At 44.8% G+C, this 57,671-nt stretch carries 54 protein-coding genes (2 of these 54 cut by a window edge); 34 read left to right on the top strand and 20 right to left on the bottom strand.

From position 1 onward, the window contains the following. The 6 genes from potA to F0231_RS08300 all read left to right on the top strand — a co-directional run. Positions 1-239 carry the end of a spermidine/putrescine ABC transporter ATP-binding protein PotA gene (potA, locus tag F0231_RS08325; protein WP_171759321.1) on the top strand. Its footprint begins 895 nt before the window's first position, so the window shows 239 of its 1,134 coding nt (coding positions 896-1,134); its start codon lies beyond the left edge, outside the window; its stop codon occupies positions 237-239. Then, a complete protein-coding gene (gene potB / locus F0231_RS08320) occupies positions 220-1,080 on the top strand; it encodes a spermidine/putrescine ABC transporter permease PotB (RefSeq protein ID WP_171759261.1) in 861 nt (286 codons plus the stop codon). Before potA ends, potB begins: the two co-directional genes overlap by 20 nt. Next, the gene (gene potC / locus F0231_RS08315; protein ID WP_171759260.1) at positions 1,080-1,850 is read left to right on the top strand and encodes a spermidine/putrescine ABC transporter permease PotC; all 771 of its coding nucleotides are present in this window, start codon (positions 1,080-1,082) and stop codon (positions 1,848-1,850) included. Before potB ends, potC begins: the two co-directional genes overlap by 1 nt. Positions 1,851-1,964: 114 nt before the next feature. Beyond that, positions 1,965-2,999, top strand: coding sequence for an extracellular solute-binding protein (locus tag F0231_RS08310; RefSeq protein ID WP_171759259.1), 1,035 nt, complete (start codon positions 1,965-1,967; stop codon positions 2,997-2,999). A gap of 169 nt (positions 3,000-3,168) precedes the next feature. After that, on the top strand, positions 3,169-4,206 hold the full coding sequence (locus tag F0231_RS08305; protein ID WP_171759258.1) for an extracellular solute-binding protein: 1,038 nt from the start codon (positions 3,169-3,171) through the stop codon (positions 4,204-4,206). 101 nt (positions 4,207-4,307) lie between these two features. Then, positions 4,308-5,087 carry a GGDEF domain-containing protein gene (locus F0231_RS08300; protein ID WP_367613465.1) on the top strand — a complete coding sequence of 260 codons (780 nt, stop codon included), beginning with the start codon at positions 4,308-4,310 and terminating at the stop codon, positions 5,085-5,087. A 35-nt stretch (positions 5,088-5,122) separates the two neighbouring features. On the opposite strand, the gene cobB is transcribed toward F0231_RS08300, so the two are convergent. The 10 genes from cobB to F0231_RS08250 form a co-directional block, all read right to left on the bottom strand. Further along, complete coding sequence (gene cobB, locus F0231_RS08295) at positions 5,123-5,860, bottom strand: Sir2 family NAD+-dependent deacetylase (RefSeq protein WP_171759257.1); 738 nt, start codon at positions 5,858-5,860, stop codon at positions 5,123-5,125. Between the two features lie 187 nt (positions 5,861-6,047). Further along, the gene (locus tag F0231_RS08290; protein ID WP_171759256.1) at positions 6,048-6,464 is read right to left on the bottom strand and encodes a hypothetical protein; all 417 of its coding nucleotides are present in this window, start codon (positions 6,462-6,464) and stop codon (positions 6,048-6,050) included. After that, entirely contained in the window at positions 6,448-7,503 is a 1,056-nt protein-coding gene (locus tag F0231_RS08285) for a formate dehydrogenase subunit gamma (protein ID WP_171759255.1), read from the bottom strand. The genes F0231_RS08290 and F0231_RS08285 overlap by 17 nt, the downstream gene beginning before the upstream one ends. Positions 7,504-7,517: 14 nt before the next feature. Next, positions 7,518-8,126 carry a formate dehydrogenase FDH3 subunit beta gene (gene fdh3B, locus F0231_RS08280; protein WP_004745954.1) on the bottom strand — a complete coding sequence of 203 codons (609 nt, stop codon included), beginning with the start codon at positions 8,124-8,126 and terminating at the stop codon, positions 7,518-7,520. Between the two features lie 11 nt (positions 8,127-8,137). Next, positions 8,138-10,993: a formate dehydrogenase subunit alpha gene (locus F0231_RS08275; RefSeq protein ID WP_171759254.1), complete on the bottom strand. Its 2,856-nt coding sequence runs from the start codon at positions 10,991-10,993 to the stop codon at positions 8,138-8,140. A gap of 10 nt (positions 10,994-11,003) precedes the next feature. Further along, entirely contained in the window at positions 11,004-11,204 is a 201-nt protein-coding gene (locus F0231_RS08270) for a twin-arginine translocation signal domain-containing protein (protein ID WP_171759253.1), read from the bottom strand. A 44-nt stretch (positions 11,205-11,248) separates the two neighbouring features. Beyond that, on the bottom strand, positions 11,249-11,881 hold the full coding sequence (locus tag F0231_RS08265) for a molecular chaperone (protein ID WP_171759252.1): 633 nt from the start codon (positions 11,879-11,881) through the stop codon (positions 11,249-11,251). Between the two features lie 12 nt (positions 11,882-11,893). Next, positions 11,894-13,555, bottom strand: a complete 1,662-nt coding sequence (locus tag F0231_RS08260) for a 4Fe-4S binding protein (RefSeq protein ID WP_171759251.1) — start codon at positions 13,553-13,555, stop codon at positions 11,894-11,896. A gap of 178 nt (positions 13,556-13,733) precedes the next feature. Continuing rightward, a complete protein-coding gene (locus F0231_RS08255) occupies positions 13,734-14,261 on the bottom strand; it encodes a DUF3306 domain-containing protein (protein WP_171759250.1) in 528 nt (175 codons plus the stop codon). Next, on the bottom strand, positions 14,251-14,715 hold the full coding sequence (locus tag F0231_RS08250; protein ID WP_171759249.1) for a DUF3305 domain-containing protein: 465 nt from the start codon (positions 14,713-14,715) through the stop codon (positions 14,251-14,253). Before F0231_RS08250 ends, F0231_RS08255 begins: the two co-directional genes overlap by 11 nt. A gap of 242 nt (positions 14,716-14,957) precedes the next feature. Between F0231_RS08250 and fdhD the strand changes: the two genes are divergently transcribed. The 3 genes from fdhD to F0231_RS08235 all read left to right on the top strand — a co-directional run bounded on the left by fdhD (position 14,958) and on the right by F0231_RS08235 (position 18,289). After that, positions 14,958-15,782, top strand: coding sequence for a formate dehydrogenase accessory sulfurtransferase FdhD (gene fdhD / locus F0231_RS08245; RefSeq protein WP_171759248.1), 825 nt, complete (start codon positions 14,958-14,960; stop codon positions 15,780-15,782). Between the two features lie 125 nt (positions 15,783-15,907). Then, a complete protein-coding gene (locus F0231_RS08240; protein ID WP_171759247.1) occupies positions 15,908-17,797 on the top strand; it encodes a methyl-accepting chemotaxis protein in 1,890 nt (629 codons plus the stop codon). 87 nt (positions 17,798-17,884) lie between these two features. After that, positions 17,885-18,289, top strand: coding sequence for a DUF3592 domain-containing protein (locus F0231_RS08235; RefSeq protein ID WP_171759246.1), 405 nt, complete (start codon positions 17,885-17,887; stop codon positions 18,287-18,289). A gap of 66 nt (positions 18,290-18,355) precedes the next feature. On the opposite strand, the gene F0231_RS08230 is transcribed toward F0231_RS08235, so the two are convergent. Continuing rightward, positions 18,356-19,939, bottom strand: coding sequence for an ABC-F family ATPase (locus F0231_RS08230; protein WP_171759245.1), 1,584 nt, complete (start codon positions 19,937-19,939; stop codon positions 18,356-18,358). A gap of 213 nt (positions 19,940-20,152) precedes the next feature. Here F0231_RS08230 and F0231_RS08225 point away from each other — a divergent pair, with 213 nt between their 5' ends. From F0231_RS08225 to F0231_RS08215, 3 genes are all read left to right on the top strand, one after another. After that, positions 20,153-22,498: an ATP-binding protein gene (locus tag F0231_RS08225; protein ID WP_171759244.1), complete on the top strand. Its 2,346-nt coding sequence runs from the start codon at positions 20,153-20,155 to the stop codon at positions 22,496-22,498. A 1-nt stretch (position 22,499) separates the two neighbouring features. Further along, positions 22,500-23,378, top strand: a complete 879-nt coding sequence (locus tag F0231_RS08220; RefSeq protein ID WP_171759243.1) for a mechanosensitive ion channel family protein — start codon at positions 22,500-22,502, stop codon at positions 23,376-23,378. Between the two features lie 150 nt (positions 23,379-23,528). Further along, positions 23,529-24,506, top strand: a complete 978-nt coding sequence (locus F0231_RS08215; protein ID WP_171759242.1) for a DUF2860 family protein — start codon at positions 23,529-23,531, stop codon at positions 24,504-24,506. Between the two features lie 86 nt (positions 24,507-24,592). Here F0231_RS08215 and F0231_RS08210 read toward each other — a convergent pair whose 3' ends face one another. Both F0231_RS08210 and F0231_RS08205 read right to left on the bottom strand, forming a co-directional pair. Continuing rightward, positions 24,593-26,623: a cache domain-containing protein gene (locus F0231_RS08210; RefSeq protein ID WP_171759241.1), complete on the bottom strand. Its 2,031-nt coding sequence runs from the start codon at positions 26,621-26,623 to the stop codon at positions 24,593-24,595. Continuing rightward, positions 26,613-28,067 carry a sigma-54-dependent transcriptional regulator gene (locus tag F0231_RS08205; protein ID WP_367613467.1) on the bottom strand — a complete coding sequence of 485 codons (1,455 nt, stop codon included), beginning with the start codon at positions 28,065-28,067 and terminating at the stop codon, positions 26,613-26,615. The genes F0231_RS08210 and F0231_RS08205 overlap by 11 nt, the downstream gene beginning before the upstream one ends. A gap of 250 nt (positions 28,068-28,317) precedes the next feature. Between F0231_RS08205 and F0231_RS08200 the strand changes: the two genes are divergently transcribed. From F0231_RS08200 to F0231_RS08190, 3 genes are read left to right on the top strand one after another with little or no spacing between them, the layout of a single operon-like run. Beyond that, positions 28,318-29,136: a substrate-binding domain-containing protein gene (locus F0231_RS08200; RefSeq protein WP_171759239.1), complete on the top strand. Its 819-nt coding sequence runs from the start codon at positions 28,318-28,320 to the stop codon at positions 29,134-29,136. A gap of 6 nt (positions 29,137-29,142) precedes the next feature. Next, positions 29,143-29,841, top strand: a complete 699-nt coding sequence (locus F0231_RS08195) for an ABC transporter permease (RefSeq protein ID WP_171759238.1) — start codon at positions 29,143-29,145, stop codon at positions 29,839-29,841. Between the two features lie 9 nt (positions 29,842-29,850). Further along, on the top strand, positions 29,851-30,576 hold the full coding sequence (locus F0231_RS08190) for an energy-coupling factor ABC transporter ATP-binding protein (RefSeq protein ID WP_171759237.1): 726 nt from the start codon (positions 29,851-29,853) through the stop codon (positions 30,574-30,576). 28 nt (positions 30,577-30,604) lie between these two features. Here F0231_RS08190 and F0231_RS08185 read toward each other — a convergent pair whose 3' ends face one another. After that, positions 30,605-31,186, bottom strand: coding sequence for a porin family protein (locus F0231_RS08185; protein WP_171759236.1), 582 nt, complete (start codon positions 31,184-31,186; stop codon positions 30,605-30,607). A 204-nt stretch (positions 31,187-31,390) separates the two neighbouring features. Here F0231_RS08185 and mobA point away from each other — a divergent pair, with 204 nt between their 5' ends. From mobA to F0231_RS08170, 3 genes are all read left to right on the top strand, one after another. Continuing rightward, the gene (gene mobA, locus F0231_RS08180; RefSeq protein WP_171759319.1) at positions 31,391-31,978 is read left to right on the top strand and encodes a molybdenum cofactor guanylyltransferase MobA; all 588 of its coding nucleotides are present in this window, start codon (positions 31,391-31,393) and stop codon (positions 31,976-31,978) included. Then, a complete protein-coding gene (locus F0231_RS08175; RefSeq protein WP_171759235.1) occupies positions 31,975-33,750 on the top strand; it encodes a bifunctional molybdopterin-guanine dinucleotide biosynthesis adaptor protein MobB/molybdopterin molybdotransferase MoeA in 1,776 nt (591 codons plus the stop codon). Before mobA ends, F0231_RS08175 begins: the two co-directional genes overlap by 4 nt. Positions 33,751-33,835: 85 nt before the next feature. Then, complete coding sequence (locus F0231_RS08170) at positions 33,836-34,102, top strand: DUF2960 family protein (RefSeq protein WP_171759234.1); 267 nt, start codon at positions 33,836-33,838, stop codon at positions 34,100-34,102. 68 nt (positions 34,103-34,170) lie between these two features. Here F0231_RS08170 and nagK read toward each other — a convergent pair whose 3' ends face one another. Both nagK and F0231_RS08160 read right to left on the bottom strand, forming a co-directional pair. Beyond that, entirely contained in the window at positions 34,171-35,079 is a 909-nt protein-coding gene (nagK, locus tag F0231_RS08165) for an N-acetylglucosamine kinase (RefSeq protein WP_171759233.1), read from the bottom strand. Between the two features lie 139 nt (positions 35,080-35,218). Beyond that, on the bottom strand, positions 35,219-35,956 hold the full coding sequence (locus tag F0231_RS08160; RefSeq protein WP_171759232.1) for a tRNA-uridine aminocarboxypropyltransferase: 738 nt from the start codon (positions 35,954-35,956) through the stop codon (positions 35,219-35,221). A 72-nt stretch (positions 35,957-36,028) separates the two neighbouring features. Between F0231_RS08160 and F0231_RS08155 the strand changes: the two genes are divergently transcribed. Further along, a complete protein-coding gene (locus F0231_RS08155) occupies positions 36,029-36,820 on the top strand; it encodes a sterol desaturase family protein (protein WP_171759231.1) in 792 nt (263 codons plus the stop codon). A gap of 48 nt (positions 36,821-36,868) precedes the next feature. Here the strand turns inward: F0231_RS08155 and F0231_RS08150 are convergent, their stop codons facing one another. Then, positions 36,869-38,899, bottom strand: a complete 2,031-nt coding sequence (locus F0231_RS08150) for a methyl-accepting chemotaxis protein (protein ID WP_171759230.1) — start codon at positions 38,897-38,899, stop codon at positions 36,869-36,871. Positions 38,900-38,987: 88 nt separating this feature from the next. On the opposite strand from F0231_RS08150, the gene F0231_RS08145 reads away from it, so the two are divergent. After that, positions 38,988-39,500, top strand: coding sequence for an NlpC/P60 family protein (locus tag F0231_RS08145; protein ID WP_171759229.1), 513 nt, complete (start codon positions 38,988-38,990; stop codon positions 39,498-39,500). 25 nt (positions 39,501-39,525) lie between these two features. Here the strand turns inward: F0231_RS08145 and F0231_RS08140 are convergent, their stop codons facing one another. Next, complete coding sequence (locus F0231_RS08140; protein ID WP_171759228.1) at positions 39,526-39,870, bottom strand: DUF3802 family protein; 345 nt, start codon at positions 39,868-39,870, stop codon at positions 39,526-39,528. Between the two features lie 353 nt (positions 39,871-40,223). Here F0231_RS08140 and F0231_RS08135 point away from each other — a divergent pair, with 353 nt between their 5' ends. Both F0231_RS08135 and F0231_RS08130 read left to right on the top strand, forming a co-directional pair. Further along, positions 40,224-41,090, top strand: a complete 867-nt coding sequence (locus F0231_RS08135) for a fructosamine kinase family protein (RefSeq protein WP_171759227.1) — start codon at positions 40,224-40,226, stop codon at positions 41,088-41,090. A gap of 246 nt (positions 41,091-41,336) precedes the next feature. Beyond that, complete coding sequence (locus F0231_RS08130) at positions 41,337-41,540, top strand: CPXCG motif-containing cysteine-rich protein (protein WP_171759226.1); 204 nt, start codon at positions 41,337-41,339, stop codon at positions 41,538-41,540. Between the two features lie 62 nt (positions 41,541-41,602). On the opposite strand, the gene F0231_RS08125 is transcribed toward F0231_RS08130, so the two are convergent. Beyond that, on the bottom strand, positions 41,603-42,217 hold the full coding sequence (locus F0231_RS08125) for a riboflavin synthase subunit alpha (protein WP_171759225.1): 615 nt from the start codon (positions 42,215-42,217) through the stop codon (positions 41,603-41,605). Positions 42,218-42,312: 95 nt separating this feature from the next. On the opposite strand from F0231_RS08125, the gene F0231_RS08120 reads away from it, so the two are divergent. Next, entirely contained in the window at positions 42,313-43,731 is a 1,419-nt protein-coding gene (locus tag F0231_RS08120; protein ID WP_171759224.1) for an MATE family efflux transporter, read from the top strand. A 53-nt stretch (positions 43,732-43,784) separates the two neighbouring features. On the opposite strand, the gene F0231_RS08115 is transcribed toward F0231_RS08120, so the two are convergent. Further along, the gene (locus F0231_RS08115) at positions 43,785-44,636 is read right to left on the bottom strand and encodes a DNA ligase (protein ID WP_171759223.1); all 852 of its coding nucleotides are present in this window, start codon (positions 44,634-44,636) and stop codon (positions 43,785-43,787) included. 296 nt (positions 44,637-44,932) lie between these two features. On the opposite strand from F0231_RS08115, the gene F0231_RS08110 reads away from it, so the two are divergent. The 11 genes from F0231_RS08110 to F0231_RS08060 all read left to right on the top strand — a co-directional run. Then, positions 44,933-45,253, top strand: a complete 321-nt coding sequence (locus F0231_RS08110) for an STAS domain-containing protein (RefSeq protein ID WP_171759222.1) — start codon at positions 44,933-44,935, stop codon at positions 45,251-45,253. Between the two features lie 41 nt (positions 45,254-45,294). Further along, positions 45,295-46,131 carry an OmpA family protein gene (locus F0231_RS08105; protein WP_171759221.1) on the top strand — a complete coding sequence of 279 codons (837 nt, stop codon included), beginning with the start codon at positions 45,295-45,297 and terminating at the stop codon, positions 46,129-46,131. Then, a complete protein-coding gene (locus F0231_RS08100; protein WP_171759220.1) occupies positions 46,118-48,211 on the top strand; it encodes an SLBB domain-containing protein in 2,094 nt (697 codons plus the stop codon). The genes F0231_RS08105 and F0231_RS08100 overlap by 14 nt, the downstream gene beginning before the upstream one ends. Then, positions 48,211-48,906 (top strand): chromosome partitioning protein ParA, encoded by a 696-nt coding sequence (locus F0231_RS08095; RefSeq protein ID WP_171759219.1) that lies wholly within the window; start codon positions 48,211-48,213, stop codon positions 48,904-48,906. Before F0231_RS08100 ends, F0231_RS08095 begins: the two co-directional genes overlap by 1 nt. 11 nt (positions 48,907-48,917) lie before the next feature. Next, positions 48,918-49,733, top strand: a complete 816-nt coding sequence (locus tag F0231_RS08090; RefSeq protein WP_171759218.1) for a phosphate/phosphite/phosphonate ABC transporter substrate-binding protein — start codon at positions 48,918-48,920, stop codon at positions 49,731-49,733. An 11-nt stretch (positions 49,734-49,744) separates the two neighbouring features. Beyond that, complete coding sequence (locus tag F0231_RS08085) at positions 49,745-52,069, top strand: ATP-binding protein (protein WP_171759217.1); 2,325 nt, start codon at positions 49,745-49,747, stop codon at positions 52,067-52,069. Between the two features lie 24 nt (positions 52,070-52,093). Beyond that, a complete protein-coding gene (locus F0231_RS08080; protein ID WP_171759216.1) occupies positions 52,094-53,545 on the top strand; it encodes a sigma-54 dependent transcriptional regulator in 1,452 nt (483 codons plus the stop codon). After that, on the top strand, positions 53,526-54,578 hold the full coding sequence (locus F0231_RS08075; RefSeq protein WP_171759215.1) for a glycosyltransferase family 4 protein: 1,053 nt from the start codon (positions 53,526-53,528) through the stop codon (positions 54,576-54,578). The genes F0231_RS08080 and F0231_RS08075 overlap by 20 nt, the downstream gene beginning before the upstream one ends. 130 nt (positions 54,579-54,708) lie before the next feature. Continuing rightward, positions 54,709-55,914 carry a glycosyltransferase gene (locus tag F0231_RS08070; protein ID WP_171759214.1) on the top strand — a complete coding sequence of 402 codons (1,206 nt, stop codon included), beginning with the start codon at positions 54,709-54,711 and terminating at the stop codon, positions 55,912-55,914. Beyond that, positions 55,907-57,106: a glycosyltransferase gene (locus F0231_RS08065; RefSeq protein WP_171759213.1), complete on the top strand. Its 1,200-nt coding sequence runs from the start codon at positions 55,907-55,909 to the stop codon at positions 57,104-57,106. The genes F0231_RS08070 and F0231_RS08065 overlap by 8 nt, the downstream gene beginning before the upstream one ends. Before the next feature lie 11 nt (positions 57,107-57,117). After that, positions 57,118-57,671, top strand: partial view of a lipopolysaccharide biosynthesis protein gene (locus F0231_RS08060; RefSeq protein WP_171759212.1) — the 5' portion only. Its footprint extends 874 nt past the window's final position; the window shows 554 of its 1,428 coding nt (coding positions 1-554); it begins with the start codon at positions 57,118-57,120; the stop codon falls past the right edge of the window.

Here is a 57,671-nt window from a genome sequence, read left to right as displayed (position 1 = left end):
TACGAATCGAAGAGATTAAAGAGTCTGAACACAAAGGCATTGTAGGTCACGTAACAGAGCGTACTTATAAGGGTATGACGCTAGATTCAGTGATCGAGCTTGAGTCAGGTATGCGTGTAATGGTTAGCGAATTCTTCAATGAAGATGATCCTGATGTGGATCACTCTCTTGGTCAGAAGGTTGCGATCACTTGGGTTGAAAGCTGGGAGGTGGTACTGAATGAAAGCGCCGAAGCTTAATCTTCAAAATGCCATCATCACCTTAATCGTTGCTTGGCTAACACTGTTTGTGTTGGTACCAAACGTGATGATTATTGCGACCAGTTTCCTAACGCGCGACGAAGCAAACCTGATAGAGATGACATTTACGTTAGATAACTATCTACGTTTAATGGACCCTCTTTACGCCAAAGTATTGATGCACTCGTTCTACATGGCGATTGTTGCAACCTTATTGTGTTTGGTGATTGGCTACCCATTTGCTTACATCGTAGCGAAGATGCCTGAAAAATGGCGTCCAATCATGCTGTTTTTGGTGATCGTACCGTTTTGGACTAACTCTCTAATCCGCACTTATGGATTAAAGATCGTGCTCGGTACTCAAGGCATCTTAAACAAGTCGCTGATGGCGATGGAAATCATCGATAAGCCTATACGTCTAATGTATACAGAAACTGCGGTGATGATCGGCCTGGTCTACATTCTGTTGCCATTTATGATTTTGCCGCTGTATTCGGCAATCGAGAAACTGGATGACACTTATGTAGAAGCGGCGAAAGACCTTGGTGCAAACAAGTTCCAGATTTTCACAAAGGTTACTTTGCCTCTGACCATGCCAGGTATTATTGGCGGTTGTTTACTGGTTCTATTGCCAGCACTTGGAATGTTCTACATTTCCGACTTGTTAGGCGGTGCGAAAAACCTATTAATTGGTAACGTCATCAAGAGCCAAGTATTGAATGCTCGTGATTGGCCATTTGGCGCAGCAACCAGTATCGCCCTCACCTTCGCGATGGCGGTGATGTTATATGCCTACTACAGAGCGGGTAAGCTATTGAATAAGAAAGTGGAACTAGACTAATGGGACGTACGGTTAGATTTAGCTTTATGACATTGGTATATGCTTTCTTGTATCTACCAATCATTGTTTTGATCGTGAACTCATTCAATGCCAATAAATTTGGTATGAAATGGGGTGGATTTACAACTAAGTGGTATGAAACGCTCGTCAATAACGACAGCTTGATGCAAGCGGCGTGGCATTCACTAAACGTAGCGGTATTTTCTGCAACAGCGGCAACCATTATTGGTAGCTTAACGGCTGTTGCCCTATTCCGCTATTCGTTCAAAGGTAAAGGTGCCGTAAACGGGATGCTGTTTGTCGTGATGATGTCCCCTGATATCGTTATGGCGATTTCATTACTTGCGCTGTTCCTTGTGATGGGTGCTCAGCTCGGCTTTTTAACCTTACTTGTAGCTCACATCACTTTCTGTCTGCCATTTGTTGTTGTGACGGTGTACAGCCGCCTAAATGGCTTTGACGTGAAGATGCTTGAAGCGGCGAAAGACTTAGGCGCAAGTGAATGGGTAATTTTGAAACAAATTATCCTGCCATTAGCAAAACCTGCAGTTGCAGCGGGTTGGTTATTGAGTTTCACACTCTCGTTGGATGATGTAATTATTAGTTCATTCGTGACTGGGCCAACCTACGAAATTTTGCCTTTGAAGATTTACTCGATGGTTAAAGTGGGTATTTCACCTGAAGTAAATGCCCTTGCAACCGTCATGCTGATTGTTTCTTTAGTTCTTGTTGTGATTTCGCAGTTGCTTGCGAGAGAGAAAGTAAAGTAGAATCCGCATCTAATCTCACGAAACAGAATGGTATTTTGCCATTCTGTTTTTCTATCTAACGCCGTAAAGCATCCAATCGTGGGTGTGGCAACGTTTGGTTTGGAGCTAACGTAAATGAAAAAATGGGCTACTTTATTAGCTGGTAGTGCATGTGCGCTTTCTCTGTTCTCAGGTTCAGTGGCAGCGAACGACAAAAATGAACTCGTTTTTATGAACTGGGGACCTTACATCAACAGTAATATCCTAGAACAGTTCACAGACGAAACTGGCATTAAGGTTATCTACTCTACTTACGAGTCAAACGAGACCCTTTATGCAAAGCTAAAGACACATAATCAAGGTTATGATCTTGTTGTCCCTTCAACTTACTTCGTCGCAAAAATGCGTGATGAAGGCATGCTTCAAAAGATCGACAAGTCAAAGCTAAGCAACTTCTCTAACCTAGATAAGAACTACTTAGATAAACCTTACGATCCAAGCAACGATTACTCTATTCCACATGTGGTTGCAATTACAGGTCTTGCTGTAAACGCAGACATGTACGATCCAAACGACTTTACAAGCTGGGCAGATTTGTGGAACCCAGAGCTAGAAGGTCAATTAATGTTGATGGATGACACTCGTGAAGTGTTCCACATCGCACTGCGCAAGCTTGGCTATTCTGGTAACTCTACGGATCCTAAACAGATTGATGAAGCCTACGCAGAGCTACAAAAATTAATGCCAAACGTTCTAGTGTTTAACTCTGATAACCCAGGCGCACCATACATGTCTGGTGAAGTCGGTGTTGGAATGCTTTGGAACGGCAGTGCGGCTGCTGCGCAAAATGAAGGTATGAACCTAAAATTGGTATTCCCTAAAGAAGGCGGTATCGGCTGGGTTGATAACTTCGCGATTTCATCGGGTGCGAAAAACGTAGATGCAGCACATAAAATGATCGACTTCTTGTTGCGTCCTGAAATCGCTGAGCAGATCTCGCGTGATACGGGTTACCTGACGGCAGTGGAAGAATCTAATGCGAAGTTTAAAGACGTGGCACCGTTATTCCCTTCGCAAGAAGCTTTAGATCGAGTGGAATGGCAAGATTCTGTTGGCGATTTGACCGTTAAGTACGAAGAATATTTCTTGAAGCTTAAAGCAGGTCAATAAGACAGCGAATTTATAAAAATAGGCAGCCTCGGCTGCCTATTTTGCTTTTGGCTGATATACTTACGCCCTGCTAGACTTGTCATGAAGATAAGTAAGTTTGAAACGATGGTTTTGCATGAGCCTATTTATTAGACCTTATCTTGCAAAACATAGATAAAACGGAATAACAATGAAAAGTAAATTCTACGCAAGTGCACTTTGCGCCGCGACTTTAATCGCTTCACCTGCAATGGCTGCTGACCAAGAGCTCTACTTCTACAACTGGTCGGAATACATTCCAAATGAAGTGCTTGAAGACTTTACCAAAGAAACCGGCATCAAAGTAATTTACTCAACCTATGAGTCTAACGAGAGCATGTATGCAAAGCTTAAGACTCAAGGTTCAGGTTACGACCTTGTAGTACCGTCTACATACTTTGTGTCTAAAATGCGCAAAGAAGGCATGCTTCAGCAAATCGACAAAACGAAGCTAAGCCATTTTGAAGACTTGGATACAAACTTCCTAAATAAACCTTTTGATCCAAGTAACAACTACTCTATCCCTTACATTTGGGGCGCAACAGGTATTGGTATCAACTCTGATATGCTTGATGGCTCTTCAGTAACCAAATGGGACGATTTTTGGGATAGCAAGTGGGAAGGTCAGCTTATGCTGATGGATGACTCGCGTGAAGTCTTCCACATTGCACTAACTAAACTAGGCTACTCGCCTAACACAACGAACCCAGACGAAATCAAAGCTGCGTACGAAGAGCTTAAAAAGCTGATGCCAAACGTCCTTGTGTTCAACTCTGACTTTCCAGCTAACCCTTATCTAGCGGGCGAAGTATCACTAGGTATGCTTTGGAATGGTTCTGCTTACATGGCTCGCCAAGAAGGCGCATCAATCGATATTATCTGGCCTGAGAAAGGGACAGTTTTCTGGATGGACAGTCTAGCAATCCCAGCTGAAGCGAAAAACGTTGAAGCGGCACACAAGATGATCGATTTCTTACTTCGCCCTGAGAATGCAGCAAAAATCGCTTTAGAAATTGGTTACCCAACACCAGTTGCAACAGCTCACGCTCTACTACCTGAAGAGTTTGCAAATGACACAAGCATCTTCCCACCACAAGAAGTGATGGACAGTGGTACTTGGCAGGATGAAGTCGGTGAAGCAAGCGTAATTTATGACGAGTACTTCCAAAAATTAAAAGTCGATAATTAAATATCGTCACCTACACTTAATAAAGCGGCTTTTGCCGCTTTATTTTTATCAATAAATAACGTAACTTCTACGGTATGTTGTATGTCAAAAAAGTGTTAACGTTGAAACAAAAAGCTGCCCTAACCTTAATTGCTGCAATGCTTGTCTTGTCGCTAGCAATGATGTCTCTGCAATATATCGTCGAGATCGACTCGAGTTATGACCTATTGTTTGAGAGCAACACTCTTTTCATCGTTATCTATATCTACGTTGTCGCTCGCGACTCTATTCTTCACAATGCCAAACTTAAATACGGCTTACTTCTTCTTATCTTCAACAAGTTTTACGACGTTATTACCGAGATTGAGGTATACGATCGTATTGCCGATCAGCATGAGTTTATTGATACCTTTCTCGAAGATGGTTTACTCCAACTCTCTTTCCTTATCATCGCATTTGGTATTACAGAGATGTTACGTGACATTAAAGACAACGCAGCAAAAGATGAGTTAACAGGTCTCTACAATCGTAAGAAGCTAGATACAATTAAGCTTGAGCTGTTCGACCTTATTTATATCGACTTGGACGGCCTAAAAATTGTCAATGACTCTAAGGGGCACCATGTCGGTGATTTGATGATCATTCGCTTTGCTCAAGCGTTGAATTCATCTGTTGGTGACGCTAGTCAAGCGTTTCGTGTCGGTGGCGATGAGTTTATTGTTACTGTGCCAGTTGGCCAAGGAGAGGCATTTATCGCTAGCCTTAAAGACACTTTATCTGGTGAGCAAATTGGTTTCAGCTACGGGATTGAAACTGCAACAACACAAGAAAGCCTACAAGAAGCATTAGTGAAAACGGATAAAGCAATGTATGAAATGAAAAACTCCCAGCGAAACAGCTGAGAGCTCTTGTTGATTAGGTACTAAATTCGTATAGATTAGGCATGTTTTACATCGGGTTGCTGCAAACTTAAGATTTCATCAACCAACTTCGGAACTTCAATACTCGCTTTGCCATAGCGTTTTTCTTCAAATTCACTTTCTACAGCACTTGGCTCCAAGTTAATCTCTATCGTATGTGCGCCATGCATTTTTGCATCGTGAACGAACCCAGCTGCAGGATACACTACGCCTGAAGTGCCTATTGATATGAACAAGTCGGCTTGCTCTAGAGCTGAATAGATGTCCCCCATTCGTAATGGCATTTCACCAAACCACACCACATGAGGGCGCATCTGTGAAGGGATCTGACAACAATGGCAGAGGTCGCCTGATTTGATCTCCCCCTTCTCTTCAATCACCTGATTTGATTCACTACAACGCGACTTAAGTAATTCGCCATGCATGTGAATAATGTTCTCGCTACCGCCACGCTCGTGCAAATTATCAATATTCTGCGTAATCACGGTCACTTTGCCATCCAACAATTGCTCTAGCTGACCCAAAGCAGTATGAGCAGCATTGGGCTTAATGTTGGGCTCTTGTAAGCCTATTCGACGTTGATTATAGAAATCTTGCACCAAATCTGGGTTTCTCTCAAAGCCCTCTGGTGTAGCAACATCTTCAATTCTATGATTTTCCCATAGCCCATCTTGCGCACGGAAAGTTTGAATTCCAGACTCGGCAGAGATTCCTGCGCCAGTTAATATCACAACATTACGATACGGGAACTTCATACTACAATCCTTGTTAGTTTTCTTACTGTTAGATTAGCACTCTCGCTCCAAGTTCTACAGCCATACGGATTAGACTATGGTCGAAACATTGCGCTTTTTACCTAACTTTTGTGAGGTTAATCGAGGGTAAAATGCAGATATAAAAAAGCCCCGACCGTATGTCGAGGCTTTTTGTATTAGACACTGGTTAAAGGTTTGGGCCTTTTGTCAGTGCAAAGGGTTCGTTAGCCTTTAGTTGCTTCATACCTTGGAACATACGTACAAACCAAAAAGCAATGGCGATCAAACCAAACGCTAGTCCAACATAAGGAATGTAATAGGCAATTTCATCAATGATATGGCTTTTATACCAATAGTCATTTAGGCCAATTAGCACTCCATTTGATGTCGCAACTGTTATGATCAAGACAACGAAGTAAGTCAGGTTAAGGAAGAAGGTACGAATCAAGCCGTAGTAATGTGAGTCTATCACTTCACCGTCTTCCCCTTTATCCAGCCGATAACCTGCATAAATGATGGCAATAACACCAGAGATCAAGCAAGTAAATGGAGTAAAACAGCTTAGGATATACGCAACCCAAATACCATTATGAGGTTTGTTCATCGACTTGTGCTCCTTTCACTGCTTTAGGATTTGAATCCGCTTTCTCTTCAAGCGCCTCTTTTTCCATCATCTCTTGATACCAAAGGTCATGGTGTTCTTTGGCCCAAGTTTCATCAACCTCACCTGTTACCATGCCTTCTAACGCTCCTTCCATGCCGAATAGACCGATGTAGATATGGAAAACGAACCCACAGATTAGGATAAGCGCCGCTAACATATGAACGAGGTTTGACAGCTCCATATCTCGACGTGTTTGCCCAAAGATCGGAAAATCAAGAACTAAGCCACTAAGCGCAACCACGGTACCGACCACAATCAACAGCCAAAACAGTGCCTTTTCACCTGCATTTGAAAACTCTGCTGAAGGGTGTGAGCCCTTGTGTTTACCCACCATACCGCCAAGTTTCATAAACCAAACAAGATCGACTTTCTTGAAGATCGATTTGCGCCACCATTTAATTAGGACGCATACCAGTAATACATAGAAGATAGGACCAATGTAGTTATGGTATTGCTTGGCTAACATGATGATAAAGCCCCATAGTTCCGTTGGGATGTAAGGCTTCAAGAAATGCTTGCCATAGACCAACATCAAACCACTAAAGGCTAATGTTAAGAATGTAAATGCCATGCTCCAGTGCAATGCACGATCGAGTCGAGACCAGCGTTTGATCTTCTTACCCGTTCTTGGAGCGCTCAGCATTAGCGGGCCAATTACAATGTACATTAACGTGACGAAAGCGATGCTGCCGAAAATAGCGACCGCTCCCGCTGGCGACATCCATTTCTCTTTCAAAATGTACCAAGTTTGCCCTGGTGTACTAATAAGCATTCCGTGCTCTGGGAACTGAGATGTGGTGTAGCCCTCTTCACCTTGACGAACTTGACGCCAAAAATCGGCACCAGCCAATTGGGTCATTTCACGTTGTGCAACTTCAGACTCTTTTTGCTCAGCATGCGCAGGCAGCGAAAAAGCAAAGAGTAATGCTGCCATCATTGACAGCATTACAAGAGATGCACGTTTAAACATTGAAAACATGTATCTCTCCAGTTTTAGCTTTTCGTTGCGTCGTAAGACAGATCATTACCATCTGTCCAACCAGCACCTTTCGCGCCGCGCTCAACAACACGTTGACGGAAGATATCAGAGACTTTCTCTGCATCACCAGCCAATAGTGCTTTTGTAGAACACAGTGATGCACACATTGGCAGTTTTCCTTCAGCAATTCGGTTCGCACCGTACTTCTGACGCTCTTCGACTGAACCTGCTTCCGTTTCTGGACCACCGGCACAGAAGGTACATTTGTCCATCTTGCCACGCTCACCAAAGGCTTCTTGTTTAGGAAACTGTGGCGCGCCGAAAGGACACGCAAACAAGCAGTAACCACAACCGATACACAGATCTTTGTTGTGAAGAACGATGCCATCTTCAGTATGCTCAAAACAGTCCGCAGGACAAACCGCCATACAAGGCGCGTCTGTACAGTGCATACATGCAACTGAGATTGAGTTCTCACCTGGTTCGCCGTCATTAAGAGTGACTACGCGGCGGCGCTGAATGCCCCACTCTAACGCGTCATCATTTTCGTTCTTACATGCAGTGACACAGCCGTTACATTCGATGCAGCGTTTAGTGTCACAAAGGAATTTCATTCTAGCCATCTGTTGACTCCTTACGCTTTGCGAATGTTACATAGGGTGACTTTGGTTTCCTGCATCTGAGTAACAGGATCGTAGCCGTAGGTGGTTGCCGTATTTGCAGCCTCACCAGTGACGTATGGTGCGGTACCTTCTGGGTACTTAGCTGTTAGATTCTCACCTTGGAAGCGACCACCGAAGTGGAATGGAATAAACGCAAGGCCAGGTTTAACGCGACGTGTCACTAGCGCTTTAACCTTGATGCGGCCTTTCTCAGCACCTTCTACCCAAACATCATCGCCATCTTTAAAGCCAATGTCGTTCGCGTCTTTCGGGTTCACCTCAACAAACATCTCTTGCTGAAGCTCTGCCAGCCAAGGGTTCGAACGTGTCTCTTCACCACCACCTTCGTACTCAACCAAACGACCCGAGGTTAAGATAATTGGGTACTCAGCCGATTTGTCTTGGTCTTGAATCGATTTGTACAGTGTAGGTAAACGGTAGATTGACTCACTGTCGTCCCACGTTGGGTAATCGGTGACAAGGTCACGTCTTGGCGTGTACAACGGCTCGCGGTGTAGCGGAACACGGTCTGGGAACGTCCAAACCACAGCACGCGCTTTCGCGTTACCATAAGGAATACAACCATGTTTAATCGCAACACGCTGAATACCACCCGAAAGGTCGGTCTTCCAGTTTTTACCTTCTGCCAAAGCTTTCTCTTCAGCTGTTAGGTCATCCCACCAACCAAGCGCTTTAAGTAACTTGTCGCTAAATTCTGGGTAGCCATCTTCAATCTCTGAGCCTTTTGAGAAGCTGTCTTCAGCGAGTAGGTTGTTACCTTCATATTCGACGCCAAAGCGTGCACGGAAGTTACCACCACCTTGAGCCACAGGCTTAGACGTATCATAAAGAATGTGCGTACCAGGGTGCTTCATTTCTGGTGTACCCCAACATGGCCAAGGTAAACCGTAGGTTTCACCGTGAGCAACACCACCTTCTGCTTCTAGCGTTGTTTTATGGAATGTGTGCCAATTCTGTTGGTGCGCTTTTAGACGCTCAGGGCTTTGACCTGTGTAACCAATCGTCCACATCCCTTTGTTGAATTCACGAGTGATGTCTTCGATGTTTGGTTGATTGTTTTCAACTTTAACGTTCTTAAAGAGTTGATCAGCAAAACCTAGCTTCTTCGATAGCAGATACATGATTTCATGGTCTGGCTTCGATTCGAAGAGTGGCTCGATGATCTGATCACGCCATTGAATTGAACGGTTTGATGCCGTCACACTGCCGTGAGTCTCAAATTGAGTCGTTGCTGGAAGCAAGTAAACACCATCTGTACGTGTGTTCATTACTGCCGCGTGTGTCGGGTACGGATCGACGATAACCATCATATCCAACTTCGACATCGCTTTTTGCATCTCAGTACCACGTGTCTGAGAGTTTACCGCGTGACCCCAGTAGAACATCGCTCGGATGTTATCGTTTTGCTCAATGTTGTCTTTGTCTTCTAGAACTCCGTCAATCCAACGAGAAACAGGGATACCCATGTTGTTCATTGGCTTTTTGCCACGGTACTCATTTTGGTCAAAGCGATTCTTAAGCCATTCGTAATCAACGTCCCAGACTTTAGCCCAGTGCTTCCATGAGCCGTCAGCAAGGCCGTAATATCCTGGAAGTGTGTGTGATAGTACGCCAAGGTCAGTTGCGCCTTGTACGTTATCGTGACCCCGGAAAATGTTCGCACCGCCGCCTGATTTACCCATGTTACCTAGCGCAAGCTCAAGCACACAGTAAGCGCGCGTATTGTTGTTACCGGTAGTATGCTGAGTACCACCCATACACCAAACCACACAGCCTGGGCGGTTCTCTGAAAGCAGTTTCGCTGTTTGGTAAACGTCTTGCTCTGATACGCCAGTCACGCGCTCTACTTCAGCAGGGTTCCATTTCGCAACTTCCGTGCGAATTTCATCCATACCAAACACACGTTGTTGGATGAATTGCTCATCTTCCCACTTGTTTGCAAATACATGCCACAGGATACCCCAGATAAATGCAACGTCTGAGCCTGGGCGAAGTGATACGTAGTGATCCGATTTCGCCGCCGTTCTTGTGCGGCGAGGATCCGCAACAACGATCTTACAGTTGTTTTTCTCTTTCGCGATCAAGATATGCTGCATCGCGACTGGGTGTGCTTCTGCTGGGTTAGAACCAATAAACAGCATCGACTTACAATTATGCATGTCATTGAACGAGTTCGTCATCGCGCCGTAACCCCAAGTATTCGCTACACCTGATACGGTTGTTGAGTGACAAATACGCGCTTGGTGGTCAACGTTGTTTGTTCCCCAAAGCGATGCCATTTTACGGAAGCTGTAAGCTTGTTCGTTGTTATGCTTAGCACTACCTAGCCAGTAAACGGAATCAGGACCAGACTCTTTTCGAATTTCTAGTGCCTTGTTGCCTATCTCTTCGATAGCTTGCTCCCAAGAAAGCTTTTTCCATTTGCCGCCTTCAAGCTTCATTGGGTACTTAAGTCGACGTTCACCATGACCATGTTCACGCAGTGCTGCACCTTTTGCACAATGGCCACCAGCATTAAATGGGTGATCAAATGCAGGTTCTTGACCTGTCCAAACACCATTTTGAACTTCTGCATAGATACCACAGCCCACCGAACAGTGAGAACAAATCGTACGTTTGATCTCTGTTTTGGCATTCGGATCAACCGATTTCGCTTCTGCTTTTTTGATCATCCCAGGAGCAAACAAACTTGCGCCTACTACCGCACCACCAGCTGCCAAAGAGCTGTTTTTCATAAACACACGGCGCGAAATACCTAATTGGTTTTGTTCTTTGCTCACATTATCGGAGCGCTTGACCAGTTTCATCGATTAGCTCCTATAGCGTTTCGTAGTAGTCACGAATATGTTGAGTCTCGTGATAGCCTGTTGTTTTTTCCTCATCTTTTTTCGGCACTACAGATTCTGAAGCGCTTGCCACTTGTGTCGTACCAGCGACAACTGCGCCAGCGACTGCTGCGGTTGTTAAGCCTTTGAGAAGTTCCCTACGGCCCTTATTTAACTCTTTGTTATCTTTCATTATTTGCTTCCTTACCCTTTGATTAGGTATTTTTATCGATGTGTTTACTGTGGTTGCTCATACTCAGTAACGTTCTTCACATCAATTTTTAATTTGCTCTTATTGTTCGATAGATTCTCGCTGAAACGCACTTGCTCCAATGTCATGAATGCATCCGCTAACTTAGCGACTGACAAATAGAAGTTCGCATGCTCTGCTTGATTAATCTGTTTAATAAACGATGGGTACCAAGTACCAATATGCTTATTGAAGAAAAGCTGTTGTAGCTCTTCTTCTTCATTGGTTAGCGCAGACATCACTTCGCAAAGTGCAGCGATGTGGTCTTCAGGTTCTTTCACTTGCTCAGCTCTCTCGAGACCAAGAAGTTCAAGATCATGGCGAATGGACGCGAGTGGCTTTTCCATTAATGAACCGGTTAAGTGCCACGAGGCAAATGGGACAACCTCTCCTCGACCAATCCCAATGAACAGTTCTTGGTATTCGTCCACTAGCGCATTTTGATCGCTGTCTAATGCGGTTTGCTTGAGTTGGTTCCAAGCTTGTTGCATCGCACTTTCGCTTGGCTCGGTGTCAATGTCGGATAAAAACGCAATCAACTCTTGTGTCGGGGTCTGACGAAATAGCGTCGAGAGCACAAGGTAGATCTCAGCACGAATGGTTTGTTGTTGGTTTTCCATTTCTCGATCGCCTTAGTAATTCAGTTGTTTAGTCGGGTCATCAGCCATGGCTTCAAACATGTCTACGACACGACAGTCTTCACACATCGCAATACGATTAAGTGCAGCTTCATCAGCAAAATGAGAGTGACCGCGTAACTTATCTTGCAACATATCGATCATGGATTGAGGTGCAAATGGCTTATGGCAACGAACACATTCAGCCGCTTTCTCTTGATGAATAACGGTTTCTGCTTGTCGACTTGCTTTGTCCCAATTCATACGCGTGGTTAGAGTCAGAGCATTCTCTGGACATGCTTTTTCGCATAGGCCACATTGAATACAGTCTTGTTCGACAAATTTAAGGGAAGGTGATGTACCGTCAGTGTGCAGAGCGCGAGTTGGGCAAACCGCCACACAACTCATACAAAGTGTACAATCGTTACTGTTACAGCTGACGTTTCCGTAAGGCGCGTTTGCAGGCAGATCTACAATGTTTTCAACGGGGATACGTGATTGGGCTAAGGCATCTAGTGCCGTAAAAAGGCGTTGACGCTTATTGCCTTGAAGATCGCCCAAAGCCAGATCAAATGATTCGGTACAAAGTGTCGGGGCCCCTTCTCTCAGAGATTCTAGATAGAGGATATCGACCGCTTCTTTTGCTATACCAAGCTGAGTTAGAAACTCTTGCGCGACTGACACTTCGTTATTGAGAACGCGCAAAATGGTTTCTGGCATAAAACGACTCGCCGCAAACAAAACTTGCGTTGCGCCATTCACAAGCGCTGCAAACCACGAATCAATGCCAACCGACGGTAGTTCTTCGACTACAACAGGAATCACATTGTCAGGTAGCGCTCTTAACGCCATAACATTGTATGACTCATGACGAGAGCTACAGATCAGAACGATAGGATCTGTCCCTCCTTCTGATTCATAGTTTGCGAGTGTGCGTTCGATGAACTTTTGCGTCTCTTGCGGATTAGGTAGCGCATAATGAATCGCTTCTGTAGGACATGCGGTTGCACATGTGCCTACCCCTTGACACAGATATGGGTTGATCTCGATTCTATGGCCTGTTTTCTCTGTACCTTCACTCGATAGAGCGCCCGCCGGACAAGCATCCACGCAGCGCTCACATCCTTTCACACCGCGAGAGCTATGTGCACAAAGATCGGTATCAAGTCGGAAAAATTTAGGCTTATCGAAAGTTCCCATTAGCGTTGGGATCTCTTCTAGTGCTTCCGCTAGCTTTGGATAACCGCGTCCAACCGGATAGTAACCAGGTACAGGTACTTCTTCAGTCATGCAGCTATTCAGGCAAAGGTCTAAAACAATATCAAAGCAGTCATGATTAATTGCGACTGTTGCCAAGTTGGTAGCAATACCGTTGTTTTCTGTTTCAACGGTAAACGTACCTAGAAAACCTGTCACACGAACTGAGCTGGCATAATAGAGGTTCTCGTGTTCGCTTTTTTCGCCATCGGTAGAAAGCAGAGTGACGCTTTTCATTTGCTCAAGTTGCTGAGCAGCACTTTCAATAATGGACGTAGGACCGATGATAAGCGTTTGGCCACCACTCTCATAACTCACTGTAGGTGGGATAAGATTGGTCAGCTCAACCGTATTTTCGAAAGCATGAAGTCTTGCTTTACCATTGGTTGAATTCGATTGTTGTAGTAATTGTTTTAGCATTGCTCTGTTCCAGTTAGAACGGAATATTCACTTATGAGCGTATTAGCAAATGCTGTACCAACTTTTTATGTAATATAAATCAGACATTTATCATTAATTGGAACGGATAACTGAGACAAAAAAACGGGGTGAGACAATTTGTCGCACCCCGTTTATTGTTCAATTAGTCAAAATGTACCTATTTTTTGTGTGGTATATTTTGTCTCACTTCCTCTGACTCAGGCGCTGTATCATCAAACTCGTCTTGAGTGATAGACAGCTCTTCGTCTTCAGTTTCATCATTACCGAGAGTTACTTCCTCTTCGTCGAGGTTCTCATCCGACTTAACCCAATCACGCAGTTTTTCTGCGACTTCTGAAGACAAGCTCTTTACTGCTGAATAGTCATGATCATAGTCATTTAACCCATCGAGTTCGCTAAACTCGCCTGATAGAAATAGTTTTCTTAACGCCGCTTTTTTTACTGCCGATTCTGCCTCTGAAGCGAGTAAAGCTGCAACGCTCGGTTCGTCACTCTCAGATGATTCAACTACATTTTGTTCACTAGTTACTGCAGTCTCGTCTGTCACTATCTCAGCGTTAGCTTCGACCGATGCTGCTTCACTTTCTATCAATTCAGCTTGGGAAGTGAACTCTTCAACTTCTTGGTTTTGTTCGTCGCCTTCAAGTTTTCTTTTAGACCAACGACTTAAAAAACTAGTTGCCACTTGCGCGCCCTGCTCCTTTGCGTTTTTTACGTCTCTGTTCTAGTAGCTCACCGTGCCTTCCAATAAAAGCTTCCATCCATGCTTGCACCGCTAATGGCATATCGTTAGACAGTACTAAGTAGTCACCATCCATATACTGGCCCGCTACGCTCTGTGAGGCCGTCAGGGTAACGATATTTGGTGTTTCGTCGGAATCGACGTTATCAAGCACTAAAAACAGTTTAGGCTGGTTGGAACTTAGATTGAATCGGTAATCCGTTCTCTCATCACGGTGAAGCTCTAACAGTTTTACCGTTGGGGTGACAGTTGTCGGTTGGAGGTTAAACTCCGTCAGCTGCCATTGAGTCGTTGTCCATAGCCCCGTTGCGATTTCATGAGCCACGAGTTTGCATTCAATAGACCAGAGTTCTTCGGTTTTTTGTAGATTGTCAGTCACAGTTTGTTGTTTTGCCATGGTTCACCAGCGAATAATTTGCTATTTAATTGGTTCGAATTGTTGATTCCTAGCCAATATCTAACAACACAGAAGCAATATTTGTACCTAGAAATACAACACGTTATCTTTGTTCAATCTAGTGCATATTTCGTCCTAAGACTTCAACGCTTTGTTAAATTTAGAAGTTCCGCCGATTGGGAACGCAAATTGCTAGTAAGATGTAGCAAAAATAATACTGATAGATCGAATAGGATACGTCCGTGGTTAAACCAAATATCATTAAAACCAGTGAAAACCCATTACAAACTCTTGAAGTGGAAGTATTCGACGAATACGGTGAGCGCCTAACCAAACAGATAGCCTGTGAACGCCCTTTGACCGTCATGCTCAACTGGAAAGAAGTTGTCACGTTAATGACGTTAGGCTCACGCCCTGAATCTCTTGTTTTAGGTTACTTAAAGAACCAGAGCTTTCTGAGTGATCCTGAAGCTCTAGAGTCTGTCATCATCGATTGGGAAACGCACACAGCGGCCGTCATTACCAAAGAAGACATTCAGCAAGTCGAAGGTGCTTTGAAGAAAAAGACCGTCACTTCTGGCTGTGGCCAAGGAACAATGTATGGCAATGTGATGAAGCAACTGGAAAACTATCAAGTTCCGCAAGTCACGTTAAAGCAATCTGAGATCTATTCCGCGCTTGAAGCCTTGACCCATTACAATGAGACCTACAAAAAAGCAGGCGCGGTGCATGGCTGTGCTGTGTGTACCGCGAATGAAGTACTCTCGTTTGTTGAAGATGTCGGTCGTCATAATGCCGTTGATACACTAGCCGGTGAAATGTGGTTGAATCAACAGACGGGTGACGACAAAATCTTTTATACAACAGGCCGCTTAACCTCTGAAATGGTTATTAAAGTTGCTCAGATGGGCATTCCTGTTTTACTTTCGCGCTCCGGTGTCACTCAGATGGGATTAGAGCTTGCAGAGAAATTTGGTATCACAACGATTGCCCGAGCAAAAGGTTTACGTTTTCAAGTTTTCACTGGCGCCGAGAAGATCAAGTTCGACGTTAAAGGCGCTGAATAAAACTCCCAGCCTGCTTGCATTGCCTCCTTTAAGTGCTATTAGTTTAATATCCCTCTGTAATAAAATTGTCATAACAATAACATCTAAGAGGGCTATTAAACGTCATAGGCTACAGGGAGGTGTCCATGAGTGGATCACCGAAATCGGCACGTTTTTCGCTGTCTCTATCTATCCGCACCAAGCTCATTCTTATCAACTTAACGCTCTTAATTGGCGTAGTTGCTTACGGAGCTTACGAACAATCCAGTCTTAATAAACTTGAGTCACTTGAACGCGCCTCTAGTGAAAACCTCAGTGGGTCCATTGATTTATTGATGCTAAGGCGTCATGAGAAAGACTTCTTAGCGCGCAAAGACGTTAAGTATCTTGTTCGCTTCGATACGACCTTTGTTCAGCTAAGTCGTCGCTTAGATACACTCACAGACACCCTATCCTCTCATGGGTTTAATGTCGCCAATCAATATGAACAGATTTCATCGACGTTGACCCAGTACAAGCGTCAGTTTGAGCAGCTCGCTCAAAAGGTTAACCAGATTGAAGCAAAAGACTCTCAGCAAAGTTATCAGGCTCAGCTAGACCAGGCGAGACAAACCTTAAAGAGTCGAGTTTCCGATACGCAAGATTTTCTGCTGAAGGTTGCATTGCTCGAATTAGTGGAAGCAGATCTGAGTTATATCGCAACTTCGTCAGTAAGTAGCATTTCAGATTTTGAATCTGCGATTGTTCGTTTCAATGAATACCCAGAACTCCCGCAAGACGTTGTGTCTGCATTTGGTGAGTATCAGTTGATTGCGAATCAGCATATTGAGGCCGTCACCGCATTGGGTCTAACAGCGAATGATGGGCTTCGAGGTGCTCTGCGTAATAACGTTCATAAAACTGAGCAAGCCATCGCTGACTTACAAAATGAAATTAACGGCATCATCAGCAACGCTTCGAGTTCAATCAAAGATCAGCTTCACATGATTGGTGCTGCCATAGTGCTCTTGTTATCTACCCTTCTCTATCTGATTGGTCGAAGCATTCTTCAGCGTATCAAAGCCATTAACGAGTTAATGCACCAAATTTCTACAGGTAATGGGGACCTTACAGTGCGCATGAATGCAAAAGGCACTGATGAGCTTGCTCAACTGGCGAATTCGTTTGATCTCTTTATCTCTAACCTCCATGGTCATATTACGGAATTAGCGCAAGTGATGAATGTACTCAGTGAAAGTTCATGCAGTTCAGAACAAGCAGCATCGCAAAGTATGAAAAACGCTGAACAGCAAAAGGTAGAATCGGAATCTGTCGCTACCGCGGTCAATGAGCTGGTGATGACGACCAACGAGATCACCGCTAACATCGAGTCAGCCGCTTCAAATGCAGAACATGTTTCAACCGAAGCTGCCAACGCGCTCAGCAAGACCCATCAAACCGGTGGCGAGATTGAAAACCTTGCCGATATGATTGAACAATCTCAGCAACAGATAATGGAGTTGGAAGCGCAGAGCCGTGAAATTAATCAAGTCGTGTCTACCATTCAAGGAATCGCTGAACAGACTAACCTACTGGCGCTCAATGCCGCGATTGAAGCCGCTCGAGCAGGCGAAAGTGGCCGAGGATTTGCCGTAGTGGCCGATGAAGTAAGACAGTTATCACTGATGACGAATGACTCAACTCACCAAATAGAGTCGACGATCCAAGGTCTTACGAACGGCATTTCACTAACTGTTAATAAGATGTCCTCAAGTGCCGAACAAGCTCGCACGGCAAATCGACATACGCATCAAGTGGTTGAAGCGATTGAGCGAATCAGTAGTCAAGTCACTGAAATGTTTGATATGAACACTCAGATAGCGACAGCATCAGAAGAACAGTCAGTGGTTTCTTCTGAAATAGATAGGAACATTACTGAAATCGCACACCTTGCGGGGAACACTTATCAAATAGTGTCTAGCTCTGTTAAGTGTAGCGAGCAGGTGTCAGGGGTGAGTCATCAATTAGAAAGGATAGTGGCTCAGTTTAAGTATTGATATCGTGTCTAGAACTGAACGGTTTGAATAAACGAGAAGAGAATGATAAAAGGGATGAAATACCATTAACGAATAGGACGTTGTTGTATGGATGTTGAGTTTTCTGCCTCAAAGAAGGTGAAAAAGGTTATATTTCTCCCTGCTCTATTGTTATTCCTTTGGGCGTTGGTACCTAAAATTTATCAAAGCTTTACAGCCGAATGGATTACAGTTGAGACACAAATCACCAAGCTTTACTGGCAAGAAGACCCCTTTGAGGGTGATGCTGACCTAATGATTGATGTGGTTTATCAAGCCAATGGGAATCGCTACGGTGCGACCATTGAAGCCGATAAAGTTATCGATCAAGATAATCCTCACGACCCGAGAATTCAGGTGGGACAAACTGTAAGCTTTTTGTATGACGATGCGGTGCCGAGTGATTTGAAAGTGACTTGGACAGAAGGCAGTAAAAACGGTTGGACTATTATCCCTGCAGAACGGCTTCAATAACCGTATCGCAACAATAAAAACGCCTCCAAATTTAGGAGGCGTTTTTATTTAAATCGCTAGTTTACGTTATGCACGAGATTTCAAGAACTCAGCGTATGTGCCGCGGAAGTCATGGATCTTGCCATCTTTGATTTCTAGGATACGCGTCGCTAGAGAATCTACGAATACTCGGTCGTGTGAAACGAAGAACAGTGTACCTTTGTACTGCTCAAGTGCCGTGTTCAGTGATTCGATCGATTCCATATCCATGTGGTTAGTTGGTTCGTCCATTAGCAGCATGTTTGGTTTGTGCATTTGGATCTTACCAAGAAGCATACGACCTTGCTCACCACCCGATAGTACTTTTACTGACTTTTTGATGTCGTCTTGAGAGAAAAGCATACGGCCAAGGAAGCTACGTAGAACTTGCTCATCGTCGCCCTCTTGACGCCATTGACCCATCCAATCCATCAGGTTCATGTCTTCTTCAAAGTCATGTGCGTGGTCTTGAGCGTAGTAGCCAATGTTTGAGTTTTCTGACCACTTGTATTCACCTGTGCGTGGTTCTAGTACGCCAGCAAGTGTGTTAAGCAGTGTTGTTTTACCCACACCGTTCTCACCGATGATTGCAACGCGCTCACCAACTTCGAAAATAGCATCGAAATCGCTGAATAGATTGTCTTCAAAACCTTGGCTTAGGTTTTCTACGATCAGTGCATTACGGAATAGCTCTTTAGATTGCTCAAAACGAATGAATGGGTTTTGACGGCTTGATGCTTTCACTTCATCAAGCTGAATCTTATCGATCTGTTTAGCACGAGATGTCGCCTGTTTCGCTTTCGATGCGTTTGCAGAGAAACGCGCTACGAACGTTTGTAGCTCAGCGATTTGCGCTTTCTTCTTAGCGTTGTCAGACAGTAGACGCTCACGAGCCTGTGATGCAGCTGTCATGTACTCATCGTAGTTACCGTGATAAACGCGTAGCTCACCGTAATCTAGGTCAGCCATATGGGTACATACTGAGTTTAGGAAGTGACGGTCGTGCGAGATAATGATCATCGTACAGTTACGCTGGTTTAGAGTCTCTTCTAGCCAAGCGATCGTGTCCATATCAAGGTTGTTCGTTGGTTCGTCAAGAAGCATGATGTGCGGGTCGGCAAACAGAACCTGCGCAAGAAGAACACGCAGTTTCCAACCAGGCGCAACTTCGCTCATCAGACCGTAGTGCTGTTCTTCAGGGATACCTACAGCAAGCAAAAGTTCGCCCGCTTTAGCGTCAGCCATGTAACCGTCCATTTCAGCGAACTGAACTTCAAGATCAGCAACTAACATGCCCTCTTCTTCACTCATCTCTGGTAGAGAGTAAATACGGTCACGCTCTTTCTTTACTTCCCAAAGTTCTTTGTAACCCATGATAACGGTATCGATTACCGTGAACTCTTCGTAAGCAAACTGATCCTGATTCAATTTAGCAACACGTTCATTTGGATCGTAACTTACGTTACCGCCCGTTGGTTCAAGTTCACCACTTAGGATTTTCATAAAGGTCGACTTACCACAGCCGTTCGCACCGATTAGGCCGTAACGGTTACCTTCACCAAACTTAACTGAAATATTTTCAAACAGTGGCTTAGCACCAAATTGTTGTGTGATGTTGTTAGTGGAAATCAATGTCGTTACCTATTTAATATGAAAAACCGCGCCACACTACTGTTTACAGGGGATAACTTCAAGCTTTGTTTTAGTTTGAATTAATGACAGTTTAATGACGTTTACTCATGTTTGATGGCTATAGTGTGCGATTTTTATTTATTGGCTTAGCATTCGCTTTTCGTATGAAAGTCGCTAAACTAACTCTAACCTCATAAGTTATAAGAGATTTCTATGCGTTTTATTCCACGCTTATTGGTATTGCTCTCGCTATTTATGTCAGAATTTTCTGTTGCTAGTTGGGAGTATGACTTCCAACCTGTGCCAGAACCTAAGGCCGTTGCTAGTGATATTGCATTGGAAGTGAGCCAGATTCCCGAACCGTTATTCATGACGAAGCAGGATTATCGAAAAGTATCACTACTGCTCAACGCCGTGCTTCAAGAGCAAGATAAACAAAGGGACGTGTTCGACAACCACCTTGTCGAATACCAAAAGGAAAGCACAGACCAAGCTTGGTTTGACGTTGATACCAGTTACTTGACCCTCAACAGCTTAGCGTTAAGTAAACAACGACTATTGGAACTGACAGATTCTGCAACTCGTGAAAGGCTGACAGGATTTGGCCCTTACGGCGTGACTCAGTTTAAACGCGAGCTAAAATTAACTGAGCTCAACGTGAAATACCTTTTCCATTTTCAGGTTCGCAGCTTTAAATCTCTCATCAACGATCTGCTGATCTCACCTATCCCAGTGATATGGGCGGGACTTAAAGTCTTATTTATCTACTTCGGTTTAGTCTGGTGGTTAGCCAATAACACGCGTCTGATTAATCTGTTTCGAACTTCCGTTCTCGATAGCAACCCAAATCCACCAATCTGGATACGTGTTATCTGGTATTTTGGCCGAGCGAACACGGCGATTGCTTGGTTAATTGCTATTACGTTATCCCTTCGTGTGCTTTCAGCGATTCCAAGCTTGCAACACCTGATTCTTTTAGAGATCTTCACATGGTGGATTCTCGGTGGTTCGATAGCGATTAGCTTTATTCTTGAATTTGCTTATCGCCATAGTCGTTCATCCAGCCCTGACGTTGTCGCGCTGCGTCTATCGACCATTCGCAGATACGTTTGGAGTGTGATCGTTGCGGGCGTGATCCTTCAAATCTCTATGCACACGCTAGGAAAAGGAACCATCTATTACTGGATCTACAGCGCGCTGTTCTTCTGGTTCGTACTGGTTACGCTGTCTGTTCTTCGTTTATGGAGAACCAAAGTGTTTGAAACCGCTGAGCACATTACCGACCGCCCGGTTTGGGTGCAGTGGTCAATCCGCCGCAAAGAGACTTTCTTGCTCAACATTATCGCCACTGCCATAACCATTGCTTGGTTAGCCGTTCATATCTTAAAACACCGTGTGATTGGTACCCTTTCGAACTTTAACTTCTTCAGTCAAGCACTCGCTTATCTGTTTCGTATTGAGGTCGCTAAACAGGCCCACAATAATAACGATCAGGGCAAGACGGTTCGAATCCGTGGCAACAACACCTTTAATTACGTCGCACCCGGTAGTTTTGATAGCGAATTGATTGATTACGCTAGCGATGAAATCAAGCAACTCTCTAAATACCTTCTAACCGATAGCCCTGCTGTCTGTGTGTTATCAGGTGAACGTGGTGTGGGTACGACAACCGCCCTACGTACTTTGCTTAATAAAGTGAAGAACGCCGAGCCTGTCTATCTAAGCTGCCCTTACGCTGGCTATAAAGAGCTGTTGGCGCATCTCGCCGTGAGTGTCGGTTTAGAAGAAGAGGCAACGGAAATTCAGGTACTCGCACACCTGCGCAAAAGTGAAACGACTTACCTTATCGCCATTGATAACGCTCAGCGCCTAGTAAAACCGATGGTTGGCGGCCTTAGCGAACTTATTCGTGTGACGAACCTGCTTCGCCGTTCACGTAAAAACCACCGCGTAGTATTTGGTATTGAAAAAGCGAGTTGGCGATTTGTCGACCGAGCACGTGGTGAGCGATTGCTGTTTGATTTGGTGAGCTTCATGCCCCGTTGGACCGAGAAGCAAGTGGGCGATCTACTTGATACTCGTATTAACCAAAATGATGAGTTCCCTATCTCTTTTGATGGCCTTGTCGTGCCAAAGCAGTGGGACCAAGAAGATATATCGGAAGAAGAGCGAGCTAAGCGCGGCTTCTACCGTATTCTCTGGCATTACTCAGATGGTAACCCAACCGTTGCGCTACGCTTCTTCCGTTTCTCACTACACAAAGACAAAGAGACCGAACAAGTGTTTGTTCGTATGTTCAATGCACCAGAATCGCAAGAGCTAGAAAAGATGCCAAAACCTATGTTGGCCGTACTTCGCTCTATCGTGCAGTTAGAAATTGCGTCACCAGAAGTACTGTCTGAATGTACACAACTTACGATTGCAGAGATTACGGGTACTTTGAGGTACTTCCAAAGCCGAGGTTACATTGAGTGGAGTGAAGATAAAGCACGCATCTCCGATCACTGGTTCCGCCACATTACTAACGTTCTCGATCGACAACATCTATTGGTGAAATAATATGAATCGTCTTATCTTCGTTATTTTATCATCACTGGTTGCTCTCCCTGCCTTTTCAGCAGAAGAAGTAGCGAATGTAGATAACATCACCCAAATCGCTAGCCTAATACGCTGGAGCGGCGTCTTTTTCTCTCTACTGGTGATTGCAGCCACTTGGCTATTGCTCAAGTTCATTGGCTCAATGGTCGACAGCATTGGTAGCCAATTTGCACAGTACCGAATGCTACTGCAAAAGCTGCAATCGTTTATGCAGTTCTTTATCTATATGAGTGCGGGTATTTTGGTCTTTATGATGAGCTTTCGCATCAACGATCAAATTTTAGCGCTCATCGGTGGTACCCTCGCCGTGTCTGTCGGCTTTGCATTGAAAGACTTGGCTGCCTCGTTCATTGCGGGCATGACCGTGATGGTCGATCGACCATTTCAAGTAGGTGACCGCGTCACGTTTGAAGGGAATTACGGCGACATTACCGCTATTGGTTTGCGCTCTGTTCGAATGCGTACCCTTAACGACGACATCATTACTATCCCAAACAACAAATTCCTAAATGAAGTGACTGTCAGCGGAAACTATGGCGCACTTGATATGCAGGTTGTTATTCCATTTTATGTGGGGATGGATGAAGACATTACCCTCGCAAGGGATCTTATCCAAGAAGCGGCATCGTCCAGTCGTTATATCCACTTACCTAAACCTGTGACGGTGTTAGTGAAACAAACGATCACAGATAACTATCTTGCTATTCAACTGACGTGTAAGGCGTATGTTGTCGATACGGCGTATGAGAAACTGTTTGAGACGGACATTACTCTGCGGGTCATGAAAGAGTTTAAAAAGCATGGTATTAACCCACCGCGCATTGCGGTACACACCCAATAACACTTGTTAACGACCTCCCCTTATTCAAGCCCTGCAAACTCGCGGGGCTTTTTATTGCTTTCCATTTTCAATGTGAAAAAAGTGTGAACAACGATTCTTTCACATTTTATGGTATAGAGTTCTGTTGTGAGATAAAAATAAGGAACTCCCATGAAAAAATTGATTGCTTTAAGTATCGCTGCTGCATGTTCTTCTCAAGCTTTTGCAGAAACACCAGAAACAGGTTTTGGCGGCGAAGTCGGCTTAGGTATGAGCTACTTTTCAAGTGACGGTAACTTTAATACAGCCAATGAAAATCAATTAAAATCATCAGACGAAAAATTAGGTGCAGAAGCTGAAATTAACCCAGAGTTAATCGGCGAACTGAACTACACATTCGGGCAAGAAGCTAACCACCAAGTATTTATTGGCACCAACAACGAAGAAGTTATCCAAGGTGATCTAACTCTAGAGCTTGGCTACCGCACTGAGTTTGCTGATGAGTCTAGCCTAGAGGTGAGCTACCTAACTTCAATTGTCAATGAAGAGACTTGGAAAGACCCATACGTACTGAATGCGAAACGTGAGATTACTGAAATTTCAGAATCAGGCTTCGCGCTAGAGTACGCAAACATTGCTGGTAGCCCTTTTGCTGTTGATGCACTCTACTACACTAGCGATGTTGAAGACGAGCAATCAGGTCAAACTGAAGTTCCGGGTGACATCAACACACTAAAGCGTAGCGGTTCAGGCTTTGAAATCGGTGTTGCTTATGAGGTTGGTTTAACATTTGATTCTGTTCTTGTCCCTCGCTTGACTTACGGTAACTACTCAGCTGATGGTAAAGCGTTTAGCAACACAAGCTTCGGCGGTGAACTGACGTACATGAAGATGGTTGATAACCACGGCTTCGGCGTTCAAGCTTACTACAATTCGATCTCGTTTGATGACGCAAACATTGCCTTTGATGATGTTAAACGTAGTGACAGCGAATACGGTATTGCGGCACTTTATGAATATGAAGAGTTCATGGGTTGGGAAGACGTTAAATTCTTAGGTCTTGCTGGGTATGACACATTAACGTCAAACATCAAGTTCTACGAAGAAACTGAATACCAAATTGGCGCAGCGCTAACTTACAGCTTCTAAGTTAAAGACGCAGTAAAATACACTAAAAAGCGGCCGTCATTTGGCCGCTTTGTTTTTATCGTCGCTGAGTTTAAAGTGACATCAAATTAAAGGTTTCGAATTTCAAGTTCGTTACCCGTTCGTTCAAGCAAATAGATACTAAACACACTCCCTTCTCCCCAAGTAGATGCGACTTTAAGCTCGCCGCCTGACTGGCTGAGAATACTTTGTGAAACCGATAAACCAAGTCCAGTCCCTTCACGCTTAGTTGTATAAAACGGTGAGAAGATGCGTTTAAGGTTTTCTTCTTTTATGCCGCATCCTTCATCTTGAACATGGATAATCGCTCCCTTATTCACACCGCTCTCGATCCAATCTTCGCTAGAGATAAGTAAGCGCCCCTTACCTTGCATCGCATGCACACCATTCATCTGTAGATTTACGAGTATCTGCAATAGCTGATGACGATTCACCTCGACGCTGGTATGGGCTTGTAAATCTGTTTCAAACACCACATCACGCTTCTTGGAACCTGTTTTCACCAAGGTAATACTCTCTTCGATGATTGGGTTTACGTGCTGCCAAGTGATCTCATCTTGAACGCCCCCTTGCCTGCTGTATTGGAGCAAACTGCGAGTGATGTTCCTAATACGGTCGATTTGGCCGTGTATTGCTTCTAACTCTTCTTTGACACGCTCCGACTCTTCTCCAAGCTCAAACTGAATCAGCTCCACGTTGCCTAAGATAACGGCCGATGGGTTGTTAATTTCATGGGCGATACCAGCAGTTAACTCCCCTAGCGCCGCGAGTTTCTCGCTGACAACAAGCTTGTCTCTAGTCTGGTTAAGTAACTGAATATGCAGCTCCAACTCTTCAGTTTTTTCTTTCAGGCTCGCGGTTCGATCTTGAACTTTGCACTCTAAATGACTTGCTGCAAGTTCGAGTTCATTCTTACGCTGCTTAAGTAGATCAAGCATGTTATCAAACTGTTTAGCAAGCATCGCTAGCTCGTGATTTTCATCCAACCCTAGCGGCCCAATTCGCGTCTCTTTGCCGATTTGAATCATTTTTACAACGCGGTGAATATGTTCAATCGGGATAAACAAATCACGAGAACCGCGGTATACCAACAAACTTGAAATCAGTAGTAAGAACAAGGTCGTCACTGAAATTTCAGCGATGTTGGTCATGTAGGCCTCAATAAACGGCCAAACTAAATACCCCGTATAGAGCATCCCGATCACATTGTCATATTGATCGTAAATGGGTTTATACGCTGTGATGTACCAAGCGTCGTAAACGAAAGCTAAGTTGACCCATTCGTCTCCCTCTACAAGTACCGCTTGCTTTACCTCTTGCGATACTCGTGTCCCAATAGCACGGCCCAAGCGGTCATTACTGTCTAGAGGGACATTGGTACTGATACGAAGGTCATCTAAAAATACCGTTAGCGTTCCAATCGGTCGCAAGCTGTCTTGTTTAGATGGATAGATAAGATCCCGAATCGTATCGACCAGACTTGTGCTGTTATTGAGCAGCAAGCCCCCATCAAGAAACCCTACGAGATCGTGACTTTCATTATAAATTGGAATCACTGTCCTGCTGACGAGACCACGCCCCTCAACATCATGGTTATCAAGCACTGCGGTCTGAGCTCGTTTAACTAGATCGTCACCAAGATCCTCCAGTTCATCTCGTGTCAGAACATCAAAAAACGACTCTTTTTTGGTCAAGTCTAAAAATCGAAACTTGTTCTCGATTGTATCTACGCGATGAAAGCGCAGAAAGTCGAGGTCATACTCAGCTCTTTGTTCTGATACCCATAACTTGAGGTCTGCATCGTTTATCTTATGGCCGCGTACACGCGATATAAATTCATAGGAGTTAGCAAACGCCTTAACGTGGTTTGCCTGCTTCTCTTGAATAAGCTCAATACTGTTCTCAGCGACACCCAAACGCTCAGATACATCCACAAGTGCACTTTGCCACGTGTAGTGAATAGACCAATATACGGTGATGCAAATTAAGGCAATCAAAGTAAGTAAAATGGGCGCTGACGTTAAGATCATCAGTCGGTAACGCACCATTGTCTTAAAACGGTAACGCCACTTACCCCATAACGTGGTGCTAGTCGGCATAGCAACCATCCTCACTATCCCACTCTTTAAATTTGCGCTCTAAGGTCTTACGAGCGACCCCAAGATCGCGAGCCGCTGCAGACTTATTACCATCGTGAAACTCAACAAGTTGTTGAATGTGGGCTTTTTCAACCTCTTTCAGGGCCCAACTGTTTGGATATCCAGTAGTGCTATTTTCGTCACGACTGATTTCAATCAGCTCTGAACCGCTGGAGACGGTCATGGTGATCGATGGTTTGATTGGATCACCATGCATTTCGCGCCAATAATGTGCCGGAGGCTTACCCAATAAGATGCAGCGCTCGATCAGGTTTTTAAGTTCACGAATATTGCCCGGCCAGTCATATTCATTCATCGCTAAGACATCTTCATGAGCCCACTTAGGATCAGGCATACCCAATTCCGACGTCAGCATTCTAGTGAAAAATGGTACAAGATCGATTAAATCAGCTTTGCGCTCTTTGAGTGGAGACACATCGATTTTCAACACGTTCAGACGATAGAAGAGGTCCGATCGGAAGTTACCTTTATTTACTTCTTCTTGAAGGTTACGGTTTGTTGCTGCCACAACTCGCACATCAATAGTCACCTCTTTCTCACTACCTACTGGGCGTATTGCACGCTGCTCTAACACCCTAAGTAGAGCAGACTGCATCGCCAGAGGCATCTCACCGATCTCATCGAGGAAAAGTGTCCCGCCGCTAGCAACACGAAATAGACCTTCACGGCTTTTCTTTGCACCGGTGAACGCACCTGCTGTATGTCCAAACAGTTCACTTTCCAGCAACTCAGGAGCAATCGCACCACAGTTGATCGGTACAAATGGCCCTTTACGTTGACTCGCCTCGTGCACCCCACGGGCAACCAATTCTTTACCTGTACCAGATTCGCCCTCGATCAACACTGAGGCACGAGACGGCGCAAACTGACTAATTAACTGTTTAAGTTGTTTGGTTTTTTCTGAGCTGCCAACGATTTCAGTCTTGATGTGTCGTTTAAAATCGTGGCGCAGCGCGAATTGATGTCGCTGCTCCAATCGTTTGTCCATACAACGCTGGACCGCCTGCAACATCTGCTCAAGATTGAATGGTTTCAGGATAAAGTCTGACGCGCCCAATTTAAGTGCCGAGATTGCGGTTTCGAGATCCGCATAACCGGTCATGAAGATCACATCCGCGCGTTTGTCTTGATCGCTAAACGCTTCTTCCCACTCAATTCCTGAACGGCCGGGTAAATTGATATCCAATACAATGAGATCGTAGTGATTGGCAACGCGAAGCTCTTCAGCTTGTTCGATACTGCCAGCGCAGTCCACTTTGGCAAACCACTTGCTTAATGCTTTATTCAAAATGGTCTGCATTCCGACTTCATCATCGACGACAAGTACAGAAAAGGCTTGATATTGGGAGGCTTTATTCGGATCCAAAGACGCTGGCATACTGATTTCTTAGTTTTGTGTGTATTGGGACAGAGTGTACCAACTTTATAAGAATCTGCTCTGACTAAAATGAGACATTTTGTCCCACGTCAAAGTTTAATTCGCTAAGTGATTGATTATTCGTTCGAAAACAGTCACAAAGTTTTGGCATTAAGATTGCTTTATATGCGTGCCAGTTTATAACACTGGCTGATGCTATGGCTTAGCACCGAACAGAGTGTAGCGCCTAATTCAAATAAAATGGATAACTAACAATATGAAAGCAATCACTATCACCCTTGCAACAACGTCTTTAGCCCTAGTTAGCTACTCTGCCTCTTCTGCAGACGACAACCCTCATATTCGTTTGGCTACGACGACCAGTACCTACCACTCAGGTTTACTTGATTACCTATTGCCAGAATTTGAAAAAGATACGGGCTATAAAGTGGATGTTATTGCAGCAGGCACAGGCAAATCATTGAAGATGGGCCAAAACGGCGATGTCGACTTGGTTATGACACACGCGCCTAAAGCCGAAGCAAACTTTGTAGAGAAAGGCTATGGCGTTCTTCCTCGTAAACTGATGTACAACGATTTCGTTATCGTTGGTCCACACAAAGATCCAGCAAAGATCACTGAGCAAAAGTCTGTTGCCGACGTATTTAAGAACATCGCTAATATGAACGTCACTTTCGTTTCTCGCGGCGATGACTCTGGTACTCATAAGAAAGAGAAAGGCATTTGGGAACAGACTCAAATTGAACCAAACTTTGGTGGCTACCGCAGCGTCGGTCAAGGCATGGGCCCTACACTAAATATGGCAAATGAAATGCAGGGCTACACCATGACTGACCGTGGTACTTGGCTAGCTTACAACAACAAACTCGATCTTGAGATCCTATTCCAAGGCGACAAGCAGCTGTTTAACCCTTACCAAGTGATCATTGTGAACCCTGAGCGTTACCCAAGTGCAAACTACCAAGGCGCGAAAGAGTTTAGTGATTGGTTGGTTAACCCTCGTGGCCAAACGTTGATCAACGAATTCAAGCTGAATGGTAAACAACTATTCGTTGCGAACGCTGACGAGAAATAACCCTGTATGAGCCTTTGGCAAACGACGCTTGATGCGCTGACCTTATTGGTGAGCCTTGATACAGAACTTTGGGAGATCGTCGCGGTCTCCTTTAGTGTTTCGTTGTCTGCAATATCCTTGGTATTGCTTCCAGCGGTTTTACTCTCCTTCTTACTTGCGTATACCGAGTTTAAAGGAAAGTGGCTATTGCTCTCTTTGGTCAACACTCTGCAAGCAATTCCAACCGTTGTCATCGGTTTATTGCTCTACATGATGCTTTCACGCTCTGGCCCAATGGGTGACTGGCAGATGCTGTTTACTCAGAAAGCAATGATCGTTGGTCAAATGCTGATCGGATTTCCTGTGTTGGTTTCAATGATGCATGGAGCACTGCAATCAAGCGATCGCCGCGCCGTTGAAACCGCGATAACCTTAGGCTCATCAATTCCTCGTATCGTTGGGACCATGATTTGGGAAACCCGTTTCCCTTTACTTGCCGCCGCCATTGCTGCTTTTTCACGAATTGTGACCGAAGTGGGCTGCTCGACCATGGTCGGTGGGAACATAATGGGAATCACCCGTAACATCCCTACTGCGATTGCAATGGAAAGCCATAAAGGTGCATTTGCTCAGGGGGTTGCGCTAGGCATTGTACTGCTTGTATTGGCATTGGCTCTCAACTTTACGCTTACCAGTATGCGTGGCAAAGGTTATTTAAGGACTTAGAGGCGCTGTATGACTATTAAAATAACGGCACAGCAACTTTCAATGCGCTTTAAAGAGCGCGTTTTGTTCCACATTCCTTCTCTTTCCATTGGCCCTAATGACGCAATCTATTTAAAAGGCGATAACGGCGTCGGAAAAACGACCCTACTAAAAGTCCTATCCGGTTTGGTTAAACCAACCACAGGCAGCGTCAATGCGCCAAACGACCATTGGCTGCACCGTTTATTCCCTCGAACGGGGCGCAAAGATGTGATCTATTTGCACCAATCCCCTTATTTGTTTGATGGTACTGTCTACGAAAACGTCGTTTATGGCCTTCGCTTTCAAAAAGAGCCAGCAAAAGATAAGCGAGCGCAAGTTATTACCGCTTTACGCATGGTAGGCTTAGAAACATTAGCCGATGAACATATTTCAGTTCTTTCTGGTGGCGAAAAGCAAAGAGTGGCGATGGCAAGGGCTTGGATCTTAAAACCATCGATTTTGTTGATGGACGAACCCAGCGCATCACTTGACCAAGAGTCGATCGATCGCCTTGTTGTTATGGCGCAAGACCTTCTCGATCGTGGTTCAAGTTTAATTATTACCAGCCACCAACAGAATGCACTCACTGACCTTTGCACGAAACAGTGGGTGATCCGTGATGTAGAGCTTCATGAATTTTCAAATATTGATGAACCGACGAACGTGGTTGTATTGAAAGATAAATCGATGGGTGTGAAGCTTAGCAACAGCTAAGGAGGAGCCTTGTGCTCCCCCTGTTCTGTTATTTGAATCGGTATGATGCCCCGAGAGAGACAGAGTTAAATGCTAGCGTACTGTCGTCGACGTTAATGGTTGTTGAACCGTAACTGTATGTGTTCTCTACATTAACGGCATCAGCTTGAGAAATAGCACGCAGCGTCAAGTTCGGTAATGGAGAGTACTCGACGCCGACGCCAAAGTGAAAGCCTACGCCGCTGTCATCAGTCATTAAAGCGTTATCGTTAGCGTTGAGGTCAACGTAACTTAAACCGACAAGGGCAAATGGGCGAATGGTGTTATCAAACGTGTAACCCAGATTTGCAGAGACTGAAGTAGACGTTGGAGCCATGCTCTTTTGGCCGTTTGCTTTCATGTCCGCATAATCATTGTAGTTACCTTCAACACCAACGATACGGTTAAAGTAGTAACCGCCATAGACGTTATAGCCGACGCCATCCGCATCTAGGTCGTGGTAGTTATCAGTGTCAGCTGATTGAGCAACACCAATACCAGCCCCTAAATATGGGCCAGTGTTTGCGTCAGATGCTGACGCGCTAGCGGCAAGGAATACGAGAGGAAGTGCAACAAGCAATTGTGATTTCATAATACTATTCACCTTATTTCCGTGGAGTTAGATCACAATATTCCTGTTTTTAAATTTATAAAATGTACATTTGCGAAATCTATTTTCTCAGTTTATAGCTTATGATGTGCACTATTGAAATCAGACCGTTCTTTGGGCTTGTCTGTATCGATAGATTTGCTAGAGTTCAACGATAGTTACCATATGATGTCAAAGATTCCAAACATGCTTCTTTCAAATCAAACCAGTTGGGTCATCCTTGCCGGTGGACAAGCAAGCCGAATGGGAGGCCAAGACAAAGGCCTCGTTCAACTAGATAATAAGCCGCTGATTGAGCACGTTATCAAGCGCCTAACACCTCAGACTTCTCAAATACTGATCAACGCCAATCGAAATCAAGAAACATACGCACGTTATGCGCCTGTTTTTGGCGATCAGTTTGCTAATTTTCCTGGCCCGATGGGCGGGATCCATGCAGGTTTAATCCATGCGAACACCGAATGGGTCGGCTTTGTTCCGTGTGATAGCCCACAAATCAGCCACGATCTTGTTCAACGATTTTGTGATGCAGTGACAGACGAGACAGAAATTCTTGTCGCTCACGATGGCGATCATCAACAACCTGTCTTTACACTTTATAAAAAATCGGTACTGGAAAGACTGACTGCGTTCTTAGAGCGTGGCGATCGTAAGATCATCTTGCTATACAACGAATGTAATACGAAATACGTCGACTTCAGCGATGACCCACACTGCTTTGTTAATTTGAATACGCCAGAAGAGCTGGCTCAATTTGGTACGATCAACTCATGAATTTCAAGCTACCTATCCCTATTCTCGGTTTTGCTGCCTATTCGGGTACAGGTAAAACAACGTTACTCGAAGCACTGCTACCTAAGCTCACACAAGCAGGTTTACGCATTGGCATGTTGAAGCACGCTCACCACAACTTCGACGTCGATAAAGAAGGCAAAGATAGCTATCGACTAAGAAAAGCAGGTGCTTCACAAATGTTGATTTCATCTCGCAATCGCTTTGCATTGATGACTGAAACGCCAGAGGAAGAATCTCAGTTCGAATACCTGCTAACACGTTTTGATACCGATAAACTCGATGTCATCTTAGTTGAAGGGTGTAAAAATATCGCTTTCCCTAAGATTGAACTTCACCGAGAAGAAGTCGGCAAACCTTGGTTACACCCTAGCGATGACAACATCATTGCCATCGCTGCGGATACTCAAGTGAAGGACAGCACACTGCCTCAAATGAATATTAATGATCTTGATGCCATTGCTCAGTTTGTCATTGACTATGTCGCTTCAAGTAACCAAACGGCAGATAAAAAGTCCGAAGCTGCGTGCTGCGATACGCTCTCTCCTGCTTTCCTGTCAGTGGTTCAAGGCCAAGAAAAGATCTTATCGTTGATCGAGCAAATTGAAGGTAAAGAGTCGTGTGCAATTGCAGAGTCAGCAGGCCGTGTACTCTCTGACGACGTCATTTCTCCTGTCAATGTGCCACAATATACAAACTCGGCAATGGATGGCTTTGCGATACGTGGAGAAGATACTGAGCTTGAATCGTTTCAAGTTGTCGCCGAAGTAATGGCTGGTCACGCTTATAACAAACCTCTAGAACAGGGCCAAGCTGTTAAAATCATGACGGGAGCGCCTACACCTTTCGGTGCCGATACCGTTGTCATGCGCGAGCAGGCTGTTGATTCAGGTGACCGCGTCACATTTAACGCTTCCATTAAAACGGGACAAAATGTCCGTCAAGCCGGTGAAGACTTAGCCATTGGTGCTTCTGTATTCGCTCAGGGCCAACGTATTGCCTCGCCAGAGATGGGAATGATGGCCTCACTTGGGTTTGCTCAATGTGATGTGTTCCGCCGAGTCAAAGTTGCTGTGTTCTCAACAGGTGATGAAGTTCAAGCGCCGGGGACAGAACAAAAAGAGAACTCGATCTACGATTCTAACCGATTCACAATCATGGGGATGTTAGAGAAACTAGGATGTGAGATCCTGGATTTTGGCATCATAGAAGATGATGAATCATTGATGATTGAAGCGTTAGAAACCGCGTCGAAGCAGGCTGATATTGTGATGACATCAGGTGGTGTCTCTGTCGGTGATGCGGACTACATTAAGCTTGCGCTAGAGAAGCTCGGTCAGATCGATTTCTGGCGTATCAATATGCGCCCAGGTCGCCCTCTTGCTTTCGGCCAAATTAATGATAAACCTTTCTTTGGCCTACCAGGCAACCCTGTCGCTGTGATGGTGTCATTCATCAACTTTGTCGAGCCAGCAATCCGTAAGATGCAAGGCGAACTCGATTGGCAACCACTAAAAGTAAATGCAATTGCGACAGAAGACCTTCGCTCACGTCAAGGTCGTACTGAGTTTAGCCGCGGTGTGTACGAGCTCGATCCTCGTGGTCAGTTAACGGTACGCACAACGGGTAAGCAAGGTTCAGGTATCCTTCGTTCGATGAGTGAAGCCAACTGTTTGATTGAGATCTCCCCTGCTGTTGATACAGTTAAAGCAGGAGAAAGCGTGACAATTATCCCACTTCAAGGCAGAATCTAACCATTGAAGAAAAAGGCCAGTTTGACTGGCCTTTCGTTTTTAAGTTGCTTTTTAAAGCAGCGGTAATCTGAGTTTGGACACTAATATGGCTCGTACAATTCTTTACACCTACAAAGAAGAAGAGAAAACACTGACTTTCTCATACCAGCAGCATCGTAATATTCACGAAGCGGTTGCAGAAGCGGAAGGCATCGACATTTCTGAGTATCTAAAGATGGAACAGCAGATCGAAGCAATCTCTGACACTAAGTCAATGCGCAACTACCGTGACAACCACTTTAAAAAGTTAGGTTTTGGTCGTATTACTCTGCAGCAAAAAGAGAACCTAGGTGTCGGTAAGAAGAACAAATAACCTTGTTACGTTACTGATATGAAAAGGGCCTATCAATCGATAGGCCCTTTTACTTTGTTCCAAACGTGCTATTTGATGTTTAGGAAAGCAGCACCGCGTACACCACCCGAATCGCCATGTTTCGCTTTAATGATCTTAGGGCATTTCGCCACTGACAATAGGTATTTAGGGATACGCTTTGGCATCTCTTCATAAATCAGTTCGAAATTCGATAGACCACCACCGAGCGCGACAACATGAGGATCATTACCTGTAAAGATGTTGGCAAAACAGATAGCCAATAGCTCCATAAAGCGCTCTACATGCTCTGACGCTTTTTCTTCGCCAGCTTCGTATGCTTTGATGATCTCAATCGCTTTCTTCTCTTCACCGAAGTAGTGCGCATAAATAAGCTCAAAGCCACGCCCTGATAAGTAGCTATCTAAACAGCCTTTCTTACCACAACCACAACCGAGTAAAGGAGCGTTCTCACCAAGATGGAACCATGCATCAATCGGTAAACGCATGTGGCCAAGTTCACCAGCAACGTGGTTACGACCTGAGAAAACAGCACCATCGTAAATTAAGCCGCCGCCAAAGCCAGTACCTAGAATAAGCCCCATTACTGATGGCTCATCTTTTAGCTCTTCATCCCATGCTTCAGATAGTGCGAAACAGTTAGCGTCGTTTTCTACTTTTACGCTACGACCAATTTTAGCTTCAAGATCTGCGCGTAATGGCTTGCCCTTAGCTGAAGGTACATTCACTGTAAGAACGGTGCCATCGTCAGCATCTTCCATTCCAGGAAGACCTAGGCCGATTTTGCCTTCACAGCTAAACTCTTGGTCGTACTTACTAACCAAAGAGGCGATGGTCTCGATCAACAGAGCGTAATCGTCCGTCGGGGTTGGTACTCGTTCCGTTGCGACACGTTCTAGTTTCTCGTTAAATGCACCAAATTCAATCTTAGTGCCCCCAACGTCAAAGCCGTAGTACATCTTTTCTCTCCCAGAAAAATATAAAATTCTTTAATCGAGCCATTATCCATAGAGCTACGCCTACAAACTGTGACTCACGACCAATTTAGCTTTTCAACGGAGCCAACTGAACAGAGACTATCCAAACAAAAGGCAATTCTTAGACTGATTTCTCGTTTCTTACGTAGTCGATAAATTGTGTTAGCGCTGGTCGGCTTGTATTCGGTTTATTTCGGGTCTTACTATTAAGGTAGGATTCACGAAACACTTCAAACCAAAGCGCCAATGTTTGTGATGTTTTGGCCTGCCCTAGCTGCTGAAGCACGAGAATGGCAACTTCAGCGGTAGCCAAGTGCTGCTCATTGTCCGAACGCCTCATCATATATTGAGAAACACTCTCTGGATTGATGGAAAGAACCGGAAATGAATCTAAGTAAGGCGACTTTTTAAAAATACGTCGCGCCTCTCGCCAACTACCATCAAGGAAGATAAGCAGAGGCTTTTTCCCATTCGGTACATCATGATGTTCACTAAGCAAGCGCGTTTTTTCCTCGACATATTCATCAGGAAACACAACAATCGGTTGATAGCGCGAGTCCTCTAAAAGATCGAGCATTTCTTGAGCGGGCTCTGTTCGATTCCATTGAAACGCATAGCCCTCTTTCACCGTGTCTAAAATCAATCTGCCAGTATTGCTTGGCTTGAAGACTTCGTTATCGGATAAGAGCAACATGACCGCCACATCGCTCTCAACATCAGGCTGATGCTCACACAAGCAATCTTTCTTTGCGACTTGGCAGTATTGGCAGCGTTCAACTTTGCTTCCACGCGCGTTAAATGGCTTGGTAGACTGTGCTAACCGACGTTGATATAGGTGATGAAATGCGTGGATTCTCATGGAGTATCGTAGATAATAAATAAGGGTGAGCAAGTTTACTCACCATTGAAGCAGTTGCAAGGAATAGTCGACATGCAAGACTCTGAAGTTATCCGCCTATCTATATTTGTTTCGGTTTTAGCGTTATGTGGCTTGTGGGAGTTTGTTACACCACGTAAGAAGCTCACCCAAAACAAGCTTTATCGCTGGGTAAATAATCTTGGCCTAATTGCATTTAACTCTCTTTGTTTGAGCTTATTGATGCCGGTGTTAGCAATTGAAACAGCCATGTATGCTCAGAGCCAACAATGGGGTCTGTTTAATACCATTGTTGATTTGCCAGCCTGGCTCACTATCCTGCTGTCCATTGTACTGCTCGATTTCGCGATCTATCTGCAACACCTTGTTTTTCACCGCATTCCTTGGCTCTGGCGTCTGCACCGCATGCACCATGCGGATCAAGACATTGATGTCACTACAGGGACTCGATTCCACCCAATCGAAATCATACTATCGATGTGGATTAAGATTGGAATCATTTGTTTGCTTGGCGCTCCAGCGTTGGCTGTTTTCCTCTTCGAGATTATTCTCAATGCGAGTGCAATGTTCAACCACAGCAACGCCCGTCTCCCATTGAGATTAGATGGTGTGATGCGCCGTCTCATTGTGACACCAGATATGCATAGAGTGCATCACTCCACAATCGCAAAAGAGACACATTCGAACTTCGGCTTTTTCTTGTCTATTTGGGATAAAGCCTTCGGCACCTATATCGCTCAGCCAACTCAAGGCCATGACAAGGTTGAAATTGGCCTACCACTTTTTCGCAAGTCCGATGAACAGAGGCTAGACAAAATGCTGACCCAACCATTCAGACAGGACTAGCCTAGACGACGAACACCAAAAAAGGAGCATTTACGCTCCTTTTAACTTCTATACCGTGTACTTATGCAGCATCTCTTGCTGTTTGCCTGCGATGTCGGACACCTGCTGCGAGCTCTCTACCATCGACTCTAATTGCAACTTGGTATGATCGCCTTGGTCCGATATGACGGTGATAGATTCACTGACATTCGCCGTCGCCCTTTCTTGCTCTTCCGTGGCTACTGAGATTTGTTCGACACGCGCTCGAATGTGGTCAACGGCTTGCTCAATATCCGAGAAGGTTGTTTTAACCAACTCACTGGATTCTAGAGCATTGCCCATTTCAACTCGAGACTCTGACACGGCCAGTCGAGAACGTTCTGCCGCCGCCACCAGCTGATTCATTCGATCACGAATATTAGTGGTTTGATGGGAAGTATCACTCGCCAATTTTCTCACTTCATCTGCGACCACTGCAAAACCGCGGCCTTGTTCCCCAGCTCTCGCCGCCTCTATCGCCGCATTCAAAGCCAGAAGATTCGTGTTTTCAGCAATACCTGAAATTAGATCAACCATTTCACGAATTTGTTTTACTCGCTTATCTAGCTCGACCATGGATGTTTCGTTGGCGTTTAACGTCTGCTCAAGAGACTGCAATCGAGTTTGATTCTCGACTATGGCTTTTACGCCCTGCGTCGAAAACTGACTTGCCGACTTAGACTCTTCAAATGACTCGCTGGTCACGACTGAAATCTCTCGAATGGATGCTTCAAGTTGGTTGACCGTTGTTACCATGCTTTCAAGCGATTCATTTTGCTCGCGCAAACATTGTTGAGACTGTTCAGCCGCACCATGACTGATCTCTGCGGTTTGATAGAGGGTTTCACAGTTCTGGGTCACTTGACTGATAGAGTCATTGGTAGTCTGAACGAGCAGATTAAGCTTGAGCGCCACCTCTTTCATCTCTTTTGGCCCTACAGGTTTTACCGCTCCAGACAAATCATGCTCTGTCATCTGCACTAGGCTACTCATGATGTTTTTCAAGCCACGGTTTATCCACCCACGCAGCGCAACCCAAGTAACTATCACAGCGAGCACAAACGCGATACCAACCGACATTAATACCGACTTGGTGTTCTCCATCGTGCCATTCACCACGTCTTGGCTTTCATCGATCAAAAACTTCGCAGTATCAGAAATCGCGTTGAGTTGATTAATCGTGGAGTTGGCCAATACGATGACTTGGTCTATTTGCCCCTCTTGTTTCTTACCGATTTCAAGTTTTGTTAAGATCTGTTCGACAATTGCCCCCTGTTCAAAGCCAGCTTTAATCATGTCATAAGCCGCGGTAAGACTCGCAAACTCGACCACATCTGGGTGCCACTCTTTGAAATCATCGTAGCCAAGGTTCATCCCTGATAAACGGTTTTTTAAATCACGGTATGATTGGTTTGCTTTATCTGGATCAGACGACATCATTAACTGAACAAAGGTACTCTCCATTGCACTAGCTTGGGCAATAAAACGGTTGGCTGCATCTGCTGACTCTGGGTTATCTCCCACTAAGAATGAACGGATTCGACTCATTTCTGGCCCTGCAGAGCCAAGACCATATCGGAAGCCATCCAACTCAGATTCGATAAGAGCCTGAACGTTTAAACGCTGTTCTTGTGTCGAGACCACCGTCAAAGAGAGCTGAGAGAGTGAGTCGATAGCGGTTTGAAGATCCTCTATCTGTTCTTGAGTAATCGCATTATTAAACTCGGAGGCAAAAACCAATACTTCTTGTACCATTTGCTGCGCTTGCACTTGGTTTTGGCTCAGCAAACTCTTCACTTTATTGAGCTCATCAACCGAACGGGTTTGCGTGACATAACTAAGCTGTTTGACACTTTCGAGTATTGTTTGAGTTAAATCTGCATTGGTCATTGCCAATGGTAGAGCTTGAGTTGAAAGGTTAGAAAAGTGGTTGTTGATACGCTCTAATCCCTTAATGCTCGTGACAGAAAGCAAAATGACAAGTAAGGTGATAGAGACAAAAACGGTACTGATCGTTTGGATCAGCGACAGTGAAAAATGACCTTTTTTCAACGTGTCCATATGAAGGCGTGTTCCTAGTACGAAAGTTTACTTGAACGGATACTAGGTTTGCTTTGTTGCATTTAGATTTCAGGAAGATTGCAGAATTATGAGTATAAGGTTCATTGCGAGACACATAGGAGCCATAGCGCTTTGTAGTGCACTGGTCGCGTGTAGCAGCCAACCAAATAATGATTTTAGCTCCAATGAACGTATGCCGTTGACGCAGCATGAGATCGTCGCGAAAAATTCACTTCTTGATGTGTATAAAGTTTGGCAAGGTGCACCATACCGACTGGGTGGCACGACATTAAATGGCGTTGATTGCTCCGCTTTTGTCCAAACGGCTTATAGCGATGCTTTGGGGGTAAGTTTACCGAGAACCACGCGAGACCAAGTAACGCTGGGTTATGAAATAGAGTATCAAGAGGCGAGTGTCGGCGACTTAGTCTTCTTTAAGACTGCACCAAAAACAAGGCATGTGGGTGTCTACATTGGCAATAAGCAGTTTATGCATGCATCCACGTCTAAAGGAGTCATTATATCTAGGTTAGATAACCCATATTGGGCTTCGAAGTATTGGCATTTCAGGCGAATTGCATTATCGCCTGAAATGAATTAATGCTGGGGTTAAAAGGCGTGAATGACTAATCGTATTTCGCTACAGCACTGTCAAACAGGTTTTTAAGTAGCGCGATATATTCGTCTAAGAAACCAATTTGTTCATTAGTTGCTGGCTTAGACCATACGCCAGCAAGTACTTCCCCGAGATCTTCTACAATCGCGTCAGCTTCTTTAAGCAGTTGGAAACGTACACTTGAATGGAGCTCTGGGTTTTGCTCAAAAATGGCCATGATGTTACTCGCAACCATATCTGTCACGACATCTTCAATACTCTCAGTGCCTGTATCGCCTTCATCTGACGCAAATACATCAAGGTTAAAAGCTAAATGCTCAATAAGAGCTAGGTAACCATCGGTTTCAACAACCACGTTTTATCTCCATATCCGTCAATCGGCGTTCCATTTCTAATACTAAGCCATATCAATGAGTTTACACAACCCAAGCTGTTTTAGTTGCTGATAAAACCCTCACTCGCCAAATCATACCGTCTTTCGTAACGTAAATTAAGCAGAAGACAAAATTCTTGAACCCATTTCAAAAACTCTTTCATCGAATCATTATTTGGCTCGCACACATACTACTTTTGAGTAGACATAAATCACACTTTATCAATCGAGAGTCGCAATTAGGCTAAATGATTGAATTTTTTGCACTATGAATCAGAATTCAATGCAAGCATCTTCTACACTTTAATTAAATCTATCTGACTGTAGGATTCGCTATGTGGCAAGCCATTTCTAAGCAGCTTTCTGACACGTTACTTTTTTCTTATGAAATCAGCGAGAAAACAAAAGTACGTGGTGGTGATATTAATGAATGTTACATGATTTCAGATGGAGAACAGCGATATTTCGTTAAAACGAATCGCCGCGAGTTCTTACCCAAATTCGAAGTTGAAGCCGAGACTATTCGTCAGCTACGCAATACGAATACCGTGTTCGTACCCGAACTCATTTTAACGGGCAAATCGAAAGAGCACGCCTTTATTGTCCTTAATTACCTACCAACTAAACCGCTTGATGACAGCAAGAATAGCTTCGCCTTTGGCCAACAATTGGCCCGTTTACATCAATGGGGTGAGCAGAAAGAGTACGGCCTAGACCAAGACAACTATATTGGTTCTACCCTCCAACCCAACAAATGGGAACGTAAGTGGTCTAGGTTCTTTGCAGAGCAACGTATAGGTTGGCAACTTCAGTTACTTCGTGAGAAAGGAATAAACCTTGTCGATATCGATGATTTTACCAACTTAATCCAAAGCCTGTTAGCCGGTCATCAACCAAAGCCGTCCCTACTCCATGGTGACTTGTGGCATGGCAACGTCGCTAATTCTGTCTTTGGACCAATTTGCTATGATCCAGCGTGCTATTGGGGAGACAGAGAGTGCGATATCGCAATGTCTGAACTTTTTGAAGGTTTTCAGCCAGATTTTTACCAAGGTTATGAAAGTGTTTCGCCTCTCGAGTTAAGTTACGGCGAACGCAAAGAGATCTATAACCTTTACCACCTATTGAATCACTACAATCAGTTTGGTGGACACTATCTAGAGCAGTCTGAAAAGCTTATTAAGCAAATACTCTCCTATTAATTGTAAATAAGTATTTATTAACAATGGGTTACAAAGATCGGAGTTGTAGATTTGTCAAATATCCTGTTCGCCTTTGGTGATAAAGATACTAACTGAACACGCATTACCGTACCTTAATCAAGTTTTGTACTTAATTCATGCCTAACACAAACTAATCCGCTTAAGATTAGAGTGTCTAAAAGGACTCTTTCTCGACAGAAAGACGCAATTAGGCACTGTTTTCGATCAGATGTAAGGAAAAGAGTTATGCGTAATTACACCGAAAAAAGGGTTTCTTGTCCTCACTGTGGACACTCGATTGGGATCACGTTGGATGCATCTAACGGAAACCAAACTTTTTATGATGACTGCCCTGCTTGTTGCAACGCTATTCACCTCACCATGACAGTCAATGAGCAAATGGACAAAATAGAACTGCTAATCGATGCAGACGACGAACAGATCTTTTAGTTGTTCGGCTTTAAAGAGTAGAGTCTGTAGCACTAACAGCTACAGACAATATTGAAAAGAAATTAAGCGAGCTCTTTTGCAGCAAGGACACGTTCAACCGTATCAACGATCGCTTGAGTTTGAGGATCAAATTCTACATTAATTTTATCACCCACTTCTCTGCGCCCAAACAAAGTGCGTTCTAACGTTTCTGGGATCAAATGAACGGAGAAACGGTTCTCGGCAACTTCCCCTATTGTCAACGAGCAACCATCAAGGCCAATATAACCTTTCGCTAACACGTATTTGATCATCTCTTGCGGTACAGAAAACCAAATCGTGCGATTGTTGGGTGTATCAATAACTTCAACGACTTCACCGACCAAACTAATATGGCCTGACATTGAATGCCCACCAATTTCATCACCAAACTTAGCGGCTCTTTCAATATTGACGACATCGCCTTCGCTTACCGAACCCAAGTTGGTCAGTGAAAGCGTCGCCTGCATCAGATCAAAGTCGATCAGGTCGTTTTCAATCTTTGTAACGGTAAGGCAACAGCCATTGTGAGCAACAGATGCACCAATAGCTAGACCTTGATTCATTTCGCCTATCAATCGAACAGTGTGGGTCTGAAACTTCTCTTTCTTATTGATGGCAACAACTTCTGCCATGCCTTGAACAATTCCCGTAAACATCAAGCGATTCCGTTAGTTTTTGATGGTGATTAGTGTGACATTTCTTTATCATCGCACACAATCATTTTCTTAGAGTCATCGCACATCTTGATGACTTGTCCTCGTTTCACTGTTTCAAAGACAGTTCTGTTTGGAGTTTTCTTTTGCATCGTTATAAAACTGAAGCAAATACCTTAGTCAAATTGGCAACCCCTGTATTAATTGCCTCGGTCGCTCAGACTGGTATGGGCTTTGTCGATACGGTCATGGCTGGTGGCGTGAGTGCGACAGATATGGCAGCGGTATCCATTGCTGCAAGTATTTGGTTACCTTCAATTCTATTTGGTGTTGGCCTTCTTATGGCGTTAGTACCCGTTGTCGCTCAGCTCAACGGTTCTGGTCGTCAGAATAAAATCCCATTCGAGATTCAACAAGGCATCGCGATGGCACTGATCATATCGGTCCCGATAGCGATAGTGTTGTTGCAGACGAAGTCGATACTTGGACTCATGGACGTTGAGCGTTTGATGGGCGAAAAGACTATCGGCTACATGCATGCGGTAATCTATGCCGTACCCGCATTTTTGCTGTTCCAAGCGCTACGAAGCCTGACAGATGGTATGTCTCTCACTAAGCCTGCAATGGTAATCGGTTTTATTGGCTTGCTGATCAACATACCGCTTAACTGGATATTTGTTTACGGTAAATTCGGTGCGCCTGCACTTGGTGGCGTGGGTTGTGGCGTTGCGACAGCGATCGTCTACTGGATTATGTTTGCGCTTCTTCTTGGCTATGTACTGACTGCAAAACGTCTTGCCCATGTTCAAGTTTTTGCTCATTTCCATAAACCTGAGCTTAAAGCGCTAACTCGTCTGTTTAAACTGGGATTCCCTGTCGCAGCTGCAATGTTCTTCGAGGTAACGCTGTTTGCTGTTGTTGCGCTGCTAGTCGCCCCTCTTGGCTCATTGACTGTGGCAGCACACCAAGTCGCTATCAACTTCTCGTCATTGGTATTCATGCTACCGATGAGTATTGGTGCGGCAACCAGTATTCGTGTTGGCCACCGTTTGGGAGAATCGAATGTTGAGGGCGCAGCGATTGCGTCTCGTGTTGGATTGATTGTCGCGGTATTGCTTGCTTCAATGACAGCCCTATTAACGGTTATGTTCAGAGAGCAAATCGCCCTACTTTACACAGACAACCGCGCGGTTATCGACCTTGCACTTCAACTTCTGCTGTTTGCTGCGATTTATCAGATCACAGATGCAGTACAAGTCGTCGCTGCTGGTGCCCTTCGTGGATACAAAGATATGGCCGCGATTTTCAATCGTACCTTTATTGCCTACTGGATTTTGGGTCTGCCACTGGGTTACATCTTAGCGATGACAGATTGGATCGTTGAACCGATGGGCGCACAAGGTTTCTGGTTGGGCTTTATTGTTGGTCTATCTTCTGCTGCTGTGATGCTCGGTCTTCGATTACGTTGGATGCATCGCCTAAGCGACGAAAGACAGTTAGAACTTGCTTCGAAGTAAATCTCAAATAGTAAAAGGGCTGCCAATGTGCAGCCCTTATTAGGTCAACAGCCCTATTCAATCCGTTCACGCATATAACGCGCAAATTTGGGAACGCCATTACTTGTATAGCCATTATGACGAAAGGTAATTTTGCTTCCTAGCTCAGGGGGATTTTGTCTTACGTGATCACTGAAACCTGTGCCGATATAAAATTTAAGCCCAGACTCCATTTGTACAAGGAGCGCGCCCATCATTCCCTCATACTTTCCTTTCCCTACTTTATATCCAACAACGATAGCTTCGCGGTCTTGATATCGTTTGAGTTTTAGTAAGTCACTGCTTCTTCCTGCTTGGTATCGGCCAGAGATCTTTCTTAGCATCACTCCTTCACCATCCTGCCCGTCAACACTATCAAGATACGTAATGAGCTCTTGTTGGGAGCGGATCGGTGTGTGCTCGACATATTTGATGTGACTCTCTTGCAGTGAATAGACAAGGTGCACAAGCCCAAAGTAACGTTTTTGATAGTCTCCTGCCGAATATGGCAAATCAAACAACATAAAATCAATGTGTTTCCAGGCCGTTTCATTTGGCACGTTATCTAAAACCGTCTGTTGAACAAGGTGGAAATTACCACGCCCCGCCCATAATTCACCTTCTAACGGGTAGTCAGGAAGCGGAGCAGTGAACCAGTCTGGCGCATGAATTGGGTGGCCATTCCTAGTCGCCAGCTTTTCTCCATCCCATATTGCACGTATGCCGTCTAACTTTTCACTTTTCCAGTAGTTGTCGACATCCACGTCGCTGTGATAGTTCGTAGCCAAAATCACTGGCATAAAATGCTCAGGTTGCTGGCTTTGTGACGCATTGGCTGATATTGAGACTAAAATGCCTATCGCCAATGTTGTGAGTCGCAATCGCATAGGGAGTCCTCCAATTTGAAGCCTCATTGTGGAATTGTTCTCGCCAACAGTTCAATAGCGAAAAAAGTAGCCTCCGACTCACTTCTAAAGTGTTGTTAACATACAGATTTATGAATTACATAATTGAGACTTCTCACTTATTTCTCAGAAAGTTGCTTCATCATTCAATTTGAGAATTTTCGCTTCTCAAATTGAGAAACGCTCACTGACGACGTCATAAGTAACTGAATTTATTCATAAAAATAATTGGCACATTCCCTGCTCTTATATCTTCAACACTACATGGAGATAGCATTATGGAACTTCGTAAAATTCAAGCGAGCGAAAACATCACTACCCTTTTCATCAACGGTAACTTAGACGCAGACGGCAGCCGTCATGCTCAGCCTCACATTGATGAGATCATCGCAGAAGAGAGCCAGCGCGATATCGAAATCGATTTTAGCCAAGTGCAGTTTCTCGACTCTTCCGGTGTGGGCGCGCTTGTTTATCTCTACAAACGTTTAATTGAGCGTCAGCGCAATATGCGCATCGAAAACGTGTCTGGTCAGCCTCTTGAGATTATGAACTTACTTCGTATTGATCAGGCGATTCCAGTTAACTCTCACCAGCACTAACGAATAACAATAATAAAAGTTCACTAACAAAGGACGTTGGCATGAAAATCTTCACACACATAGCCCTAATTGCGACCGCCGCTAGCCTTATCGGGTGCAGTAGCTACCCTGAAGATGGACGTGGCGGCGTTGCAGAAAGCTACATTCAATCTTCGTTTACTCCGGTTATGCCAGACGAGCCTCTAGGCCCAGAGCATGGACTTCGTTTTGACTGGCAACTGACCAAACTTCACCTCGACTCCCTGATTCGTGAAGGTGCTCGCTGGTGTTTTCCTGCGGCAGTTGTCCAAGCATTAGAAAAACAGAACAGAATTGCACGTGAACTTGAAGGCGGACTTCACTTAGACGCGGCTAACGACATTGTGATTCAACGTAACCGCTTAAATGAATTAGAACGTCAGTTAGACTACGTAACTTCTCAATCTAAGTGCGTACCGCCAACTGACGAAGGATCATTCCAACGTCGATTAGCCACCATCGACCAGCTTTACAATTTACTTAACGTAGACAACCAGTTCGCCTTTAACTCGACTGAGATCAACCCGAAATATATGGGTCACCTTGCCCAAGCATCAAACATATTGAAAACCAAACCACAGCTGCACTTAACGGTCACGGGTCATGCGGACTCAGTGGGTGAGATTGATTACAACCAAAAACTCGCGATGGGGCGTGCTCAGCAGGTGAAACGCTATCTCACCATTTTTGGTTTAGCGCCAAGCCGTATAGAAACCAAATCGGTTGGCGACACACTGCCTTTATTCGAAGGCGAGTCTGACGGGGTTCGATTAACCAACCGTCGCGTCAGCATCGAAATCATTGATAAACAAGAGAACACAGAGTCGCGCATGCAGGGAGGCTACTATGAAAACGATTAATTTGATGGTGGCAATGCTATTGGCATTCACTCTAAGCTTTGCACAAGCTAGTGAAGAACGTGTTCAGATTGGCGACCTCATTCAAGTCAACTTACCTGGCGAAAGTTCATTAAACAAAGGGTTTCAAGTAGATAAACGAGGTCGAATCACTCTGCCAGAAGTTGGAGCTCTTTATGTAGCTGGATACAGTGAAGAACAGTTGGAAATCGCGGTAAAAGAAGCGCTAGAGAAAGTATATCGCGACTTGTCATCGGCCACTATCTACATTGCTGAGCAGCAGATCCTTGTTTCAGTTCAAGGTTATGTGAACTCTCCGGGCGAATACACGTTAACCAAAAGCGCCGACATTCAAATGGCAATTCACGCAGCTGGCGGTTTACGTGCGGGTGCACAGTTGAACAATTTGTTTATCAAACGTGGCTCAGAAAAGGTTCCATTCAACTATAAAAGCTTTCTTGATAGTGGTGATGAATCCCTACTACCTGCTTTAAAGTCTCTCGACACCATATTCGTTCCAGCGTCTCCACTTGTCGGTAATATTGAACAAGAGTTTGATGCTAACAAACTCGCTAACGCAGGTGACAGTGCGGATGGTCGAACAGCGATTAAAGTCTTTGGTGAAGTGAACGCACCTGGTTCCTTCAGCTTTAAACCCAATACAGACTTGGTCGATGTAATTATGCGTGCGGGTGGCGTGACCCGTTATGCTTCTGTCGAGCAAATTCGAGTGATTTCTGACAACACACCAAATTTGTTTAACCTTAAAGCCTATCTGGATAGCGGTGACATCTCGATGCTGCCTAATCTAACACCTGGCACAACCATCTTTGTTCCAAAGCAGGAAGAAGAGATCAAAGCCGGTGCGAACGTTGTCTACATTATGGGTGAAGTCGCTCACCCTGGTGCGTACGAAGGCAAAAACAACGCATCATTCATGGATATTTTAGCTAATGCAGGCGGCCCTACCCGATACGCTGAGTCACGCCAGATTCGCGTCATCAAATCAAATGGTCAAGTCATTAAGTTTGACCTAACTGCATTTACTGAAGGGATAAACCGCCGCTCTCCACCTACAATCGGCCCAGGAGACGCGATCTTTGTTCCTGAGAAAACCGACATGAACGAGAAGTCTTGGCTGAAAATCGCACCTACCCGAGCTGTTAGCGTCATTGGTGAGGTAGTACGCCCTGGACGTATCGAATGGTCGGATGAAATGAATCTAATGGATCTGCTTGCTCATGTTGGTGGTCCAACACTTAGAGCAGACACCTCAAAGATTGAAGTTGTGACACACGGCAACAAGCTACATGTATTTAATCTCGACGAGTTCATATTAAGCGGTGCACCAAGTTCAGACTTACCGATGATAAGCGCGGGCGCGATTGTACGCGTACACGATCTGCCTCAAGATCCGTCTGATAATAAATCCCAATGGGTACGCCAAAGTTCAGATGCGTCCATCTATGTGTTTGGTCAGGTTAACTCTCCAGGTCGTTACCGATTCACCAAAGAGATGCACTTTCTAGATATTCTGTCAGCAGCGGATGGCCCAACCAAAGATGCCGATATCCATAATATTCGTGTCACTCACCGCGATAAAACCTATTCGAAGGTAAGCAAGCTTAACCTGTCACTCTATTTCGAGACCGGTGACGAGAGCCTACTTCCTGTCGTTACCATGGGCGACACCATCTACATCCCTGAGAAAGATAAAATTTGGCTTGATCGCTCTAAAGAGTCTACAGTTAGAGTATTAGGTGCTGTAAATAAGCCAGGGAGATATGTTTTCGACGACAACATGACAGTACTAGATCTACTTGCTGAAGCAGGCGGTCCTTCAGAAAGAGCCTATCTCGAAAAAATCTCTATCGTGAATATGTCTTGCTGCCAAGAACAAGCCCGCACGTTTGATTTAATCGACTTCAGTAAAACAGCCAATATATACAAGCTACCCGTGCTTCGCGCTGGAGACACCATCTATGTTCCCGACCGCAGCGAAAGCTTTATTGAAAAAGCGCGCGTTGGCCTTGAAGACATTTTACGTCTCACAACCACCATTGTTCTAATAGGAGCGTTGTAATGATGATTCCTGCAACCCACTGTGAAATAGAACAAGTCTACTTAGCCGCGGAAATGAGTGGATGCCGCTCACTTTGTATGACAGCTTGCAACTCAGGTGACGGCGTCACGTCTGTTGTCACCGCTTTAGCTGAACGTTACTTGTTGGCTGGCCACAGAACTCTCGTTGTGGATCTCAATACCTTTCACCCGGCGTTTGAAGGCGTTGAACTGTCTGATAACAAGGCGGTTCATGCAGGGGCTTTGATTAGTCACTCTACAACGCACCAGCTATTTACTGGTATAACAACACCAACCGATCAAACAGCCTTACTCGCCTACAAAGATCCGTCTACGCTTAACGCACTGGTCTCTGGTTGGTTAGAGGAATACGACAGAGTCATTTTTGATACGTCTCCTTTGCTACTGATCAACCGAGGCAACGTCCCTGCACAAGTGATTGCGAGCGCTTGTGACCAAACTGCGTTGGTTATTTTAGGTGGAAAAACCAGCGCTAGTCAGCTTGAGAAAGCAACATCAATGCTCTCTTCTCCCTCGATTTCCATTCTTGGTTCGGTTTTAAACTTGAGAGATCAAGCCACGCTAGCCCAAGAGATCGTACGGGAGCTCAATCGATTACGTTTTATCCCTCGAACATGGCGCGAACGTTGGGCCCAGAAAATCCTTACTAATGAGTTTCTCGCTCAGTCAGCCTAGGTATTAACACTATGAAATTACATCACTGCTTTACTGCTAAAACACTCATTGCCCTAGCCTTGGTCTCTCCGCATGTTGCCGCCGAAACCTTAACGTTTGGTATTGTGCCGCAACAATCAGCAAGCCGACTTGCACAGCAATGGGAACCTGTCATGCAGTATCTGTCTGACCAAACCGGCTACGAGATCAAATTCAGTACCGCTTCGGACATTCCTACCTTTGAAAAACGTTTGGCTGACGGCGAGTACGACCTTGCCTACATGAACCCATACCACTACACGGTATACAGTCGCGCTCCTGGTTATCAAGCCATGGCTAAAGCGAAAGATAAACAAATAAAAGGCATCATTGTTGTTCGCAAAGAAGACGGCTTCCAATCACTAGAACAGCTCGACAAACAGACTCTGGCCTTTCCGTCTCCTGCTGCCTTTGCCGCAACCATCTTGACTCAATCCGACTTAAACAATGCCAACGTTGACTACCAGTCAGATTACGTCTCATCACACGACTCTGTCTATTTGTCGGTTGCGAAAGGCTTTTATCCTGCTGGCGGTGGTGTCATGCGAACCTTTAATTCGATTCCTGATGAAGTGCGTAACAAGTTAACGCCTCTTTGGGTGACGAAACCTTATACCCCGCATGCCATTGCGTACCACCCAAGAGTGACAGCCTTACAAGCGAAAACAATTCAAGGCGTTCTAGAGTCAATGTCAGCAGAGTCTGATGACCAACATCAACTCAGCAAACTCAAAATCAAAGGATTCGTTTCAGCCAAAGATAGTGATTGGGACGATGTTCGCGCTCTCGATATCCACCTTCTAGATTAGAGGCTTCGCACATGACTTTACGCTCTAAAACAGTATTAGGAATTGCCCTTATTGAAATTGCGGTGCTGCTGGTTTTGGTGTTTAGTGCCATGAATTTCTTATCCGATTCCAATGAAAAGCAATTAATTCAAAGGGCAAACTCTAGCGCAGTGATGTTTGCTCATGCAGCCAAAGACGCCGTTCTTTCTACTGATCTCGCCACGTTAGACGACCTCGTTAATGAATTTATGACGTTAGAAGATGTCGCTTACGTCAGAGTTGTGCGACAAGGTAGAGAGATGGCCTATGCTGGTGACAAAACACTGTTAGAGCGCGCTAGCTCGAACGACCGATCGCTAGATATGGTTGATGACGGTATTTTTGATATCCACATGCCTATTGAAAATAACGGCACACGTTACGCCCATGTCGATATCGGTTTCGAAACTGCACCAATCAAAGCCATGCTTGCACAAGCCCAAAAGTCGATCATTGGCATCGCGACCATTGAAGTTATTCTGGTTGCGCTGTTTTCTTTCGTGCTCGGTACCTATTTAACACGCAGCCTCACCCGTTTAACCACCGCAGTAAATACCATTGGTAAACAAGGTCCGGGTTATCAGCTTAACGACCAATCGAAAGACGAACTTGGTGAGGTCGCTAAAGCGTTTGATGACATGTCCGCCAAACTTGAGAAAGACTATAAAGATCTGACCGATGCCAGAGTGGGTGCTGAGCAAGCGAACGATTCCAAAAGCCGATTCTTAGCGTCTATGTCCCATGAGATTCGTACACCGATGAACGGAGTCTTGGGAATACTAAACATACTTGAAGAGACAAAGCTCACTAATGAGCAGAAAAAGTTAGTGGCGACCGCGACCGAATCGGGTCATTTCCTACTTTCCGTGATCAACGACATTCTCGATTTCACACGAATGGAATCCAATACTCTGATTCTAGAGGACAAACCTTTCGACTTTCGTCATTGTGTGGAGAGCGTAGTTGACTCCTTTACGCCCGCAGCCACCAGCCAAAACCTGATTCTTCACTGTTACATTGAGGGTTCTGTTCCAAGTAGAGTCAGCGGTGATGAGAACCGTATTAAACAGATCCTGCTTAATCTTATAGGTAATGCGATTAAATTCACCCATGAAGGCAGCGTCACCATAAAAGTGCGCTCAGAGTCGCTCAACGACAACAAAACTCAGATTACATGTGAAATTCAAGATACTGGTATTGGCATCACTCAAAGCGCAATAGAGTATCTATTTGATGAGTTTACCATGGTTGATCAAACCTACTCTCGCAGCAAAGAAGGCTCAGGATTAGGTCTTGCGATATGTCGTCGTCTATGTAATCTCATGGACGGTGAAGTTCGCGTAGAAAGTGAACCTGATGTAGGCAGTACGTTCACCTTTGATATCACTCTCCAAGTTGCCGACTCCCTGCTCTCTTGCCCATCGCCTAAAGCGACACGACAAGAACTTCATAACCCGAACGCCAGAATCCTCGTAGCCGAAGACAACCGAGCAAATCAGCTTGTAATTAAAGAGATGTTTAAACGTCTTGGTACCAATATCGATATCGCAGAGAACGGCCTTGAAGTGGTCAGCATGGTGCAACAATATCAATACGACCTGATCTTTATGGATATCTCCATGCCTAAAATGGATGGCATGAAAGCTTGCCAAGAAATACGTAAGCTTGATGACCCGAATGTCGCACAGTTACCCATCATAGCGCTGACTGCACACTCATTAGCGGGCGACAAAGAGAAGTTTATTACAGCGGGTATGGATGACTATCTATCCAAACCTTTGCGCCTTTCACAACTGGTTGAAAAAATTAATCTATTCTTAGATAAACAGGAAGAAAAAGAGCCAGTTCAAGATTCTGATGGTTTGGACTTGAATAGCAAACCAATCACTTATAGAACTGACTCTAGTGTGGATCCCACAATCGAGCAACCAGAGACAAAGGAAGTGCTAAATTTGGAACTCGTAGACGAACAAGTCATTCAACAGATGATTGAAGACACCTCTGCAGAGGTTATCCCTTTATTGATCGACCATTACATTGAAGAGTCTAACGAACGTTTAGGCAAAATATTCGATGCCATCGACAGTGAAGATAAAGAAACATTGGAGTTTGAAACACATACGTTAGGCAGTTCAGCGCTGGCATTGGGCAACCGAAGTTTGTCTAACCTTGCAAGAAAAATAGAACACCTTTGCTTAGATGGACAAGAGCAACAAGCCTTCACCTATAAAGAAGAACTCCAGCAAATTGCCAAGCAATCCCTGATTGCAATTGAACAACGTAAAGAACAAGGGTTCAGTGAGTCAACTGAATCATAAAGGCTTAAAGATAGGATATCGCCAATGAAACCCAAAGTATTATTAATCGAAGACTCCACTTCGCTGGCAATACTCTACAAGCAGTATGTCAAGGACGAGCCCTATGACCTATTTCACGTCGAGACAGGTAAAGAGGCCATCGCCTTTATTGAACGTAATGTCCCACAGTTGGTTATTCTCGATCTTAAACTGCCCGATATGGATGGCGAGCAGATTCTTGATTGGATTAACGAACGACAAATCCCAACCTCTGTCGTTGTAGCAACGGCACATGGCTCGGTCGACGTAGCCGTGAGTCTGGTGCAAAAAGGCGCTAAAGACTTTCTTGAAAAGCCGATCAACGCTGATCGTTTAAAGACCTCCATCAACCTTCACCTGCAGCAGGTAAAACTGGCGAACCTTGTCGACGATATTGAAAACAAATTCGATCGAAACCGTTTTCATGGATTTATTGGCTCTAGTCTACCGATGCAAGGGGTCTATAAGATTATTGATTCGGTTGCCCCAACCAGTGCCAGCGTATTTATCATTGGAGAAAGCGGTACGGGTAAAGAGGTCTGTGCAGAAGCCATCCACCAAGAAAGTAAGCGTAAAGATAAGCCATTTATCGCGATTAACTGTGGTGCGATCCCAAAAGATCTTATGGAAAGTGAGATATTCGGCCATGTTAAAGGCGCTTTCACTGGAGCCACTTCAGACCGTAAAGGTGCAGCCTCAATGGCGCATGGAGGAACACTGTTTCTAGACGAATTGTGTGAAATGGAGCTTGAGATGCAGAAAAAGCTTCTGCGTTTCTTACAAACCGGAACCTTCACTCCGCTTGGCGCAAACAAAGAGATGAAAGTCGATGTCAGAATCATCTGTGCGACCAACCGAGATCCGCTTTTAGAAGTCGAAGAAGGTCGCTTTAGAGAAGACCTCTACTATCGAGTCCATGTCGTACCGGTAGACATGCCGCCACTGCGTGAACGCGGCAACGACATCCTTACCTTAGCAACCCACTTTTTGAAGCTATACGCCAAAGAAGATGGCAAAAAGTTTTCAGCTATCCACCGAGATGCTGAATCCACTCTGAAGCGTTATAACTGGCCTGGCAATGTTCGCCAACTGCAAAACATTGTGAGAAACATCGTGGTACTGAATGACGATAGCCACTTAAGACTTGAGCACCTCCCTGCTCAGTTCAGCCAAACGAAACGTGTAAAAGCTGAGCCAAGCCATACAGCCACGATTCCAACTCCAACCCCTACAGTTGTGGAGCCAAGTGAGCACCGCGTAGAGAGCATGGAAAGTGTTAGCGACAAGCCGGTACAGATTCGTCCAATGTGGCAGATAGAGCGTGAAACCATTCAGCAAGCGATCGATTATTGTGATGGCAATGTATTGAACGCTGCGGTGTTGTTGGAGTTAAGTCCTTCTACTGTTTATCGCAAAAAACAAGCTTGGGAAGCCGAGGATGAGCAGCAACTCGTCTAATTCTGTCTGGCTTGTCATAGACAGCCTCACCTTTGGTGGGATAGAAACGCATGTGCTTGAGCTCGCTAAAGGGCTCAAGCAATTCAATACCCCACTCAAAGTTTGGTTCGTTCGCCGCTACGACTCCCCTAGCCAATTGGCACATAAGCTTGAAGCGAATCAAATCGACTTCGGTTATCTAAGCGATGGTGGCGAATCTTACTTTTCAAACTTGCTTAGCCAAATCAAAACACACAAGCCTGCGGTTCTGCACAGTCACGGATACAAGGCTAGCATCGTATCCAAACTGGCTAAACTCTTGACGGGAGTTAGACAAGTCTCGACTTATCATGCAGGCGAATCGCCAAAAGGGATTGTCGCGATTTATGATGCTCTCGACCGATATTCCAGTTTTATCTCTAATAGTTCCATTTCAGTCAGTGACAAAATTGCGTCCAAGATTCTAACTCGTTCCGAAGTCTTCAATAACTTCGTCGACAACCAAAACACTAAGCCCTCTTTCGGTAAACAGATTGCCTTTGTTGGGCGCTTAAGCGAGGAAAAAGCGCCAGATAGAATACTAGAACTTGCACAGCTTAATCAGACGTTAAGTTTTAATATCTACGGTGACGGCCCCATGTTGGCTTCATTAACATCCAGTGCTCCTAGCAATGTTACCTTTCACGGTCATCAAACCGATATGCCGAGTGTTTGGAGTAATATCGGCTTGCTGATCATCTGTTCTCGTTATGAAGGCCTTCCTATGACAGCTTTGGAAGCGATGGCTCGCGGCATTCCTGTTCTATCTCTTGATGTTGGCAATATGTCGAAGCTAATTGTGCACGGTAACAATGGCTATATCGCTGCTTCGATGGTGGAACTCAATCAACAATTAACCGAGATTGTCTCGTTAAGCAGCGAGCAACAGTCTCAGTTACGAGAACGCGCAAGAACCACGATTAATAATCATTATTCAATCAAAGCCGTCATTCCCGATTTGTTATCACTTTACTTCCCTTCACGTCCCCAAACTGATTCTCAAATTGAGAAATAGTCGCTCGCCCCAAAATCAATCCAAATAAGTTCAATAATAATAACAACTTACATAAAATTAAACTCTGGCACCCTGTTTGCTCTAATCACTTCATATCACTTTTATGTTGAAGCGTGTTTAGGAGTTGGTTATGGCAAAGCGAATATTATTTGTACATTATGGCGACGATTGGATTCGAGGTAGCGAGAAGTGCCTGCTCGATCTTGTTAATAATCTGGATAGACAACATTTCACTCCGATTGTTTGGACAAACAATGAAGCCTTAAAAACAGAGCTGGAACAAAGCTACGTAACATGTCATCAAGATTCGTTTCCTTTGCTGCTCGGTTGGCATGCGCCTAAGTTTGACCTTTTCGCTTGGAAATCATTAGTGACAGCTGCTTGTGCGATGATCGACAAGCACCGCATTGATCTCATTCATGTCAACAGTGGCGCGCCCTGCCAGTGGATGTTAATCGCTGCACGCATGAAAAAGATTCCTCTAGTAACACAACTTCACTGCACCTATCCTGCCAGAGAACGTTTGTCTTACGGGTTAAACCTCGCTCCGCACGTGATTGCAGTCAGCCGACACGTTGCTCAAAATATCACTGATGATGGTTTTCCTAGTGAAAAGCTCACTGTAATTCACAATGGCATCAATACCGAGATATTAGAGAAACAAGTTCCAAGGAATGTTCATCAAGAGCTGAACATTCCTGAGGACCACTTTATTTTTGCCACCGTTGGTTCACTTATCGCAAGAAAAGGCGTTGATCGCATCCTCACTGCTTTGCGCCATGTCACCCTCGAATACCCCAACACACACCTAGTTGTCATCGGTGATGGCCCGCTTCGCGCCACCTTAGAACAACAATCCGAGTATCAGCATCTACAAGATCATGTTCATTTTGTCGGTGAACAAAGAAATGTACTGGGTTGGCTTAAAGGATGTAACGCCTTTATCAGTGGAGCTCGAAGTGAAGCATTTGGTCTCGCGGTGGCAGAAGCCGCACTTGCAAAGCTTCCTGTCGTCGCTCCATTTGAAGGAGGGATTCCAGAATTTATCTCTCATGGTAAGACAGGCGTTTTGTTTCCTAATCATGGCGTCGCGCCAATGGCAAAAGCCATGCGTATCGTCATCAATAATCCGAAAATTGCTCAGACACTTGGCGAAAAAGCGTACCACTACATCATCAAACATCACTCGGTTGCGGTGTCGTGTAAAAAGATTGAGCGCGTCTATCGTCAGTTACTCACAGAGCCCAAATCACAACCTCGTTCTGTGGTTAATCTTTTCTCGCCAGTAAAAACGTTCGTCATCAACCGTCTATCTACGGGAGGTCAGCATGGCTAATTGTAGAAAAACACTCGTTTTTGATCCTGTCACTTTCAAAGGCGGCTCAAAAGTAGCGACATGTGATGCGTTGGCTGAATGCCGCACTCAGGACAATGAGTTTATTGTTTTAACAGCAACGCCTGAGTTCTGGCGTGATAGCGACTTTCATCATACTCACAAAGTCTCGATAGTGACTCTTTACCAGCGCTCTTACTTGAGTAAAAAGCAACATGGTTTGCTTTATTGGTTTGCCCAGAGCGTTTTGTGCCTTCAGCTGATTGTCGTTGCGTTAAAAGCCCAAAAGATCCATAAAATCGTTGGCGCTTCCGGCCCTGGTATCGATATGGCAATTTATCTCTATAAAATGATCAGCTCCGTTTCCGTAATTCAGTTTATACACGGAAACGTCGGCTTATCACGTTCAATCGGCTACTGCTTAACCAAAGCAGATACGGTGCTTTATTTACCTTCAACACGTTCAAGTTTAAAGCACGCACTTGCTGCATACCTTAGCCATGTAACGGGAGTTGAAGATTCCAACGCCGTCGCGGAATCACATTTAAAATCTGATCGTTTTCAGTCCTTTGTTAACGGAATCCCCCGTTCACGTTGGCCATCCCCATGCCAACACACTATGCCAACTTTCATGTGGGGTGCATCTTTACTTAAATGGAAAGGTCTCGACTGCATGTTAGACGCGTTTGCCATTTCAACTCAAGTACGTACCTTTCCACTCAACATCTGTTTTATTCGCCCTAAAGATACCTCCCTGCCGATAACGGATGCACCGAGAAACCAAAATCAAGTGCAATGGTATGACGATCCGGACAATCTAGATGAAATTCGAACCCAATCTAATATCTTCATTTCAACCAGTCACAAAGAGCCTTTTGGCTTATCGATACTAGAAGCACTCGCCGCAGGGATGTGCGTGATAATTCCTCAAGATGGTGCGTTCTGGGATCAACAACTGACACACAATGTCGATTGCATTAAGTATCAACCGAGTGACGCGAACGCACTGGCTGATGCACTCTTGTATGCCGCCTCTGAGAATGGGCTGCTGCAATCTTGCGGCAAACATGCGATGAAATTGGCCAAACAATATCGAGCAGACTATCGTTATCACCGCTTTGCCCAACTCATCAATGATGAAAAAGCCATTTCGCGTTTGACCTCAGCCGAATTAGCTCAGTTGAAGCAACGTTAGAGGGACAAAGTATGCGTCACGATTATTTAAAGAGCATGAGCCTATACGCCGTCAGTATTTTCTTGATGAAAGGAGTTTCGCTGATCACGTTGCCTTTGATGGCGCATTTCCTCTCCCCCGCGCAGCTTGGGCACCTTGAGTATATTTCTATTACCACGGTATTTTTCAGTTTGCTTGTCGGGCTTGCAATGCATGAAAACCTTTACCGTTTTATCGGCACTATAGAAGACTCAAGTCAGCAAAAACAACAAGCCGCTCGCTTATACAGTGCCACCTGCTTGATGTCACTCTTCTTTGGTAGTCTCATCTACATTGGCTACTCCATCAGTCCTTGGCAGGTAAAGGAGATTAACTCAGCAATTGCAACGCTCATTACGATTGTGTTGATCTATGAAGCGCCATTGGCCATCGCGCTTGCTTGGTTAAGGTTACAAAACGAAGCTAAGCTATTCTTCCAAGTCTGTATATGTACCGTTGCGATGCAGGTCGTGCTACTGATTGTTGCCCTGACCCAATTCCCGAGTGTCGAGGTACTTTTCGCCTTCAATGTCATCTGTACTCTTGG

This window comes from Vibrio sp. RE86, from assembly GCF_013114545.1.
GTDB lineage: Bacteria > Pseudomonadota > Gammaproteobacteria > Enterobacterales > Vibrionaceae > Vibrio.
This window is presented reverse-complemented; position numbering and strand designations above follow the sequence as displayed.

Coding starts and splice junctions, on each gene's coding strand:
- F0231_RS08200 (WP_171759239.1), top strand. CDS start 28,318: ATGAAAGCAATCACTATCACCCTTGCAACAACGTCTTTAGCCCTAGTT.
- F0231_RS08260 (WP_171759251.1), bottom strand. CDS start 13,555: ATGCTAAAACAATTACTACAACAATCGAATTCAACCAATGGTAAAGCA.
- F0231_RS08225 (WP_171759244.1), top strand. CDS start 20,153: ATGCGTTTTATTCCACGCTTATTGGTATTGCTCTCGCTATTTATGTCA.
- F0231_RS08170 (WP_171759234.1), top strand. CDS start 33,836: ATGGCTCGTACAATTCTTTACACCTACAAAGAAGAAGAGAAAACACTG.
- potC (WP_171759260.1), top strand. CDS start 1,080: ATGGGACGTACGGTTAGATTTAGCTTTATGACATTGGTATATGCTTTC.
- mobA (WP_171759319.1), top strand. CDS start 31,391: ATGCTTCTTTCAAATCAAACCAGTTGGGTCATCCTTGCCGGTGGACAA.
- F0231_RS08095 (WP_171759219.1), top strand. CDS start 48,211: ATGATGATTCCTGCAACCCACTGTGAAATAGAACAAGTCTACTTAGCC.
- F0231_RS08270 (WP_171759253.1), bottom strand. CDS start 11,204: ATGAAAGATAACAAAGAGTTAAATAAGGGCCGTAGGGAACTTCTCAAA.
- F0231_RS08305 (WP_171759258.1), top strand. CDS start 3,169: ATGAAAAGTAAATTCTACGCAAGTGCACTTTGCGCCGCGACTTTAATC.
- F0231_RS08190 (WP_171759237.1), top strand. CDS start 29,851: ATGACTATTAAAATAACGGCACAGCAACTTTCAATGCGCTTTAAAGAG.
- F0231_RS08105 (WP_171759221.1), top strand. CDS start 45,295: ATGAAAATCTTCACACACATAGCCCTAATTGCGACCGCCGCTAGCCTT.
- F0231_RS08215 (WP_171759242.1), top strand. CDS start 23,529: ATGAAAAAATTGATTGCTTTAAGTATCGCTGCTGCATGTTCTTCTCAA.
- F0231_RS08220 (WP_171759243.1), top strand. CDS start 22,500: ATGAATCGTCTTATCTTCGTTATTTTATCATCACTGGTTGCTCTCCCT.
- F0231_RS08240 (WP_171759247.1), top strand. CDS start 15,908: ATGAGTGGATCACCGAAATCGGCACGTTTTTCGCTGTCTCTATCTATC.
- potB (WP_171759261.1), top strand. CDS start 220: ATGAAAGCGCCGAAGCTTAATCTTCAAAATGCCATCATCACCTTAATC.
- F0231_RS08185 (WP_171759236.1), bottom strand. CDS start 31,186: ATGAAATCACAATTGCTTGTTGCACTTCCTCTCGTATTCCTTGCCGCT.
- fdh3B (WP_004745954.1), bottom strand. CDS start 8,126: ATGGCTAGAATGAAATTCCTTTGTGACACTAAACGCTGCATCGAATGT.
- F0231_RS08130 (WP_171759226.1), top strand. CDS start 41,337: ATGCGTAATTACACCGAAAAAAGGGTTTCTTGTCCTCACTGTGGACAC.
- F0231_RS08090 (WP_171759218.1), top strand. CDS start 48,918: ATGAAATTACATCACTGCTTTACTGCTAAAACACTCATTGCCCTAGCC.
- nagK (WP_171759233.1), bottom strand. CDS start 35,079: ATGTACTACGGCTTTGACGTTGGGGGCACTAAGATTGAATTTGGTGCA.
- F0231_RS08070 (WP_171759214.1), top strand. CDS start 54,709: ATGGCAAAGCGAATATTATTTGTACATTATGGCGACGATTGGATTCGA.
- F0231_RS08145 (WP_171759229.1), top strand. CDS start 38,988: ATGAGTATAAGGTTCATTGCGAGACACATAGGAGCCATAGCGCTTTGT.
- F0231_RS08100 (WP_171759220.1), top strand. CDS start 46,118: ATGAAAACGATTAATTTGATGGTGGCAATGCTATTGGCATTCACTCTA.
- F0231_RS08125 (WP_171759225.1), bottom strand. CDS start 42,217: ATGTTTACGGGAATTGTTCAAGGCATGGCAGAAGTTGTTGCCATCAAT.
- F0231_RS08085 (WP_171759217.1), top strand. CDS start 49,745: ATGACTTTACGCTCTAAAACAGTATTAGGAATTGCCCTTATTGAAATT.
- F0231_RS08265 (WP_171759252.1), bottom strand. CDS start 11,881: ATGGAAAACCAACAACAAACCATTCGTGCTGAGATCTACCTTGTGCTC.
- F0231_RS08135 (WP_171759227.1), top strand. CDS start 40,224: ATGTGGCAAGCCATTTCTAAGCAGCTTTCTGACACGTTACTTTTTTCT.
- F0231_RS08290 (WP_171759256.1), bottom strand. CDS start 6,464: ATGAACAAACCTCATAATGGTATTTGGGTTGCGTATATCCTAAGCTGT.
- F0231_RS08310 (WP_171759259.1), top strand. CDS start 1,965: ATGAAAAAATGGGCTACTTTATTAGCTGGTAGTGCATGTGCGCTTTCT.
- F0231_RS08155 (WP_171759231.1), top strand. CDS start 36,029: ATGCAAGACTCTGAAGTTATCCGCCTATCTATATTTGTTTCGGTTTTA.
- F0231_RS08075 (WP_171759215.1), top strand. CDS start 53,526: ATGAGCAGCAACTCGTCTAATTCTGTCTGGCTTGTCATAGACAGCCTC.
- F0231_RS08275 (WP_171759254.1), bottom strand. CDS start 10,993: ATGAAACTGGTCAAGCGCTCCGATAATGTGAGCAAAGAACAAAACCAA.
- cobB (WP_171759257.1), bottom strand. CDS start 5,860: ATGAAGTTCCCGTATCGTAATGTTGTGATATTAACTGGCGCAGGAATC.
- F0231_RS08115 (WP_171759223.1), bottom strand. CDS start 44,636: ATGCGATTGCGACTCACAACATTGGCGATAGGCATTTTAGTCTCAATA.
- F0231_RS08250 (WP_171759249.1), bottom strand. CDS start 14,715: ATGGCAAAACAACAAACTGTGACTGACAATCTACAAAAAACCGAAGAA.
- F0231_RS08110 (WP_171759222.1), top strand. CDS start 44,933: ATGGAACTTCGTAAAATTCAAGCGAGCGAAAACATCACTACCCTTTTC.
- F0231_RS08195 (WP_171759238.1), top strand. CDS start 29,143: ATGAGCCTTTGGCAAACGACGCTTGATGCGCTGACCTTATTGGTGAGC.
- F0231_RS08160 (WP_171759232.1), bottom strand. CDS start 35,956: ATGAGAATCCACGCATTTCATCACCTATATCAACGTCGGTTAGCACAG.
- F0231_RS08235 (WP_171759246.1), top strand. CDS start 17,885: ATGGATGTTGAGTTTTCTGCCTCAAAGAAGGTGAAAAAGGTTATATTT.
- F0231_RS08210 (WP_171759241.1), bottom strand. CDS start 26,623: ATGCCGACTAGCACCACGTTATGGGGTAAGTGGCGTTACCGTTTTAAG.
- F0231_RS08175 (WP_171759235.1), top strand. CDS start 31,975: ATGAATTTCAAGCTACCTATCCCTATTCTCGGTTTTGCTGCCTATTCG.
- F0231_RS08065 (WP_171759213.1), top strand. CDS start 55,907: ATGGCTAATTGTAGAAAAACACTCGTTTTTGATCCTGTCACTTTCAAA.
- F0231_RS08150 (WP_171759230.1), bottom strand. CDS start 38,899: ATGGACACGTTGAAAAAAGGTCATTTTTCACTGTCGCTGATCCAAACG.
- F0231_RS08080 (WP_171759216.1), top strand. CDS start 52,094: ATGAAACCCAAAGTATTATTAATCGAAGACTCCACTTCGCTGGCAATA.
- F0231_RS08285 (WP_171759255.1), bottom strand. CDS start 7,503: ATGTTTTCAATGTTTAAACGTGCATCTCTTGTAATGCTGTCAATGATG.